At 66.7% G+C, this 55,855-nt stretch carries 53 protein-coding genes, 1 other RNA gene and 1 pseudogene (2 of these 55 cut by a window edge); 16 read left to right on the plus strand and 39 right to left on the minus strand.

From position 1 onward, the window contains the following. The 3 genes from QM682_RS05925 to QM682_RS05935 form a co-directional block, all read left to right on the plus strand. Window positions 1-276: the 3' end of an enoyl-CoA hydratase/isomerase family protein gene (locus QM682_RS05925; protein ID WP_415128018.1), read on the plus strand. It extends 744 nt beyond the left edge of the window; 276 of the gene's 1,020 nt are visible here — the last part of the coding sequence; the start codon falls outside the window, past its left edge; the stop codon is at window positions 274-276. Next, window positions 273-1,175: a 3-hydroxyisobutyrate dehydrogenase gene (gene mmsB, locus QM682_RS05930; RefSeq protein ID WP_415128019.1), complete on the plus strand. Its 903-nt coding sequence runs from the start codon at window positions 273-275 to the stop codon at window positions 1,173-1,175. Before QM682_RS05925 ends, mmsB begins: the two co-directional genes overlap by 4 nt. 100 nt (window positions 1,176-1,275) lie before the next feature. Then, window positions 1,276-1,596 (plus strand): hypothetical protein, encoded by a 321-nt coding sequence (locus QM682_RS05935; protein ID WP_415128020.1) that lies wholly within the window; start codon window positions 1,276-1,278, stop codon window positions 1,594-1,596. Here QM682_RS05935 and recN read toward each other — a convergent pair. The 14 genes from recN to QM682_RS06005 all read right to left on the minus strand — a co-directional run bounded on the left by recN (window position 1,593) and on the right by QM682_RS06005 (window position 17,374). Next, on the minus strand, window positions 1,593-3,236 hold the full coding sequence (gene recN, locus QM682_RS05940; protein ID WP_415128021.1) for a DNA repair protein RecN: 1,644 nt from the start codon (window positions 3,234-3,236) through the stop codon (window positions 1,593-1,595). The genes QM682_RS05935 and recN overlap by 4 nt on opposite strands. A 63-nt stretch (window positions 3,237-3,299) precedes the next feature. Beyond that, a complete protein-coding gene (locus QM682_RS05945; RefSeq protein ID WP_415128022.1) occupies window positions 3,300-4,142 on the minus strand; it encodes an outer membrane protein assembly factor BamD in 843 nt (280 codons plus the stop codon). A 128-nt stretch (window positions 4,143-4,270) separates the two neighbouring features. Continuing rightward, the gene (gene lpxC, locus QM682_RS05950; RefSeq protein ID WP_415128023.1) at window positions 4,271-5,200 is read right to left on the minus strand and encodes a UDP-3-O-acyl-N-acetylglucosamine deacetylase; all 930 of its coding nucleotides are present in this window, start codon (window positions 5,198-5,200) and stop codon (window positions 4,271-4,273) included. A gap of 226 nt (window positions 5,201-5,426) precedes the next feature. Then, window positions 5,427-6,998: a cell division protein FtsZ gene (ftsZ, locus tag QM682_RS05955; RefSeq protein ID WP_415128024.1), complete on the minus strand. Its 1,572-nt coding sequence runs from the start codon at window positions 6,996-6,998 to the stop codon at window positions 5,427-5,429. Between the two features lie 218 nt (window positions 6,999-7,216). Then, window positions 7,217-8,551, minus strand: coding sequence for a cell division protein FtsA (gene ftsA / locus QM682_RS05960; RefSeq protein WP_415128025.1), 1,335 nt, complete (start codon window positions 8,549-8,551; stop codon window positions 7,217-7,219). A 21-nt stretch (window positions 8,552-8,572) separates the two neighbouring features. After that, the gene (locus QM682_RS05965) at window positions 8,573-9,580 is read right to left on the minus strand and encodes a cell division protein FtsQ/DivIB (RefSeq protein WP_415128026.1); all 1,008 of its coding nucleotides are present in this window, start codon (window positions 9,578-9,580) and stop codon (window positions 8,573-8,575) included. After that, a complete protein-coding gene (locus tag QM682_RS05970) occupies window positions 9,568-10,503 on the minus strand; it encodes a D-alanine--D-alanine ligase (RefSeq protein ID WP_415128027.1) in 936 nt (311 codons plus the stop codon). Before QM682_RS05970 ends, QM682_RS05965 begins: the two co-directional genes overlap by 13 nt. A 107-nt stretch (window positions 10,504-10,610) precedes the next feature. Further along, window positions 10,611-11,531: a UDP-N-acetylmuramate dehydrogenase gene (murB, locus tag QM682_RS05975; protein WP_415128028.1), complete on the minus strand. Its 921-nt coding sequence runs from the start codon at window positions 11,529-11,531 to the stop codon at window positions 10,611-10,613. 49 nt (window positions 11,532-11,580) lie between these two features. After that, window positions 11,581-13,008 (minus strand): hypothetical protein, encoded by a 1,428-nt coding sequence (locus QM682_RS05980; protein WP_415128029.1) that lies wholly within the window; start codon window positions 13,006-13,008, stop codon window positions 11,581-11,583. A gap of 76 nt (window positions 13,009-13,084) precedes the next feature. Beyond that, window positions 13,085-13,450, minus strand: a complete 366-nt coding sequence (locus QM682_RS05985) for a hypothetical protein (protein ID WP_415128030.1) — start codon at window positions 13,448-13,450, stop codon at window positions 13,085-13,087. A gap of 3 nt (window positions 13,451-13,453) precedes the next feature. Next, window positions 13,454-13,711, minus strand: a complete 258-nt coding sequence (locus tag QM682_RS05990; protein WP_415128031.1) for a DUF2484 family protein — start codon at window positions 13,709-13,711, stop codon at window positions 13,454-13,456. After that, entirely contained in the window at window positions 13,708-15,120 is a 1,413-nt protein-coding gene (gene murC, locus QM682_RS05995) for a UDP-N-acetylmuramate--L-alanine ligase (RefSeq protein ID WP_415128032.1), read from the minus strand. The genes QM682_RS05990 and murC overlap by 4 nt, the downstream gene beginning before the upstream one ends. After that, window positions 15,117-16,211, minus strand: coding sequence for a UDP-N-acetylglucosamine--N-acetylmuramyl-(pentapeptide) pyrophosphoryl-undecaprenol N-acetylglucosamine transferase (locus tag QM682_RS06000; RefSeq protein WP_415128033.1), 1,095 nt, complete (start codon window positions 16,209-16,211; stop codon window positions 15,117-15,119). The genes murC and QM682_RS06000 overlap by 4 nt, the downstream gene beginning before the upstream one ends. Continuing rightward, window positions 16,208-17,374, minus strand: a complete 1,167-nt coding sequence (locus QM682_RS06005) for a peptidoglycan glycosyltransferase FtsW (protein WP_415128034.1) — start codon at window positions 17,372-17,374, stop codon at window positions 16,208-16,210. The genes QM682_RS06000 and QM682_RS06005 overlap by 4 nt, the downstream gene beginning before the upstream one ends. Before the next feature lie 416 nt (window positions 17,375-17,790). On the opposite strand from QM682_RS06005, the gene QM682_RS06010 reads away from it, so the two are divergent. From QM682_RS06010 to QM682_RS06045, 8 genes are all read left to right on the plus strand, one after another. Next, on the plus strand, window positions 17,791-18,660 hold the full coding sequence (locus QM682_RS06010) for an ATPase (RefSeq protein WP_415128035.1): 870 nt from the start codon (window positions 17,791-17,793) through the stop codon (window positions 18,658-18,660). 29 nt (window positions 18,661-18,689) lie between these two features. Then, window positions 18,690-19,616 (plus strand): homoserine O-succinyltransferase, encoded by a 927-nt coding sequence (locus QM682_RS06015; RefSeq protein ID WP_415128084.1) that lies wholly within the window; start codon window positions 18,690-18,692, stop codon window positions 19,614-19,616. After that, on the plus strand, window positions 19,617-20,534 hold the full coding sequence (ppk2, locus tag QM682_RS06020) for a polyphosphate kinase 2 (protein ID WP_415128036.1): 918 nt from the start codon (window positions 19,617-19,619) through the stop codon (window positions 20,532-20,534). Continuing rightward, on the plus strand, window positions 20,534-21,433 hold the full coding sequence (locus QM682_RS06025; RefSeq protein ID WP_415128037.1) for a TPM domain-containing protein: 900 nt from the start codon (window positions 20,534-20,536) through the stop codon (window positions 21,431-21,433). The genes ppk2 and QM682_RS06025 overlap by 1 nt, the downstream gene beginning before the upstream one ends. Window positions 21,434-21,581: 148 nt before the next feature. Next, the gene (locus QM682_RS06030) at window positions 21,582-22,634 is read left to right on the plus strand and encodes an ABC transporter substrate-binding protein (RefSeq protein ID WP_415128038.1); all 1,053 of its coding nucleotides are present in this window, start codon (window positions 21,582-21,584) and stop codon (window positions 22,632-22,634) included. Between the two features lie 174 nt (window positions 22,635-22,808). Next, window positions 22,809-23,162, plus strand: a transfer-messenger RNA (tmRNA) gene (gene ssrA / locus QM682_RS06035). A gap of 90 nt (window positions 23,163-23,252) precedes the next feature. After that, window positions 23,253-24,524, plus strand: a complete 1,272-nt coding sequence (locus tag QM682_RS06040; RefSeq protein ID WP_415128039.1) for a glutamate-5-semialdehyde dehydrogenase — start codon at window positions 23,253-23,255, stop codon at window positions 24,522-24,524. Then, entirely contained in the window at window positions 24,524-25,465 is a 942-nt protein-coding gene (locus tag QM682_RS06045) for a hypothetical protein (protein ID WP_415128040.1), read from the plus strand. The genes QM682_RS06040 and QM682_RS06045 overlap by 1 nt, the downstream gene beginning before the upstream one ends. A gap of 145 nt (window positions 25,466-25,610) precedes the next feature. On the opposite strand, the gene QM682_RS06050 is transcribed toward QM682_RS06045, so the two are convergent. From QM682_RS06050 to folK, 4 genes are all read right to left on the minus strand, one after another. Further along, window positions 25,611-26,540 carry a bifunctional helix-turn-helix transcriptional regulator/GNAT family N-acetyltransferase gene (locus QM682_RS06050; protein ID WP_415128041.1) on the minus strand — a complete coding sequence of 310 codons (930 nt, stop codon included), beginning with the start codon at window positions 26,538-26,540 and terminating at the stop codon, window positions 25,611-25,613. Between the two features lie 229 nt (window positions 26,541-26,769). Next, window positions 26,770-28,887 carry a RelA/SpoT family protein gene (locus QM682_RS06055; RefSeq protein WP_415128042.1) on the minus strand — a complete coding sequence of 706 codons (2,118 nt, stop codon included), beginning with the start codon at window positions 28,885-28,887 and terminating at the stop codon, window positions 26,770-26,772. 21 nt (window positions 28,888-28,908) lie between these two features. Beyond that, window positions 28,909-29,265: a DNA-directed RNA polymerase subunit omega gene (gene rpoZ, locus QM682_RS06060; protein WP_415128043.1), complete on the minus strand. Its 357-nt coding sequence runs from the start codon at window positions 29,263-29,265 to the stop codon at window positions 28,909-28,911. 68 nt (window positions 29,266-29,333) lie between these two features. Continuing rightward, a complete protein-coding gene (gene folK, locus QM682_RS06065; RefSeq protein WP_415128044.1) occupies window positions 29,334-29,927 on the minus strand; it encodes a 2-amino-4-hydroxy-6-hydroxymethyldihydropteridine diphosphokinase in 594 nt (197 codons plus the stop codon). 12 nt (window positions 29,928-29,939) lie between these two features. Between folK and QM682_RS06070 the strand changes: the two genes are divergently transcribed. Both QM682_RS06070 and QM682_RS06075 read left to right on the plus strand, forming a co-directional pair. Beyond that, the gene (locus QM682_RS06070) at window positions 29,940-30,494 is read left to right on the plus strand and encodes an NYN domain-containing protein (RefSeq protein ID WP_415128045.1); all 555 of its coding nucleotides are present in this window, start codon (window positions 29,940-29,942) and stop codon (window positions 30,492-30,494) included. A 62-nt stretch (window positions 30,495-30,556) separates the two neighbouring features. Continuing rightward, complete coding sequence (locus tag QM682_RS06075) at window positions 30,557-31,528, plus strand: glycosyltransferase family 8 protein (protein ID WP_415128046.1); 972 nt, start codon at window positions 30,557-30,559, stop codon at window positions 31,526-31,528. Window positions 31,529-32,205: 677 nt separating this feature from the next. Here the strand turns inward: QM682_RS06075 and QM682_RS06080 are convergent. From QM682_RS06080 to QM682_RS06090, 3 genes are all read right to left on the minus strand, one after another. Beyond that, entirely contained in the window at window positions 32,206-33,660 is a 1,455-nt protein-coding gene (locus tag QM682_RS06080) for a peptidoglycan -binding protein (RefSeq protein WP_415128047.1), read from the minus strand. Continuing rightward, window positions 33,650-35,347 carry a hypothetical protein gene (locus tag QM682_RS06085; RefSeq protein WP_415128048.1) on the minus strand — a complete coding sequence of 566 codons (1,698 nt, stop codon included), beginning with the start codon at window positions 35,345-35,347 and terminating at the stop codon, window positions 33,650-33,652. Before QM682_RS06085 ends, QM682_RS06080 begins: the two co-directional genes overlap by 11 nt. A gap of 123 nt (window positions 35,348-35,470) precedes the next feature. Beyond that, entirely contained in the window at window positions 35,471-36,040 is a 570-nt protein-coding gene (locus QM682_RS06090; RefSeq protein ID WP_415128049.1) for a gamma-glutamylcyclotransferase, read from the minus strand. 102 nt (window positions 36,041-36,142) lie between these two features. Here QM682_RS06090 and QM682_RS06095 point away from each other — a divergent pair, with 102 nt between their 5' ends. Beyond that, window positions 36,143-37,210, plus strand: a complete 1,068-nt coding sequence (locus QM682_RS06095) for a DUF2125 domain-containing protein (RefSeq protein ID WP_415128050.1) — start codon at window positions 36,143-36,145, stop codon at window positions 37,208-37,210. On the opposite strand, the gene QM682_RS06100 is transcribed toward QM682_RS06095, so the two are convergent. The 12 genes from QM682_RS06100 to QM682_RS06155 form a co-directional block, all read right to left on the minus strand. Beyond that, window positions 37,207-38,085 (minus strand): prephenate/arogenate dehydrogenase family protein, encoded by an 879-nt coding sequence (locus tag QM682_RS06100; protein ID WP_415128085.1) that lies wholly within the window; start codon window positions 38,083-38,085, stop codon window positions 37,207-37,209. The two genes, QM682_RS06095 and QM682_RS06100, sit on opposite strands and share 4 nt — an antisense overlap. Before the next feature lie 53 nt (window positions 38,086-38,138). After that, window positions 38,139-39,242, minus strand: a complete 1,104-nt coding sequence (gene hisC / locus QM682_RS06105; protein WP_415128051.1) for a histidinol-phosphate transaminase — start codon at window positions 39,240-39,242, stop codon at window positions 38,139-38,141. Window positions 39,243-39,381: 139 nt separating this feature from the next. After that, on the minus strand, window positions 39,382-39,921 hold the full coding sequence (locus QM682_RS06110; RefSeq protein ID WP_415128052.1) for a DsbE family thiol:disulfide interchange protein: 540 nt from the start codon (window positions 39,919-39,921) through the stop codon (window positions 39,382-39,384). Beyond that, a complete protein-coding gene (ccmD, locus tag QM682_RS06115) occupies window positions 39,914-40,057 on the minus strand; it encodes a heme exporter protein CcmD (RefSeq protein ID WP_415128053.1) in 144 nt (47 codons plus the stop codon). The genes QM682_RS06110 and ccmD overlap by 8 nt, the downstream gene beginning before the upstream one ends. Then, window positions 40,054-40,779, minus strand: a complete 726-nt coding sequence (locus QM682_RS06120; protein WP_415128054.1) for a heme ABC transporter permease — start codon at window positions 40,777-40,779, stop codon at window positions 40,054-40,056. The genes ccmD and QM682_RS06120 overlap by 4 nt, the downstream gene beginning before the upstream one ends. 39 nt (window positions 40,780-40,818) lie before the next feature. Then, window positions 40,819-41,475 (minus strand): heme exporter protein CcmB, encoded by a 657-nt coding sequence (ccmB, locus tag QM682_RS06125; RefSeq protein ID WP_415128055.1) that lies wholly within the window; start codon window positions 41,473-41,475, stop codon window positions 40,819-40,821. After that, window positions 41,472-42,098 (minus strand): heme ABC exporter ATP-binding protein CcmA, encoded by a 627-nt coding sequence (ccmA, locus tag QM682_RS06130; protein WP_415128056.1) that lies wholly within the window; start codon window positions 42,096-42,098, stop codon window positions 41,472-41,474. The genes ccmB and ccmA overlap by 4 nt, the downstream gene beginning before the upstream one ends. After that, window positions 42,095-42,451: an Mth938-like domain-containing protein gene (locus QM682_RS06135; RefSeq protein WP_415128057.1), complete on the minus strand. Its 357-nt coding sequence runs from the start codon at window positions 42,449-42,451 to the stop codon at window positions 42,095-42,097. The genes ccmA and QM682_RS06135 overlap by 4 nt, the downstream gene beginning before the upstream one ends. After that, entirely contained in the window at window positions 42,451-43,446 is a 996-nt protein-coding gene (gene secF, locus QM682_RS06140) for a protein translocase subunit SecF (protein WP_415128058.1), read from the minus strand. The genes QM682_RS06135 and secF overlap by 1 nt, the downstream gene beginning before the upstream one ends. Before the next feature lie 12 nt (window positions 43,447-43,458). Continuing rightward, window positions 43,459-45,126: a protein translocase subunit SecD gene (gene secD, locus QM682_RS06145; protein WP_415128059.1), complete on the minus strand. Its 1,668-nt coding sequence runs from the start codon at window positions 45,124-45,126 to the stop codon at window positions 43,459-43,461. 13 nt (window positions 45,127-45,139) lie between these two features. Next, entirely contained in the window at window positions 45,140-45,472 is a 333-nt protein-coding gene (gene yajC / locus QM682_RS06150) for a preprotein translocase subunit YajC (protein WP_415128060.1), read from the minus strand. Between the two features lie 535 nt (window positions 45,473-46,007). After that, window positions 46,008-46,223 carry a hypothetical protein gene (locus QM682_RS06155; protein WP_415128061.1) on the minus strand — a complete coding sequence of 72 codons (216 nt, stop codon included), beginning with the start codon at window positions 46,221-46,223 and terminating at the stop codon, window positions 46,008-46,010. Between the two features lie 434 nt (window positions 46,224-46,657). On the opposite strand from QM682_RS06155, the gene mazG reads away from it, so the two are divergent. Further along, window positions 46,658-47,500 carry a nucleoside triphosphate pyrophosphohydrolase gene (mazG, locus tag QM682_RS06160; protein WP_415128062.1) on the plus strand — a complete coding sequence of 281 codons (843 nt, stop codon included), beginning with the start codon at window positions 46,658-46,660 and terminating at the stop codon, window positions 47,498-47,500. Then, window positions 47,497-48,411: a phosphotransferase gene (locus QM682_RS06165; protein ID WP_415128063.1), complete on the plus strand. Its 915-nt coding sequence runs from the start codon at window positions 47,497-47,499 to the stop codon at window positions 48,409-48,411. Before mazG ends, QM682_RS06165 begins: the two co-directional genes overlap by 4 nt. A 516-nt stretch (window positions 48,412-48,927) precedes the next feature. Here the strand turns inward: QM682_RS06165 and tnpB are convergent. The 6 genes and pseudogenes from tnpB to QM682_RS06195 form a co-directional block, all read right to left on the minus strand. Then, window positions 48,928-49,050, minus strand: a pseudogene (gene tnpB, locus QM682_RS06170) (IS66 family insertion sequence element accessory protein TnpB); the annotation flags it as partial. 74 nt (window positions 49,051-49,124) lie between these two features. Further along, entirely contained in the window at window positions 49,125-50,342 is a 1,218-nt protein-coding gene (locus tag QM682_RS06175) for a glycosyltransferase (protein WP_415128064.1), read from the minus strand. After that, window positions 50,339-51,934 (minus strand): ABC transporter ATP-binding protein, encoded by a 1,596-nt coding sequence (locus tag QM682_RS06180; RefSeq protein ID WP_415128065.1) that lies wholly within the window; start codon window positions 51,932-51,934, stop codon window positions 50,339-50,341. The genes QM682_RS06175 and QM682_RS06180 overlap by 4 nt, the downstream gene beginning before the upstream one ends. Then, the gene (locus QM682_RS06185) at window positions 51,931-53,037 is read right to left on the minus strand and encodes an ABC transporter permease (RefSeq protein ID WP_415128066.1); all 1,107 of its coding nucleotides are present in this window, start codon (window positions 53,035-53,037) and stop codon (window positions 51,931-51,933) included. Before QM682_RS06185 ends, QM682_RS06180 begins: the two co-directional genes overlap by 4 nt. Then, complete coding sequence (locus tag QM682_RS06190) at window positions 53,037-54,179, minus strand: microcin C ABC transporter permease YejB (protein WP_415128067.1); 1,143 nt, start codon at window positions 54,177-54,179, stop codon at window positions 53,037-53,039. The genes QM682_RS06185 and QM682_RS06190 overlap by 1 nt, the downstream gene beginning before the upstream one ends. A gap of 40 nt (window positions 54,180-54,219) precedes the next feature. Further along, a protein-coding gene (locus QM682_RS06195) for an extracellular solute-binding protein (protein WP_415128086.1) crosses the window boundary here: on the minus strand, window positions 54,220-55,855 show its 3' portion. The gene runs 269 nt beyond the window's last position; the window shows 1,636 of its 1,905 coding nt (coding positions 270-1,905); its start codon lies off the right edge, out of view; its stop codon occupies window positions 54,220-54,222.

Here is a 55,855-nt window from a genome sequence, read left to right on the forward strand (position 1 = left end):
GCGATGCGCCGGAACTCGCCCCTTTCCATGGCCGCGACGCTGGTGCTGGTGCGGGCCGCGCGGGGCGATGCCTCGGTCCATGAGAGTCTGGCGCGGGAATACCGCTTCACCGCGCGGGCCACTCGGGACAGCGATTTCATCGAGGGCGTGCGCGCGCAGCTCATCGACAAGGACCGCAATCCGCAATGGCATGCACCGGCGGATGCGGCACATGTGCGAGCCATGCTCGCGCCCCTGGAACAGGGGGAACTGGCTTGGGAGGAGACAGGGAAATGAAAATCGGTTTCATCGGATTGGGCAATATGGGCGGGCCGATGGCCCTGAACCTGGCGCGCGCCGGCCATGCCGTCGCGGGCTTCGACCCGGCTGCCCCCATGCCAGAAGGCGTGGAGCGGGCCGCAAGCGCCGCCGATGCCGCGCGGGCGGCCGAGGTCGTCGTCACCATGCTGCCGAACGGCCAGATCCTGCGCCAGGTCGCCCAGGAAGTGATCCCGGCCATGGCGCCGGGCGCGGTGCTGTGCGACTGCTCGACCGTCGATGTGGACAGCGCCCGCGCCGTGGCCGATCTGGCCGCCGCGCGGGGCCTTGGTGCGCTGGACGCCCCGGTCTCGGGGGGGATCGGCGGGGCCTCGGCGGGCAGCCTGACCTTCATGGTCGGCGGCACGGCGCAGGCTTTCGCGACCGTCCTGCCCCTTTTCGAGGTGATGGGCCAGAAGGTCGTCCATTGCGGCGCCTCGGGCGCGGGCCAGGCGGCAAAGATCTGCAACAACATGATCCTGGGCGTCACCATGATCGCCACCTGCGAGGCTTTCGCCCTGGCCGACAAGCTGGGCCTGGACCGGCAGAAGCTGTTCGACGTGGTTTCGACCTCATCGGGCTATAGCTGGAGCATGAACGCCTATTGCCCCGCGCCGGGGATCGGGCCGACATCACCGGCCGACAATGGCTACAAGCCCGGTTTCGCGGCAGAGCTTATGCTGAAGGACCTGCGGCTGAGCCAGCAGGCCGCCGAATCCGCCGATGCCGATACGCCCATGGGTGCGCTGGCCGCGGCGCTTTACGCGCATTTCGTCGAGGCCGAGGACGGAAAGGGCCGGGACTTCTCGGCCATGCTGCCGCGCTTCGAGGGTCGCGGCCATGACGGAAAAGCCACCGGGCCGGGCAAATCGGCGTGAGGCCGGATCTTTCGGACCAGTTCGCTCGTTAAGCGGGCAAACTGGCCGGACCGGCGAAGGCATGCCGGGCCGGTCGGGGATTCGATCCGATGATGACGGCATGACCAAGCACAAGCACAGATCCAGCCTGATCCTTGTCGCCGCCCTGGCTTTCGGCGGCATGGCCCTGGCCGATCAGGATCGCGCGCCCGGCGCCGAGCAGCGGGTGCGGCTGGATCTGGGCGAGAGCGGACAGATCCGGGTCGGCCAGACGCTGGACCCTCGGGCGCTGCACCGCATCAGCCGGCCGGGGCTTTACGGCCTGAGCCAGTCGCCGCGGGGCAGCGCCTACGGCATCTCGCAAGGGCGGCTGATTCGCTATGACCCGGCAAGCCTCAAGGTGATATCCATCATCCGCCAGGTCGATCAGATCCTGGATTAGCCCGAGAGCAGGGCGCGGGCGGCCTCCTTGGCGGCGGGGGTGATTTCCTCGCCGGCGAGCATGCGGGCGATTTCCTCGACCCTTTGCGCCTGCGTCAGGGCGGCCACATGCGAGGTGGTCATGCCGTCCCGCACCGATTTCGCGACACGGAAATGATGCCCCCCCAGCGCCGCCACCTGCGGGCTGTGGGTCACGACCAGCACTTGCGCGCCCTGGGACAGGCGGGCCAAGCGGCGGCCCACGGCATCCGCCGTCGCGCCGCCGACGCCACGGTCGATCTCATCGAAGATGAGCGTCAGCGCATCATTGCCACGCGCCAGACAGACCTTGAGCGCGAGAAGGAACCGAGAGAGTTCGCCGCCCGAAGCGATGCGGTCCAGTGGACCCGGCGGCGCGCCGGGATTGGTCGCGACGGTAAAGGCCACGGCGTCGCACCCCTCGGGGCCGGGATCAGCCTGGGACAGGCGGGTCTCGAAGACGGCGCGCTCCATCTTCAGGGGAGCAAGCTCGGCGGCCATCGCGGCATCGAGCCGCTTGGCCGCCGTGGCGCGGGCCGCACCGAGCGATTCGGTGGCATCCCGATAGGCGGCGTCGGCCCGCGCCACGGCCTCGGTCAGCCGCGCCAGGTCCTTGGCCCCGGCGTCGATACGGCCCAGGCGCAGGCGCAGTTCGTCGGCCAGGCCCGCCAGATCGTCGGCCAGCACGTCATGCTTGCGCGCCAAAGCCCGCAGCGCGAACAGCCGTTCCTCGGTCGCCTCAAGGTCGCGCGGGTCAAAATCCATCGCCTCCAGCGCCGCCTCGACACCCGCGACGGCATCACCCAATTCGATCAGCGCCCGTTGCAGCGCGGCGGCCGGGGCCTCCAGACGGCCCTCGGCCCGTTCGGCGGCACCGTCCAGCCAGCGCACGGCATCAAGCATCGCGCCCTCGGCCCCCTCGCCACCCAGGGCCTGCAATGCGCGGGCGACATCCCCGCGGATGCGCTCGGAGCCCTGCATGGCGCGGCGGCGCGTGTCCAGATCGGCCTCTTCGCCGGGCTGCGGAGCCAGCTTGTCAAGCTCGGCCACGGCATGGCGCAGGAACTCTTCTTCGCTGCGGGCGGCCGCCAGGGCAGCCTCGGCCTGGGCCAGGGCGGCGCGAGCCTCGCGGCGCGCGGCCCAAGCCTGGCGCGTGGGAGCAAGATCCACCCCGGCAAAGGCGTCGAGCAGCAGCCGGTGGCCACGCGGGTTCAGAAGGCCCCGATCATCATGCTGGCCATGCAACTCGACCAGGGTTTCCGAGAGCAGCCGCAGCACCTCGCCCGAGGCACGGCGGTCATTGATCCAGCCGGTCTTGCGCCCTTCGGCCGCGTTGACGCGACGGATGATCAACTCATCCGAAACCGGAAAGCCCGCCTCGTCCAGCAAGGTTCGGGCAGGATGGGTGGGAGGCAGGTCGAAGACGGCCGTAACCTCGCCCTGGCTCGCGCCCGCACGGACCAGATCGGCCCGGCCGCGCCAGCCCAGAACAAAGCCCAGACAATCCAACAGGATCGACTTGCCCGCCCCCGTCTCTCCTGTCAGGACGTTCAGGCCCGGCCGGAACTCAAGCTCCAGCCGGTCGATCAGCAGGATGTCGCGAATGTCCAGCGAACGCAGCATCGGCAATCCTTCTGGGGCGGGGTTGCATCCCATCCGCCCGCAAGGCGGATCTACAAGCCCGACCTACAACCACTTGCCCTGAATCACCTGACGATACACGTTCGTCAGCCAGCTATCGCCCCGCGCCTCGGGCTTCAGACCGGCGCCGCGCAATTGCCCATAGGCATCGTCATAGAAGGGCGAGGAGCGGAAGTTGTGACCCAGGATCGCCCCCGCCGTCTGCGCCTCGTCGCGCAGGCCAAGGGCCAGGTATGCCTCGACCAGACGCATCAGCGCCTCGGGCGTATGGGTGGTGGTCTGGTATTCCTCGACCACGACGCGGAAACGGTTGATCGCGGCGGTATAATGCTTTTTCTTCAGGTAATAGCGCCCGATCTCCATCTCTTTCGCGGCCAGATGGTCGAAGGCCAGATCGAATTTCAGGATCGCCGAGCGGGCATATTCGGTGTTCGGATATTCCTCGATCACGCCACGCAGGGCCTGAAGCGCCTGGAAGGTCAGGCCCTGGTCGCGCCCGATCTCGTCGATCTGGTCGTAATAGCTGAGCGCCAGCAGGTATTTCGCGTAAGCCGCATCCTCGTCACCGGGATAAGTGTCGATGAATCGCTGCGCCGCGCCGCGCGCCTGCTCATAGTCGCGCGCCCGGTGATAGGAGTAAGCCTGCATGATCAGCGCGCGCTTGGCCCATTCGGAATAGGGGTAAAGCCGCTCGACCTCGGAGAAGTAATGCACCGCGTCCTTCGGCTTGCGCGAGTTCTCAAGCTCGTATTCGCCGCGCTTGTAGATTTCTTCCGCCGTGAAGTTATCCAGCGTTTCCGGGGCCTTGTTGCTGGTGCCGCAGCTTGCGAGCAGGCCGACAGACAGGACCGCCGCGACCAAGGAACCCGCCGATCTGATGCCCGCCATATTCTACCTGTCCGTCAGATTATTGTGCCGCCCCGTGGACCATGACCACGCGGCCCGGTCGTCCTAGCACAGAAAATCAGGGGGCGCAAAATGCCAAAACACCGAATTTTCCATCGCACCTCAGCCAGTCAGGCGACGGCGAGTTGACGCAGCGCGGCCACATGCTCGGAAACGACGCCGGCACCGGGCAGATTGCCGGCCATGGCAGGGGTCACATCCGCCCATTCCCAAGCATCGGGCGCCGCGAAAAGGGCGCGCAGCAGCTTGTTGGTCATGGCGTGGCCGGCGCGATGCCCGCTGTAGCGCGCCAGAAGCGGCGCACCCGCCAGAGCCAGATCACCCACCGCGTCCAGCATCTTGTGGCGCACGGCCTCGTCCTCGTGACGCAGCCCGCCGGGCGACAGCACCTTGTCGTCGTCGATCACGACCGCGTTCAGATAGGTACCGCCCAGGGCAAGGCCGTTCTTCTGCATCTGCACCACATCCGCCTGACGGCAGAAGGTGCGGCTGTCCATCAACTCATGCACGAAGCAGCCATTGGCCAGGTCCAGCGACATCTCCTGATGGCCGATCACGGTATCGCTGAAGTCGATCTCGAAATCCATGGTCAGGTGATCGTCGGGCGAGAGTCGCGCGAAACCGATGCCGTGCTGCACCTCGACCGGGCGCAACACGCGGATGGCGCGCAGCGGCGCCTCCAGATGCCGGATACCAACCTCAAGAATGCCCTGCACGAAGGGCGCGGCCGAGCCGTCCAGGATCGGAACCTCGGGACCGTTCACCTCGACCACGGCATTGTTGATGCCGGTCCCGACCAGCGCGGCCATCACATGCTCGACCGTCGAGACGGTGGCGCCCGCGCCATTGTCCAGCAGCGTGCAAAGCTGCGAGGGGGTCACGCGGTCCCAAAGCGCAGGGATCCGCGCGCCGGCCAGATCGGTGCGCACGAAGACGATGCCGTGATCCGCCGGAGCGGGCAGGATCGACAGACGCACCGCCGCACCCGAGTGCAGACCGACGCCGCGGAACTGAGCTTTCGAAGCAATGGTGGTCTGCATGGGTCAATCCTTCATATCGCGCGTCAGGAACAGGGTCATGACGCCTTGATCCCGAGTTAAGGAACCGTCCCGAAAGTCTCAATTAACGTTTTGTGACGGGGTGAAACATTGCGGCCCGGCGCCTGGCACGTTTCCGCCATATTCGTGCAAATAGTTGAATATCCAAAACAAAAAAGACCGCCGAAGCGGTCTTTCTTAAATTTTACTCATCCAATTTGTGATCGGATCAATTCGCCTGGCGGCGCAGGAAGGCCGGGATTTCGACATTCTCGTCGCCGCGCTCGGGGCTGGCCAGATCGTCGAAGCCCGAGTCGAAGCCGCTGCCCTTGCGGGCCTGGACCCGCTCGCTCACGCGCTCGGCAATGGTCGAGGCAGCGGGCTTGGGCTGTTCGCTTTGCCCCGAGATCCGTTCCAGCATGCGGCTGAGACCGCCCATGCGGCTGTGCAGCCGGTTCGGCTCGGGCTGGGCGGGTTGTGCCGGGCGTTGTTGCGCCGCCTGACGCTCGGGCGCCTTTTGCACGGCGGCGGCAAGGCGCTGCATCACCGCATCCGAAGGCGCGCCGGCCGGTCCCTGCGCGCGCGCGCGAGGGGCGACGAAACTGCCCGAATCGCCGTTCAGCGCCTCGGCGGCAGACGGGCGCGCCTCATGCTGATAGGCGGGGCGCGGCATCTCTTCCTCTTCGACGCGGGCCTGCGGCGCGGCGGGGGTCAGCGAGGCGACGCGGCGCGGCGGCATCACCGGCTCTTCCTCGACAACCTTCTGCGCGACGGGCGGGTGCTGGGTCAGCGGCTCGCGGATGCCACGGCGCGGGGCCGGAATCTCGGCGGCGGCATCGATGCCGGTCGCGACGACCGAGACGCGGATCGCGCCCTCCATATCCGGGTCCAGCGTCGAGCCGACGATGATATTGGCATCGGCATCGACCTTTTCGCGGATCTTCTCGGCCGCCTCGTCCATCTCGAACAGGGTCAGGTCGTAACCGCCGGTGATGTTGATCAGCACGCCCTTGGCGCCGTTCAGGCTGATCTCGTCCAGCAGCGGGTTGGCGATGGCCTTCTCGGCCGCCTGCACGGCGCGGTTCTCGCCCGAGGCTTCGCCGGTGCCCATCATGGCCTTGCCCATCTCGTCCATGACCGCGCGCACGTCGGCGAAGTCGAGGTTGATCAGGCCCGGACGCACCATCAGGTCGGTCACGCCCTTGACGCCCTGATACAGCACGTCGTCGGCCATGGCGAAGGCTTCGGTGAAGGTGGTCTTTTCGTTGGCGAGCCGGAACAGGTTCTGGTTCGGAATGATGATCAGCGTATCGACCACGCGCTGAAGGGCCTCGACGCCCTCCTCGGCCTGGCGCATGCGCTTGGTGCCCTCGAACTGGAAGGGCTTGGTCACGACACCGACGGTCAGGATCCCCATCTCGCGCGCGGCCTGGGCGATGATCGGCGCGGCGCCGGTGCCGGTGCCGCCGCCCATGCCCGCGGTGATGAAGCACATATGCGCGCCCATCAGGTGATCGACGATATCCTCGATCGTCTCCTCGGCGGCCTTGGCGCCGATGATGGGCTTGGCGCCCGCGCCCAGGCCCTCGGTCACCTTGGGACCGATCTGAATGCGGCTTTCCGCTTTCGAGGCTTGCAGCGCCTGGGCATCGGTGTTCGCGACGACGAACTCGACCCCTTCCAGCTGCTTGTCGATCATGTTGTTGACCGCGTTGCCGCCAGCACCACCGACACCGAAGACGGTGATGCGGGGCTTCAGTTCGTGCTCATCGTTCAGCATCAGGTGGATCTGCCGTTCCATGTCTCGCCTGCCTTATTGTTTGCGCCGGACATGGGTGTCCGGTCGAATCCCCGTGATGGCCCCAAGCCTAGCCAGATTCGGCCCAAGCGTCACCCGAAAAACACAGACAAAACACAAAATCTTGCGGTTTGACAGGGGGACTTAGGCGGCATCTTGCCAATAGGACCGAATGTGGTGGGGACGCATGCCCTCCTCCACCGGATAAAGCGGATTTCTGCCTACCAGTTGTTCTTGAACCACCGATAGGCGCGCTTGAAGCTGCGGGCCGGGTAAGCCTCGGCCGGCATGTCGAAATCCCACCATTCGTCCTGGGGATGCGCGGTCAGCAGCGCCAGCCCGATGGTCGCGGAATAAGAGGCCGCCGTCGCACTATGCGGCAGGCCCTGGATGCGCAATGGCCGGCCGATGCGCACGTTCTGCCCCAGCATGCGCGCCGCCAGCACGTCCAGGCCGGGGATCTGGCTGCCGCCGCCGGTCAGCACGATCTGGCGCGAGGGCATGTATTCGAAACCCGCCGCGTCCAGCATCTCGGCGACCTTCTCCAGGATCTCCTCGACGCGGGGGCGCATGATGCCGATCAGGTCGGCGCGGCTGATCTGGCGGCGGTCGGTGTCCCAATCGCCGGTCTCGCCCCCCAGCGTGATCATCTCGTGATCGTCGCGGCCGGTGGCCTCGACCCCGCCATGCAGGGTCTTCAGACGCTCGGCCACGGCATGGCTGACGCGCAGGCCCTTGGCGATGTCCTGGGTGATCAACTCGCCCCCATAGCGCGCCGCATCGGCGAAGATCATGTGCTTCTTGATGAAGACCGAGACGCCCGTGGTGCCGCCGCCCAGATCGACGCAGGCCGCGCCAAGCTCCTGCTCATCCTCGACCAGCGCCGCCAGCCCCGAGGCGTAAGAGGCCGAGGCCACGCCCGCCAGTTCCATGTCGCAGCGGCGGATGCAATGGACCAGGTTCCCCGCCGCGTCGCCGTCGATGGTCAGCACATGCATGTCGCATGCCAGGGTGTCGCCGCCATGATCGCGCGGGTCGCTAAGGCCCGAGCGGCCGTCCACCGCGAAATTCACCGGCTGGGCATGCAGGACCTCGCGGTTGTGGCCGAAATCCGGCACTTCGCAGGATGCGAGCACGCGGGCCACGTCGCCCTCGGCCACCTTGCCGGCGGGCAGATGGATTTCCCCGGCAAGCCCATAAGAGGCCGGCCGCGCCCCCGAAATGCAGGCAATGACGTGATCGACCCGCACGCCGGCCTCTTTCTGCGCCGCCTGGATGACGGTGCGGATGGCGCGCTCGGTCTCGGCCATGGTGACGATCTCACCGAAGCGCATCCCGCGCGAACGGGTGCTGGCATTGCCGATGACGCGAAAGTTCGACTGCCCGGCCATGGGGCCGACGCCATCGGTCTCGCGGAACTGTCCGGGGCCGTCGAACTGCAACACCAGGCAGGACATTTTCGAGGTGCCGATATCCAAGACCGCGATCACGCCGCGCTGCATGGCCTGACGGCGCATCGCGCGCATGGCCCGCTGCCCCTGATAAAGATCCTTCATTTGCCCTGCCCCCTCAAGCTGTTATCCGCTTTTCTTGATGTTTTTTCCAGGTTTCGCCTCGACGATCGGCTTGCCGTCGGATCCGATCTCGGCCTCGCCGCGCGCGCGGCGGATGGCGTTCTGCGCCTCAAGCCCGATGCGCAGCACGGGGCGGTTTTCCTCGCGCAGGTCCACGGCCAGGATGTCGCGCGACAGCATGTCCAGCGCCTTGTCCATGGCCATCGCGCGCTCCAGCGCCCTAAGCGCCCCGTCCGAGGGCAGCATGATCCGCTGGCCGCGATCCAGGACCAGATCCCAGCGCCGCTCTCCGATCCGCTCCAGCCCGCGCAGGCGCGGCAGGATGGGACCGGCGGCGTCCAGCAGAGCCAGCGCCTCGGGCGCGGCGGCAGAAGCGCCTTCGCCGGCGATGATGGGCAGGTCGTTCCTGACATCCCGCGCCGTGACCGAGGCGACGCGGTGGCCGGTCTTGTCCAGAAGCTCGATCCCGCGCGCATGGCGCCACAGCAGCGCGGGCACCCGCTCTTTCACCGCCGCCGACAGGATCCCGCCCGGCTTGATGCGCAGATCGACCGTTTCCACCGCATCCAGCTTCATCACCCGCGCGCGCAGATCCTCAAGGTCGATATCGAAGCTGGACGCGGGCAGATCCACCGGCAGCATGGCGCGCAGGCCCTTGTCCACCACATCCGAGGCACCCTCGACCTCCATCTGGTGGATCATGAAGGCTTCGCGGTGCTGGATCTGATCGACGATACCGTCGATGCCGGCGGTCAGATTGGCGCGACGGGTCTCGTCCGAAAGCCAGATCCCCGCCACCAGCGCCAGCAGAAAGGCCGGAAGGCCGATCCGCACCAGCCGACGGATCAGCGGCCGCAGCATCATCCGGTTCAGCCGATAGGCCAGCCGCGAGGGGGCCGGATCGCGGCGCATGCCCGTCTTGGGGGCGGGCGCGGGACGCTGGACGGCATGGCGCATGGGCGCGGGCCGGCCTTGCGCCGCGGGGCGGCTGAAGGGGTTCAGTCCCTGCATAGCGCCTCCTCGACGATCCAGGCGCAAAGCGCGGGGAAATCCATGCCGTCATGCGCCGCCTGCTCGGGCGCGAGCGAGGTGGGCGTCATGCCGGGCTGGGTGTTCGTTTCAAGAAGGATCAGCCCGGCAAGGCCCCTGCTCTCGTCCCAGCGGAAATCGGTGCGGCTAAGGCCCCGGCAGCCCAGGGCGCGATGCGCGCGCAGCGCATAGTCGCGGCAGGCAGCCTCGATCTGGGCCGGAACCTGGGCGGGGATCACATGGGTCGATCCGCCGGGCGTGTATTTCGCATCGTAATCATACCAGCCCGTGGTCTGGATCTCGGTCACGGCCAGGGCGCGGTCGCCAAGGACCGCCACCGTCAGTTCGCGGCCGGGCGCGTAGGTTTCGACCATGACGCGGCGGGGCATGCGGTCGGAAAGCTGCGGCGGCGCATTGGCGCCGTCCTGGACGATATAGACGCCCACCGACGAGCCTTCGTCATTCGGCTTCACCACATAGGGGGGCGCCATCACATGTCGGGCGCGAACCTCGTCCGCATCGGCGATCAGGCTTTCGACCACGGGCAGCCCGGCCTCGCGGAAAGCCTGTTTCGCCCGCGACTTGTCCATCGCCAGCGCCGAGGCCAGCAGCCCCGAATGGGTATAGCGATAGCCCAGCCAGTCCATCAGGCCCTGGACGCAACCATCCTCGCCCCAGCGGCCATGCAGCGCGTTGAAGATCACATCCGGCGCGGCATCGGCCAGACGCGCGGGCAGATCCTTGCCCGCATCGATTTCGATGACATCATAGCCCGCCTGCCGCAGCGCCTGCGCGCATTCCCGCCCCGAGGACAGCGAAACCTCGCGCTCGGCCGAGGGTCCGCCCATCAGAACTGCGACTTTCGGGGCCGTCCTGCTCGACCTGCCCGCCAATTTTCGCCTCATTTTCCCGGTTGATCCGGGTGTTTGTGCGGGGAAGGATAACCGCTTAGCCCCATTCGCAAAAGGGGAATTTCGCGCCCGACGCGACTTTTCGCCGCGACCTCGGCGGCTTACGGCTCACCCACGCGGATGACTTCCCATTGCAGCAGGTGGCCGCTGGTTTGCTGGACGCGGGCACGGACATGTTCGCCAAGCGCCTCAAGCTCGGCCGCCGTCGCGCCATCGGCGTTCAGCAGGAAGTTCGGATGCTTTTCCGACATCTGCGCGCCCCCCAGCCGGTGGCCGCGCAGGCCCGCCGCGTCGATCAGGCTCCATGCCTTCAACTCGTGGCTGTCATCCGCCCTGCCGGTCGAGGAAAACCCCGCCGGATTGCGGAAGGTCGAGCCGGCGCTGCGTTCCCTGGTCGGCTGGCTGGCATCGCGCCGGGCCAGTTGATCGGCCATCCGGGCGGCCAGTTCGGCGGGATCGCCGCGTTCGGCGCGAAAGCGGGCCTGGATCACGATCCAACCCTCGGGCAGGTCGGATTGGCGATAGGCCAGGCGCAGATCGGCGGCGGGCAGGTCGCGGACCTCTCCCTGCCGCGTCACCACCCGGACCGAGACCAGGCGGTCGGCGACATAGCTGCCATAGCAGCCCGCGTTCATCCGCACCGCGCCGCCGATACTGCCCGGAATCGTGCGCAGGAAGGTCAGGTCCAGCCCCGCCTCGGCCGCGCGGCGCGCGACATGGGCATCCAGCGCGGCGGCCCCGGCGGTGACGGTATCGCCATCGCATGCGATCTCGTTGAAGCCGCGCCCCAGCCGGATCACCACGCCGCGAATGCCGCCGTCGCGCACGATCAGGTTGCTGCCCACGCCGACCGGAAAGACCGGCACGGCCGGATCGAGACCGCGCAGGAACTCGGCCAGATCCTGTTCATCGGCGGGCTGGAACAGCCAATCGGCCGGCCCACCGACGCGCAGCCAGGTCAGATCGGCAAGGGGGCGGTTGGGCGTCAGGGCGCCGCGCGGGGTGGGGAGTGAGTGGGTCATGGCCGCGTGGTAGCCAGAGCGGCGCGAAGCGTCAATGCGGGACAATTGTTCAAATGAACCAGAAAAGCAGCTTCAACGCCGCGTTCAGGATACCGCCAACAGTCTCCACACCTGCCCCGAGTGCGCCGGCAAGGATCAACGCTTCACGAACATTCCCGACAACCTTCTCTGTCTCATCCCGTAGCATGGCGGCACGCACGCGCAAAAGGCGTCCGGCGGTCCTGATGCCTGCCTCCTTGCGGTCCTCCGCCGAAGCCGATGGGTCAAGGGCGACCCGGATATCCTCGGGCATCTCTTCGCACGGGTAGTTGTCGAAAACGGTGGCCACCGCATCGACGACGGCTATCGCCTGCCCGGCAGCTTCAAGCGGTTCTGTCGGCGGGTGAATCTCCTGATGCAGCCTGACGGACTCGCGGACTTCGGACGAATAGGCCAACAGATCGGCACGCGCTTCCGCCACGCTTGCCCTCAGGTCATTGGTATGGACATCCTCGACGCAATCGTCTTGCGCAATGCGGTCTTCGATCCGGCGCTGCGCCCTTGACAAGACACTAAACAACATGCGCGGTCGTTCAGCGTAACGCCGAGGTGCCTCGCGCAACAGTTCGATTTCAGATTCAAGCGCCCGATAGGCGTTGCTGCTGCCGATATTCGGCAGAATACGGGTGGCCTCTTCGATCTTGTCCAGCACGTCTTGCAAATAGCCCGGCGGGAGATCGTTTTTCGGTATCGCGAGCAAACGCCCCGTCTCCGGCTGAACCGCGATTTCCTCGCCGTATTCGGTAAACTGCATCCCATGGCTAACGATCACATCGGTAATCGCACCATCCAACGCCTCGCCGCCCTGCTCCCACAGCGCATTGTCGATCAGCGCCACATCGCGCAGCAGGGGCCAGTTCTGCGGTTCACCACCGACAACACGCCTATACCAGTCGATCCAGAATGGATGGAGGGGCCATCCTTCTTCCAGCCACGAACCGGCAACCTCTTGCGGCAGCATGGGTGGCAATTGTTTACCCCCCTGCCACCTGTCAGAAACCCTGCTTTTGATCTGCCTAATATCGCCAAGCATGTTGTGGCCTTCGGGAAGGTGTCCAATCCCGTTTGACCAATAAAGGTATATCCTCGCGGGCTGATATGCGGATCCATTGCCCGATCCCAGCAGCACTTTTTCCATCTCTTTTGCCGCCATGCTCACGCTGCCGGCAGATCGCGCATCGGGCCGTCTGAATTTGGAATATGGACCGCGCGCGCCTGCGGCTGACCGCAATGCCTGCGCGTCAATCCTGTCATTCAGGAACAGGTGAGCCGTCAGCAGAAGCCGCAGATGCGCAATGCCGTCACGGGCCTGCATCTCTGCCAGTCCGGCGGGCAACATCCGCATCGTGCTACGCCAGGCGAGTTGACTGGCTTCATGCGAGTTCAGCGCCGCGAACTCGCGATCAAAACGCTGGAAGGCTTCCTGAACACCAGTCAACGCGACCCTTTCACTTCTCAATGGAAGCGACCTAATCGCATCACGGCAATCATGGCAATCGGGCAGACGGCGCCCCCTACTCCATCGCGCTCAGCGCCACGCCGGCCAGCGACAGCAGGCCCACCACCCAGAGATCCCAGCCGAAAGCGGGGCGCGGGCCGGGGTCCGAGGGCCTGAGCCGGTCGTAAAGCCAGCGCCCTGCCGCGCCCAGGGCCACGCCTCCGGCGGCGGCCAGCAAAAGCAGGCTGCACAGCGCGCCGATGATGCCGGCGACAAAGCCTCCGGTCTTGCTCTCGCCGATCAGATAGCACAGGCCCGCCGCGCCCAGCAGCACGGCCAGTTCCAGCACCAGCGGCCCCAAGGATCGCGCCGCCATGCGCGCCGCGCCGATCCAGGCCGTCGCGGCCACCGTCACGGCGATGATCAGCCAGACCAGGACCACGGCCTAATGCATCCCCTGCCCCCGGCCGCGCCTTAGCGGTGGCCAGACCAGCAGCGACAGACCCAGCGCCAGCACCAGAACGCCCAGCACCGGGCCGCACAGATAGGTCAGCCAGCCCAGCACCGGCACACCGCCGAGGATCAGGACCCAGATGGCCTGATGCCGCCGCGCCGGACCCAGAAGCGGCAGGAGGCATGCCAGCACAGCCCAAAGCAGGGCGCAAAGCGCCGCCGCAGCGGGATGGCCTGCCAGCAGGATCACGCCGCGCGCCCCAGCAGCCGCTCGGGCAGGCCGTTGGCCCAGGCCGATATGGTGCCCGCGCCCAGGCAGACCACCATGTCGCCGGGGCGTGCCTGTTCGCGCACCAGCCGGGCCAGATCCGCCTCGTCCATCACCGCGCGGGCGTGGCGGTGGCCATGGGCGATCAGCCCGGCGACCAGATCGTCGCGCGAGGCGCCGGGGATCGGCTCTTCGCCGGCCGAATAGACATCGGCGATGGCGACGACATCGGCCTCGTTGAAGCAGGTGCAGAAATCATCGAACAGGTTCGAAAGCCGGGTATAGCGGTGGGGCTGGTGCACGGCGATGACGCGGCCCTTGGTGGCCTGGCGCGCGGCCTTCAGCACGGCGGCGATTTCCACGGGATGGTGGCCGTAATCATCGATGATGGTGACGCCGCCCACCTCGCCCACGCGGGTGAAGCGCCGCCCGACACCGCCGAACCTGGCAAGCGCCTCGCGGATCTGGGCACGCTTCATGCCCAGGTGCCGCGCCACGGCGACAGCGGCAAGCGCATTGCTGACGTTATGGTCGCCCGGCATCGGCAGGGTGCAGCCCTCGATCACGGGGCCGTCCTCCTCGGCCTGAAGCGCGATGTCGAAATGCGCCACGCCGTTTTCATAGCGCAGGTTCATCGCCCGCACATCGGCCTGGGCGTTGAAGCCGAAGGTGGTGACGCGGCGGTCCGAGAGCTTGCCGACCAGCGCCTGCACCTCGGGGTGGTCGGTGCAGCAGACGGCAAGGCCGTAGAAGGGGATGTTCGAGGCGAAGTCGTAAAACCCCTTGCGCAGCGCATCGAAGGAGCCCCAATGCTCCATATGCTCGGGGTCGATATTGGTCACGATGGCGATGGTCGCGGGCAGGCGGTTGAAGCTGCCGTCGCTTTCGTCGGCCTCGACCACCATCCATTCGCCGGCGCCGGCGCGGGCATTGCTGCCATAGGCATGGATCACGCCGCCGTTGATCACGGTCGGATCGAAGCCGCCCGCATCCAGCAGCGTCGCCACCATGGTCGTGGTCGTGGTCTTGCCATGCGTGCCCGCGATGGCCACGTTCGAGCGCAGGCGCATCAGTTCGGCCAGCATCTCGGCCCGGCGCACGACGGGCAGGCCGCGGCGGCGGGCTTCCTCAAGCTCGGGGTTGCCCTTCTTGATCGCGGTCGAGATGACGACCACGCCGGCCTCGCCGATGTTCTGGGCACTCTGGCCCTCGAAGATGGCGGCACCCAGGGCTTCCAGCCGGTCGGTGATCTTGGAACGTTTCGCGTCCGAGCCCTGGACCTGGTAGCCCAGCGTCATCAGCACCTCGGCGATGCCCGACATGCCGATGCCGCCAATGCCGATGAAATGGATGGGGCCGAGTTCGCCGGGAAGTTTGGTCGCTGCGTTCATCGGGTCAGTTCCATTACAATTTCTGCCAGGTTGCGGGCCGCCTCGGGGCGCCCCAGGCGAAGCGCCGCCGCGGCCATCCGGGTGGCGCGGGCTTCGTCGGAAAGGATATCCCGGATGTCGCGCGCAAGGCTTTCGGGGTCAAGCGCGGATTCGGGCAGGACGCCCGCCGCGCCGGTTTCGGCCAAGGCGCGCGCATTGGCGCTTTGGTGGTCCCCGGTCGCGGCGGCGAAGGGGATAAGGATCGAGGGCCGCCCGATCACCGTCAGATCGGCGATGGACGAGGCCCCGGCCCGGCTGATCACAAGCTGCGCCTGGGCCATGCGCCGGGGCACGTCCTCGAAAAAGGGGCTGACCTCGGCCTGGATGCCGGCGGCCGCATAGGCGGCGGTCACACGCTCGCGGTCCTCGGCGCGGGCCTGGTGGCTGACGCGCAGGCGCGGCGCCTGGGGCAGCAGCGCCATGGCGGGCGGCACCATGTCCGAAAGCACCCGCGCGCCCTGGCTGCCACCGATGATCAGGACGTTCAGCGGGCCGTCGCCCAGCTGGACATCCGGCGGGACATAAGGCGATCCGGCATGATCCAGCACCGCCTGGCGCACCGGATTGCCGGTATGAACGCCCTGCACCCCCGGCGGCAGGGTGGTCGGCCAGGTGCCGCAGGCGACGCGCTGGACGCGGCGGGCGAAGGCCGCGTTCACCCGGCCCATGACGCCGTTCTGCTCGTGGATCATGCGCGGGACACGCAGCGCCAGCGCCGCCGACATGGCGGGAATGGTCGGATAGCCGCCAAAGCCCACCACCACCGCCGGGCGGTCCGCCGCGAACCGGCGCATGGCCGAAACGACGCCCACCCCGATGCGCAGCGGCACGGCAAGCTGCGCCATCCTGCCCCCGCGCGCGGTGGTGGCCGAACTGACGACCTCGCGCGCGACTTCGGACGGAAAGGCCCCGGCATAGCGCGCGCCGCGCTCGTCGGTCGAAAGCGTGACCCGCCAGCCCCAGGACAGCAGCACCTCGGCCAGCGACTGGGCCGGAAACATATGCCCGCCGGTGCCCCCGGCTGCGATCAGGCAAAGCGGCGGGCGGCTCATCCCCGGCGCCCCAGCACGTCGCCCATGCGCCCCTGCGGCCGCGAGCGGGTCAGCGCCAGCAGCATCCCCACCGCGATCCCCGAGGCGATCACGGACGAACCGCCATAGCTGACGAAGGGCAGCGTCATGCCCTTGGCGGGCAGAAGCCGCACCGCGACGCCCATGTTGATCAGCGCCTGCACGCCGAAGGCGCAGGCCAGGCCCGTGCCCGCGATGCGGACAAAGGGATCACGCTCATCGCGCAGCCGCATCAGCGAGCGCACGACCACGGTGCCGTAAAGAAACAGGATCGTGATCACCATGATAAGGCCGTATTCCTCGGCCGCGACGGCGATGATGAAATCGGTATGCGCGTCGGGCAGCGACCATTTGACCGAACCCTCGCCCACGCCGACGCCGAAGAAGCCGCCCTCGTGAATGGCATCGGTGGCATAGCCGATCTGCGTGCGCGGATCGACCTCGGCGGTCAGAAAGCCGTTGATGCGGCGGGCAAAATGCTCGGAGGCGCCATAGGCGAAGAAGCCCCCGGCAACGGCCGTGCCCAGCACGCCGAAAAGCAGCATCAGGGGCGCGCCGGCGATGAAATACATCACGCACCAGGAAAACAGCACCAGCGAGGCCTGGCCGAAATCGGGCTGAAGCGCCAGAAGCACCACCACGAACGAGGCCATGATCGCCGAATAGATCCGGCCGGGCGGGCCGCCCACCTCCTGGCTGGCGGCCATGAACCAGGCGCAGATGGCGACGAAGGCGGGCTTCAGAAACTCCGAGGGTTGGATCGACATCCCCCCCGGCAGGCGCAGCCAGCGCACCGCGCCCTTGCCGAAATCCGTGCCGATAAAGGGCAGCAGCACGATCGCGGTGATGGCGACGGCAAAGCCCAGAACGCCGATCCGCCGCACCTGGCGCGGCGAAAAGGTCGAGATCACCAGCATCGCCGTGATCGCCATGCCCCCGAACACGGCCTGACGGGTGACGTAATAGAATTGCGGAAGGTTGTTCTTCTCGGCCAGCGGGACCGAGGCCGCCAGCCCCAGGATCAGCCCGATGGTGAAAAGCCCCAGCACACAGGCCAGGGACCAGCGGTCCACCGTGCGCCACCAGCGTGGAAGAATCGGGTCGCCCGCCCGCGCGGGCGTGGTGCCGAAGACCATCTCGGTCATGGGAATACCGCCGTCACTGCCTCAGATAAAACGCCCGTTCGCCGGGTCTGGAACGCAGCATAGCGCGGATGTTGCCGTCGCGCTACAGCGGATTCGCAACCTGATCCGCAAGACTTGCATCGGCGCGCATCTGCGCGGGTGGTGAACGGATCGGTTCACGGATCGGTTCACGGCGGCGGCAATGCCGGGCCGCCCCCCCTCTCCCGGTCAAATCTCCGACCGGCTCCGGCATGCCGGCGAAAGGCTTCGCGCGACAAAGGGGACCGGCGGCCCCGAACGCCCCCCGTCTTTCTTGTAAAAATATCCTCGGGGGCGCGGGGGCAGACAGCCCCCGCTCCGGCGGTGCCGGCCCTAAGCCCCCCTTTTCTCGGCGCGCCCGAAGGCATAACTATCGCGCGACCAGACAGGGATGACCGATGCTCTACAAGACCAAAGCCGAATGGCTCACGGCCTCGCGCAAGCGGGTGCTCCTTTTCGGCATGTCAGGCTTGGGCAAGACCTATCTGGCCTCGATGCTGCGCCAGACCGGGGAATGGTTCCACTACTCGGTCGATTACCGCATCGGCACCCGTTACATGGGCGAGCTGATCGCCGACAACTTCAAGCGCGAGGCGATGAAGGTGCCGTTCCTGCGCGAATTGCTGATGTCGGATTCGGTCTATATCGCCAGCAACATCACCTTCGACAACCTGACGCCGCTCTCGACCTATCTGGGCAAGCCCGGCAGCCCGACGCGGGGCGGACTGGAGTTCGAGGAATACATGCGCCGCCAGGGCCAGCACCGCCGGGCCGAGATCTCGGCGCTGCTCGACGCGCATCACTTCATCGCGCGCGCCCGCGAAATCTATCGCCTGCACAACTTCATCTGCGATTCCGGCGGCTCGATCTGCGAGGTGGTCGACCCCCACGCGGCCCATGACCCGGTGCTGGACGCGCTGGAAAGCGAATTGCTGCTGGTCTGGATCAAGGGCTCGGACGCGCATACCGAGGAGCTGGTGCGCCGCTTCGACCGCGCGCCCAAGCCGATGTATTACCAGCCCGCTTTCCTGGACCGCGCCTGGACCGCCTATCGGGTGGAAAAGGGCCTGTGCGAGGATCAGGTCAATCCCGACGACTTCATCCGCTGGACCTATGCCCGCGCCCTGGCCCACCGCCAGCCCCGCTACGAGGCGATGGCCCGGCGGGGGGTCACCCTGCTGGCCGAGGAGGTCGCCGAAGTCAAGACCCAGGCCGATCTGATCGAGTTGATCGGAACGGCCATCGACCGCGGGGCCAGCCTCGGCTAGCCCGCAACCACCGCAAGAAAGGACGCATGATGCCCATCACCCTGCCCAATGACCTGCCCGCCTTCGACATCCTGTCGAACGAGGGCGTCATGGTCATGTCGCCGGGCCGGGCCGCGACCCAGGACATCCGCCCGCTGCGCATCGGCCTGTTGAACCTCATGCCCAAGAAGATCCAGACCGAGAACCAGTTTGCCCGGCTGATCGGCGCGACGCCCTTGCAGATCGACTTCCAGCTGATCCGCATGTCCGACCATGAAAGCCGCAACACCGCCGCCGACCACATGGCCGCCTTCTATCGCCGCTTCAGCGAGGTCGAGGCCACGGGCGAGAAATTCGACGGGCTGATCATCACCGGCGCGCCGATCGAGCATCTGGATTTCCAGGACGTGACCTATTGGGACGAGCTGACGCGCCTGTTCGACTGGACACAGACCCATGTGCATTCGACCTTCGGCGTCTGCTGGGGCGGCATGGCCATGGCCTGGCATTTCCACGGCCTGCCCAAGCACATGCTGAAAAGCAAGGCTTTCGGCTGCTTCCGCCACCGCAACCTGACGCCCGCCAGCCCTTATCTGCGCGGCTTCTCGGACGATGTGCTGGTCCCGATCAGCCGCTGGACCGAGGTACGCCAGCACGAGGTGGACGCAAGGCCCGCGCTGCGCACGCTGATCACCTCGGACCAGGCCGGACCCTGCCTTCTGGAGGATGCCGGGCACCGGGCGCTCTACATGTTCAACCATTTCGAATATGACAGCACCACGCTCAAGGACGAATACGACCGCGACATCGCCGCCGGAAAGCCGATCGACGTGCCGGTCAACTACTATCCCGACGACGATCCCAGCCAGGTCCCCTTGAACCGCTGGCGCAGCCATGCCCATCTGCTTTACGGCAACTGGATCAACGAGATCTACCAGAGCACCTGGTATGACATGTCACGCATCGGCGAGGGTTGAATGGCCAAGAACGGCAAGAACGGTCCCAAGGCGCTGGCTGAAAGCCATCCCGACCTGCCCTATGTCGGCGCCATCACCCGCTTTCTGGAAAACGACGCCCCCGACGCGCTTCGCAAGGCGGTGCGGGACGGGGACAAGGACCGCGTCCTGGATCCGGGCTTTCCCTATCCCGCGCCGATGAAGGGCAAGGATTACGACGCGCATATGGCGGGGCTGCAATCGCAGTTGGTGCGGATGATGCGCGATGTGATCCAGACCGGCAAGCGCGTGGTCGTGCTGTTCGAGGGCCGCGACGCCGCCGGCAAGGGCGGCACCATCGAGCGCGTGCGCGAGAACCTGAACCCCCGCTCGGCCTATATCGTGGCGCTGCCGAAACCCGGCGAGCGCGAAGCCGGGCAATGGTATTTCCAACGCTATACCGACTGGCTGCCCGCGCGGGGCGAGATCGCGCTTTTCGACCGCAGTTGGTATAATCGGGGCGTCGTCGAAAAGGTGTTCGGCTTCTCGACCGAGGCGCAGCGCGAGACCTTCTTTCGCCAATTGCCGCATTACGAGAACATGCTGGTCGATGACGGGGTGGTTCTGGTCAAGCTGTGGCTGAACGTGGGCCGGGCCGAGCAGTTGCAACGTTTCCTGGACCGCGAGCAGGATCCCCTGAAGCAATGGAAGCTAAGCGCCATCGATGTCGAGGGGCTGGCGAAATGGGACGACTACACGGCGGCGATCCGCGACACGCTGATGCGCAGCCATTCGGGCATCGCGCCCTGGACGGTGATCCGCTCGGACGACAAGCGCCGGGCACGGATCGCGGCGATCCAGACCATCCTGCGGGCGGTGGACTTCCAGGGCCGGGACGACGCGGTGATCGGTGCCCCCGATCCAAAGCTGGTCGGTGGCCCCGAAATGCTGGCCGGGTGATGCCGCGGTCTTGGGCGACGCTGCTGCTGGTGCTGCTGGCGCTGCTGCCCGGCGCGGTCCTGGCCCAGGCGCTGCCGCGATGGCAGGCTACCACGCTGAACGATTTCGCCGGGGTGGTGACGGCGCGCGATGCCGAGGCCATCGAGGCCGGGCTTTCCGCCCTGCGCCGCGAGACCGGAATCGAGGGCACGGTCGTCACCTTGCAGGACCGCGCCCGCTACGGCGGCATACAGGGCCTGGACGCCTTCGCGACCCGGCTTTTCAACGATTGGGGCGTGGGCGATGCGCGGCGCCAGGACGGGTTCATGATCCTGGTCCTGCCCGGCGACCGCGAGGCCCGGATCGAACTGGGCCGGGGCTATCCCAACGACGCCGACATCCTGGCCCAGGACATCATGCGCGGCAGCCTGTTGCCCGCCTTCCGCGCGGGCGATCTGTCGGCCGGCCTGCGCGAGGGCACCGCGCAGGTCATCGCCCGCATCGCCCGCCCGCATGCCTCGGGCATGCCCGGACCGGCCCAGGACCGCGACTGGGCGGGGCGGCTTCTGCCGCTGGCAGGCTTCGCACTGATCCTGGGGCTGATCGGACGCCGGATCTGGCGGCGCGGGCGCTGCCCCAAATGCGGGGGGCGCGGGCTGATCACGCGGCACGAACCGCGGAAGGAGCCGCTGGCAGAAGGCGGCTACCGCATCGCCGACCAGTCCATGACCCGGCATTGCCCGCATTGCGACTGGACCGAGACCCGCCTGCGCCCCCAGCCCCGGATCGGCTATTACGGCGCGGCGGGCGAGCTTTTGCGCCAGGAACGCAACCCCGCCCATCGCTCAGGCGCGGGCGGCGGCGGCGCGGGCTTCGGCGGCGGCTCGTCGCGCGGCGGCGGCGCCTCGGGACGGTGGTAGCGCCCTGGGGTGGGTAGCACCTTGGAGGCAGTGATGGCGCCCTTGGCCGCCGCGCCGCAGCGAATGCTTGCGGCAAGGCCAAGCTGCGGCTAGCGTGCCTGGAAGCACGCCATATACCAGACCCCCACCCTATAGACGAAGGCCCCAGATGAAACTTCTGCGCTCCTCCGCCCTGGCCCTGATCCTGGGCGCCGCGATCTCTGCCCCTACCCATGCAGCCGATCCCGAACTGACCGTCTTCGACTGGGCCGGTTTCGAGGAGCCGGCGATCTTCCAGGGCTATATCGACAAGAACGGCGACAGCCCGACCTATGCCTTCTACGGCGATGACGACGAGGCGTATCAAAAGCTCGCCTCGGGCTTCAAGGCGGACGTGGCGCATCCCTGCTCGCAAATGGTGTCGAAATACCGCGATGCCGGGCTGATCGAGCCTTGGGACGTGTCCAAGATCCCGGCCTTCGACACGATCGATCCGAAATTCCTCGCCTCGCCGATCTTCAAGGACGACGGCGGCGTCTGGTATATCCCGACCGACTGGGGCGCGACCGCCATCGCTTACAACAAGGAAAAGGTTCCGGCCGAGGACATCGCCAGCCTGAATGTCTTCATCGATCCGAAATACCAGGGCCGCACCAGCCTGCCCGATTCGGCGGACGATGTCTGGGCGCTGGCCTATCTGGCCACCGGCGTGACCGACTGGACCAAGGTGACGGATGAGCAGTTCAAGGCCGCCGCCGACTGGCTGCGCCAGGCCCATCAGAACGTCGCCGCCTATTGGGCCGATCCGTCCGAGCAGGCGCAACTGATGGCCTCGGGCGCGGTGGATGTGGCCTGGTCCTGGAATGACGGCGTGGTGCTGCTGGAAAACGACGGCTTCCCGGTAGGCTTCCAGCGCGCCCCGAAAGAGGGCAGTTCGACCTTTTTCTGCGGTTATATCAACCTCAAGAACGGGCCGGGCAAGGAAGACAAAGCCTATGACTTCATCAACGCCTGGCTGGCGCCGTCGGCCGCCAAGGGGCTTTTGGACACGATCGGCTACGGCCATACCTCGACCGTGGCGATGGAAACGATCAAGGACGAACCTGCGGTGAAAGAGGGGCTTTCGGATGTCGATGCCCCGATCCTGGCCCAGACCCCGAACGACCCGGCGCAGCGGGAAAAGCAACTGGCCGAGTTCGAGAAGATCAAGGCGGGATTCTGATCCCCTTCGGCAACGCCCCGTCCCAGCCGGCGGGGCGTTTTTCTTTCGCCCTGCCGCATGGGTATTTGGGAAACAAAGAAGGACGAAGCCGCCGCGCTTTGGCTTTCTCCGCTTGCCAAATACCTCAAGGGGTGAATTGGCACGGCACGGGCCAAGAGGGGAACAGCGTTCCCCTCTCTTGCGCACCGCAGGACCGGGGCCTATATCTGGATTGTTCGGGTTCGCCCGGACTATGGACATAAACGCGCAGGTAATAAGCGGATCGGACCCGGGGGCGGTACCCGGCGGCTCCACCAGAGTCCCTCGTTGGGGGCACATGGGGCCGAAACAGGATCGACGAACGTCTAAAGCTGTTTGCTTTGTCTCGGTGAGCTACCACCGTCATCGGTGCAAATTGTACAGTTGCCAACGACAACCGTGCTCCGGTCGCTCTGGCTGCGTAAGCAGCTCGGGTAACCGAAACTTAAGCCCTTGCGCCTAGCAGCGTAAGGCGGGGCCCGCAGGAGCCTGGCAACAGAATCCTGCACCCTCCCTCCCCTTTCCCGAACAAGGTATTCTCTGCTGGTTTTCGCGGGTCTTCCCGCCTATGTCTTTGCCCATTGCAAGGGAAAGCCCGTGATGAAAGACCTGTCCATGTCCGATGCCGATGCGCTGATCGCCACGTTGGGCGCGCAGGCGCGCGAGGCAGCCCTTACCCTGGCCAGCGCCAGCGCCGAGCGCAAGCATGCCGCCCTGATCGCTGCCGCCGAGGCCATCCGCGAGGCCGAGGGGGCGATCCTGGGCGCCAATACGCTAGACATGGCGGCGGCGCAGGAAAAAGGCGCCGCCCCCGCCATGCTGGACCGGCTGAAGCTGGATCCCGCCCGCGTCCGCGCCATGGTGGACGGGTTGCGCGCCGTGGCCGAGCAGCCCGATCCGGTGGGCAGAATCCTGGCCGAATGGGACCGTCCGAACGGGTTGAACATCCGCCGCGTGGCCACGCCCCTGGGGGTCATCGGCGTGATCTATGAAAGCCGACCCAATGTCACCGCCGACGCGGCCGCGCTGGCACTGAAGGCGGGCAACGCGGTGATTCTGCGGGGCGGCTCGGAAAGCCTGAACAGTTCGACCGCGATCCATGCTGCGCTGGTGCGGGGGCTGGTCCAGGCCGGGCTGCCGGCCTCGGCGGTGCAGATGGTGCCGACCCGCGACCGCGAGGCGGTGGGCGCGATGCTACGCGCCCAGGGACTGATCGACGTGATCGTGCCGCGCGGCGGCAAGGGCCTGGTCGGCCTGGTCCAGCAAGAGGCCCGCGTGCCTGTCTTCGCGCATCTTGAAGGCATCTGCCACATCTATGCCGATGGCGACGCCGATCTGGAAAAGGCCCGCCGCGTGGTGCTGAACGCCAAGACCCGGCGCACCGGCATCTGCGGTGCCGCCGAATGCCTGCTGATCGACCGCGCCTTCCTTGCCAAGCACGGCGCCGTGCTGATCCAGGACCTGCTGGACGCCGGCGTCGAGGTGCGCGCCGAGGGCGAGTTGGCCAAGGTGCCGGGCACCGTTCCCGCCCAGCCCTCGGATTTCGGGCAGGAATTTCTGGACAAGATCATCGCCGTCAGGCTGGTCGATGGGGTCGAGGCGGCAATCGCCCATATCCGCCGCCACGGCTCGGGTCATACCGAAGCGATTCTGACCCAGAACGACGCCACCGCCGAGCGATTCTTCCAGGGGCTGGACAGCGCGATCCTGATGCGCAATGCCTCGACCCAGTTCGCCGACGGGGGCGAGTTCGGCATGGGCGCCGAAATCGGCATCGCCACCGGCAAGATGCATGCGCGTGGGCCGGTCGGGGCCGAGCAATTGACCAGTTTCAAATACCTGGTCACGGGCGATGGCGCGATCCGCGCCTGATGGCCGCCGAAACGCTGCATCAGGACGCCCGCCATCGCATCGCGCTGTTTCGCGGGGCCGGTGACGGCCGCCTGGCCGTGGTCAGCTTCGAACATGGTCGCGGCGAGGCGATGCGGGGCTTCGCGCCGCCTTCATGCCCCCGCTTTGCGCAGCGGCTGGGCATTGATGCGCTGGTGGTGCAGACCGCGCGGCGCGATTGGTTCCTGTCGCCGAAAAGCGCCATGCTGGCGCAGGCGCTGACCCGCGCAACCGCAAGCTATGCCGAGGTCACCGCCACGGGCTTTTCCATGGGCGGCTATGCCGCGCTGCTTTACTCGGCCGCCTGCCGGGCACGGCGGGTGATGGCGGTCTCGCCGCAATATTCCATAGATCCGGCGGTCGCGCCCTTCGATCCCGCCCGGCACGGCAAATTCGCCCGCATAGGCCAGCCCATGCCGACGCCCGAATCGCGCGGCGATACCGGCATCGGCGGCCTGCTGATCTATGACCCCAGCATCACCGCCGACCGCGCCCATGCGGCGCTGATCCATGCCGGGTTTCCGGGCCTGACCGCCGTGGCGCTGCCGCATGGCGGCCATCCCGCGACCAGCCTTGTCGGAGAAGCCGGCGGCGTGGGCCGGCTGGCCGAAATGGTGGTTCGGGACCGCATCGATGTGCCCGCGATCCGCCACATGCATCGCGCCGCCCGGCGCGGCAGCGCCAGCTATCGCCTGCGCCTGGCCGAGGCGGCCCTGCCCCGCCATCCCGAGCGGGCGGCGCGGGAATTGCATGCTCTGGCCGCCCAAGGTCCCGCGCGGCTGGGGGTCGAGGCGGCGCTGCTGCTTCTGGAACAGGGCGACGACAGCGCCGAGACGCGGCTCCATGCCCTGCTTGAGACCGCGCCGCAGATCCCGCCCGGCCTGCTGCGCCGGCTGCAACGCGCCCTCGATTGCCGCGCCTAGACGGCATAGTCCCTTACGCTCTCCGTGCCTGCCCGAGGCATGTCGGCAAGGGCGTCGACGAAGGGAGCGCTGATTTCGCGGCTCAGGGCGATGCGGCGGCGATGAGGCCGCGCGGCGCGTCCCGATCCCCTCCGGCATATGCGTATCACGGCAGGGCTCTGACGAAACGCTGCTCCAGCACCTCGCTTCCCCATTGGGAGCCGGGGCGTTCCTCGACCAGCGCGAAGCCGCGCGCTTCATAGAGGTGCCGCGCCGCATCCAGCCCGGAGAACGTCCAAAGATGCGTTTCGGCAAAGCCCTGCCGGTCCGCAAAGGCCAATGCCGCATCGAGCAACCGTTTCCCGGCCCCGCCGCCGCGCACCATGTCATCGACGATGAACCATCTTAGATGCGCGATGCCCGCCCCCATGTCTTCGCCGTCCATGGCGACGGAGCCGACGATATGACCGCCTTTCAATGCCGCCCAGATTTCGTTCCGGCTTTTACCCAGGCGGCCCCCGAACTCGGCCAGGCCACCCGCGACAACGGATTCGAACACTTGTCCAAAGCCCGATGTCCGCGCGTAGTAAAGCGCGTGCATCTCGGCGATGCGGCCAATGAGGCCCGGCCTGTAGCCGGCGCAGATCTCGACGGGCGTGCGCAGCGGTTTTCCGGCCAGCGCATTGCCATAAAGGCGCAGCCCCTCCAACACGGTGCGGCCCTGTTCGGCGGTCAGATGCGCGAACGCCCTGGCGACCTGCGCGCGGGCAAATTCATGGATTGCGGCAACGCGGTCCTTGCCCGACGGGGTCAGCGAGAGCAGCTTCATGCGGCCGTCATCCTCGCCTACCTGTTCCACCACGTCACCGGCCTCGACCAGCCTGCGAAGCATCCGGCTGACGCTTGATTTTTCAAGATGCAGCATCGCGCCCAGATCGCGGGCGGTCAGCCCGCCTTGCTCGATCTCGATCAGGGCATGGACCGCCGAAGGTGAAAGGGCGGTTCCCGCGAAATCCCTGCCGGTAAACCCCAATTCACGAACGAGTTGGCGAGAGGCGGTGCGGATCGAATCGACGACTTGAAGAGAGGATGACATGCGCGAACCATATGGTTGTGTATAGCAACCATTTCAGCTTGAATGCCTTCCTGTCAACAGGCCCATATCCGCTTGATCGGAAATCCTGCCAACGGCGAAACTTTTCTCGGACCAGTGGCGTCGACGGGCTCGATTCGCGGATTCATGAACCGGCGCGGCATTGACCGAGTGGATCGTTCAAGCACCATCCATCGAGGAATCGTGAACCAGGTCCAGAGATGCGGTTCCCCTACTCGACATGCGCCAGGACATCGCGGATGCGCGAGACCTGGGCGACATCCTGCTCGGCATCGAGCGCCGTCAGCAGCGCATGCAGATGCTCGCTGTCGCGCAACTCCACCTCGATGCGCAGCCGGTAGAAATCCGGCTTGCGATCGATGAATTCCAGGTTCGAGATATTGGCCCCCTGCACCCCGATCAGCGTGCAGATCCGCCCCAGAACGCCCGCATCGTTGCGGATGGTCAGCGAAAGCACCGTGGAATAGGCGGGTGGGTGCTGGCCCTCGCGCCAGTGCAGGTCGACCCAACGCTCGGGGCTGTCCTCGAACTCGGCGAGCACGGGGCAGTCGATGGCATGGATCACCACGCCCTTGCCGCGATAGGTGATGCCGACGATACGCTCGCCCGGCAGGGGATTGCAGCAGGGCGCGCGGGTGAATTCCTGATCCGCCTCAAGCCCGGCCACGGCCCGGCTCGCGTCGATCTCGGAGCGTTTGGCGGCCAGTTCGGGATAAAGCGCCGCCAGCACCGCATGGGCGGAAATCTCGGCGCTGCCGATCCGGGCCAGCAGTTCATCCGTGTCGGGCAGGGCCATGGTCTTGGCCGCCGTGCGCAGGGCCTTGTCGCTGACCTTGCGGCCGACATGCTCGAACGCCACGCGGACCAGTTCCGAGCCAAGCTTGATGAAGCGCGTCCGGTCCTCTTGCCGCAGGCTGCGGCGGATCGCGGCCTTGGCGCGGCCCGTCACCACGATGTCAAGCCATGTCGGCTGCGGCCGCTGCCCCGAGGCCGAGATGATGTCCACCGACTGCCCGTTCTTCAGCCGCGTCCATAGCGGCACGCGGATGCCGTCCACCTTGGCGCCGACGCAGGAATTGCCCAGCCGGGTGTGGATCGCATAGGCGAAATCAATCGGCGTCGCGCCCTTCGGCAGCGGAATCACGTCGCCCTTGGGCGAAAAGCAGAAGACCTGATCCGAATACATCTCAAGCTTCACATGCTCAAGAAACTCGTCATGATCCTCTTCGCCGAAGCGTTCGGTCAGGCTGGAGATCCATTCGCCGGGATCGACGGCGAAGGGGTTTTCCGTGCGCGCCCCGTCGCGATAGGCCCAATGCGCGGCGACGCCCGATTCGGCCACCTCGTGCATCTGGCGGGTGCGGATCTGCACCTCGACCCGCTTGCCGTCGCGCCCCGAAACGGTGGTGTGGATCGAGCGGTAGCCGTTCGCCTTGGGCTGGCTGATGTAATCCTTGAACCGCCCCGGCACGGCGCGCCAGCGGTGATGGATCACGCCCAGGGTGCGATAGCAATCGGCCTCGGTCCGGGTGATGATGCGAAAGCCGTAGATGTCCGACAGGCGTGAAAAGGAAAGCTGCTTTTCCTGCATCTTGCGCCAGATGCTGAAGGGTTTCTTGGCGCGGCCGTAGACATCGGCCTCGATCCCCTCGCGCTCCAGCTCGGCCCGGATGTCGGCGGTGATCTTCGGGATCACGTCGCCGGATTCGCGTTGCAGGCTGACAAAGCGGCGGATGATCGAATTGCGCGCCTCGGGGTTGATGACCTTGAAGGCCAGGTCCTCAAGCTCTTCGCGCATCCATTGCATGCCCATGCGACCGGCAAGCGGCGCATAGATCTCCATCGTCTCGCGCGCCTTCTGCGTCTGCTTGTCGGGCCGCATCGACTTGATCGTGCGCATATTGTGCAGCCGGTCCGCCAGCTTGACCAGGATCACGCGAAGATCGCGCGACATGGCCATGAAAAGCTTGCGGAAATTCTCGGCCTGCTTGCTGTGGGCGCCGGACAGTTGCAGGTTGGTCAGCTTGGTGACGCCATCGACCAGATCCGCGATCTCGCGGGTGAACATCTGCGACACTTCGGTCCAGGTCGAGCGGGTGTCCTCGATCGTGTCGTGCAGAAGCGCGGTCACGATGGTGGCATCGTCCAGCCGCATCTCGGTCAGGATGGCGGCGACGGCGACGGGATGGGTGAAATAGGGCTCGCCCGAATGGCGGAACTGGCCCTCGTGCATGCGACGCCCATATTCATAGGCATCGCGGATCAGATCGGCATTGGTGCGCGGATTATAGTTCTTGACCAGTGCGATCAGGTCTTCGACATCAATCATTTCGGGCCGAAGACCTTACGCTCAACCGCGACCCTGGGCGTCCAGCATCATGCGCAGCATGCGCTCCTCGGATTCTTCGTCCACGGGCTTGGGACGGTCGATCTCGGCACCCAGAAGCAGAGCCATCGCGTCCTCTTCCGGCTCGTCGACCTCGATCTGGGTCTGGGTCGCCTCGATCATGCGCTCGCGCAGTTCGTCCACGGGCTGGGTCTCATCGGCGATCTCGCGCAGCGACACGACCGGGTTCTTGTCATTGTCGCGGTCCACGGTCAGCGGGCTGCCGGCCGCGATTTCGCGGGCGCGATGGGCCGCCAGCATCACCAGATCGAAACGGTTCGGAACCTTGTCGACGCAATCTTCGACTGTCACGCGGGCCATAGGTCACCTTTGGTTGGGAATCAGAATGCATGGCAAGGCCGGATAGATCGGCAATCGCCAGACAAATGTCAAGAAGTTGCCGGCCTAATACCCCGCATTGCGGTCGCAGGCAAGTCCGCAAGCATCTGCGCCACGCTGCGCCCCAGCCGCGGATGAACCCAGGCAGGGGCCACCTCGGCCAGGGGCGCCAGCACGAAGCCGCGATCCTGCATCCTCGGATGGGGCAGGATCAGTTGCTCCGGCGCCAGCCGGGCCTGCGCCTCGGGCGGCAGGGCGCGCCAATGTTCATGAGTGGCCGGATCGGGCAGCACCGCATCGCCCCAGGCGATCAGATCCAGGTCCAACCCGCGCGGCTGCCAGCGCCCACCATCGCGCACGCGCCCGAACCGCGCCTCGATCCGGTGCAAAAGCGCCAACAATTCTACCGGCATCAGCCTTGTTTTCGCGGCCAGCGCAGCATTAATATAGTCGGGACCGCTACCCAAGGGCCATGCGGGCGTAGACCATAGGCGGCTAACGGCCATTATCGTGATTTCAGGCAAATTTGCAAGATGCCGCAAGGCGCTGCGCAGCCCGTCCTGCGGCGAACCTGCCGAACTCGGCAGGTTTCCGCCAAGAGCGATCAGGGCTAGTGTCGGGCTTGATAATGACTGATCATTCATAACGAGGGTATCGTGTTCTACAAAGACGACCGGCTGGCATTGTTCATCGACGGGTCGAATCTCTACGCCGCCGCGAAGTCACTGGGCTTCGATATCGACTACAAGTTGCTGCGGCAAGAATTCGAACGGCGCGGCAAGCTGATCCGGGCCTATTATTACACCGCGCTCCTTGAGAACGAGGATTACTCTCCCATCCGGCCTCTGGTCGACTGGCTGCATTACAACGGCTTTTCGATGGTGACCAAGCCGGCGCGCGAATACACCGACAGCATGGGCCGGCGGAAGGTCAAGGGTAACATGGATGTCGAACTTGTGGTAAACGCGATGGAGCTTGCCACGCGCCTGGACCATGCGGTCCTGTTCTCGGGCGATGGCGATTTCCGCCCCTTGGTCGAGGCGCTGCAACGCCAGGGCGTGCGCGTCTCGGTGGTCTCGACCATGCGCAGCCAGCCGCCGATGATCGCGGACGAACTGCGCCGCCAAGCCGACAACTTCATCGAACTGGACGCGCTGCGCGACATCATCGGCCGCCCCCCGCGCGAACATGCGCCGGCGGTGGAAAGCTGACCCGTGCCAGCCAAATGCCCGCGCCAGCCCTGAATGGCAGGCGGCATCATTAGGAACCCGACGTGAGCTTGACCCCGATCTTCAGCCCCGGCTTCACCCCCCGGCATGACAGCGCGGTCATCGTCGCCTGCGATGCCAATTACCTGCCCTATGCCGCCGCCCCCGCCCTGGCCATGGCGGCGGCGGGCCATGCGCATGACGTGCTGATCGGCGGCCCCGAGCAGGTCCCCCTGCCGCCCGCGCTAAGCCAGGCCGGGATCGGCCATGTCGCGGCGCGGGACGAAACGCTTCTGGACGCCCTGCCTCTGGATGCGCGCCGCTCGCTCGCGACCTATATGGAATTGTTTCTGGGCAATGCGCTGCGCGGCCATTACCGGCGCATCCTGGTGATCGACGCGGATACCCTTTACGAGCGCGGCGATCCCGCCCGGCTGATGGCGGCGGACATGCTGGGCCGCGCGGTGGCGGCGGTGCGCGACAATCGCCAATGGCGCACACCGACACGAAAGGTCGGCGAGTTCAAGGCCCTGGGCGAACCCGCCCATCCCTATTTCAACGCCGGCGTGGTGATGATCGACACCCAGGCGTTCCACCAGCAGGATCTGCCCGCCCGCACCACCGATTTCGCGCGCCGCCATCTGGCCGGGCTGGGCCGCGACCAGGCACTGATGAATGGCAGCCTCAAGGGCGACTGGGCCGAGATCAGCCCGCTCTGGAACTGGCAATTCACCAGCGCCTCGGCGCATCTGACGGCGATGGCCGATCCCTGCCTGATCCATTTCATCGGCACGCGAAAGCCTTGGCTCGACAGCTCCAAGGGGATCGTGCCCATGCGCCTGCGCGAAGGGTTCGGCCGGATTCTGCGCCAACACTTCCCCGAGGCGCCCCAGGTCTCGCATTCCGGGGACCGCCACTGGCCCGAGGCCGGCGCACTGCGCACCGCGCTTTTCCGGCAATGGCGCGCGGCGGGACCGATGCTGCGCTATCTCAACCGCTTCCCCGACCCATACACCCTGACAGATCCGCGCGCCTGATCGCCCCCCCACCGGACGCGCGCGGCAACGACGAAAAATACCGCGCCTCTCTCTGTTCAAGGCTGATCGCTGCTCAAAGCCAGGGCCGATACACCCAAAACGATGCGCGGCCGTGACGGGCGCGCTTTCCCTTTCCTGTCAAGAAGCCCCTTCCGGGACGCGGATCAGACAATCCCCGCATGCTGCCCCGCCACCGCCAAGCCCAGGCGGGCGATGGCGCGCCACATCAGCCTCAGGAACTGAATGAAGCAGATGCGCAAGCCGCCAGCCCCAGGCTGATCGCCCGATACGCCGACGCGGTTTCGGGATCATCGCGGTCTCAAGCTCCACGCGCCACGGACAGCGATCACGCCCCCGGCATCGCGCCGAAGCTCTTGCGGCGCGGATCACACCAGGAAGATCGGGCGAAGGCCGGGCCATCTGGCGATCATCCTCTGCCCGTTCACACAACCCTCATGGCATGGAGCATCAGCAGGAACCGGCGCTCCGAACACCGATCATGCCGCAGATTCGGCACGCGCCGCGCCCGCGCTTTTCAGGTCCAACCGGCTTCATGGCTCTTTACCGCCGCCCCGGCCATTCGCGGCGGCAAATCACCGTTTCCCGATTACGGAATCACGCGCCTACCCAGGTGGATCTTCGCTTTTCAAATACCCATTCCGCCCACCTCTCGCCCCTCAGCGTTCGGTCAGCTTCAACTCGATGCGGCGGTTCTGGGCCATGGCCTCGGGGGTGGTGCCCTGGGTCACGGGCCGGGTATCGGCAAAGCCCGCCGGCAGCAGGCGATTCGCCGGAAAGCCCAGATCGTCCACCATATAGCGCACCACCGACAAGGCCCGCGCCTGGCTCAACTCGCGATTGTCGCGATAACGGCCCTGGCCGGAAAGCGGCTGACTGTCGGTATGACCATCGACGCGGATGATCCAGTCGATCTCGGGCGGGATCTCTCCGGCGATCTGCTTCAGCGTCTCGGTCACGCGGGCGATCTGGGCTTTGCCCTCGGCCGAAAGCGTGGCTTCCCCCACCGGAAACAACACCTCGGAACTCAGCGCGAAGCGGTCGCCCACCACGCGCACGCCCTCGCGCCCGGCCAGGATCTGCGACAGCCGGCCGAAGAATTCCGAGCGATAACGGCTCAGGTCCCGCGCCTCGGCCTCGGCACGGCTGCGGGCCTCCTCCTCAAGCGCGCGGCGCTGACGCTCTTCCTCGGCGGCGCGGACAAGCGCCACGTTCAACTGCCGGCCCAGATCCTCGACCTGCGCGTCGGCCTCCTGCTTGTCGGTCGCGGCGGTCTGCAAGACGGCCTGCAAGCTGCCAAGCTGGTCGTTCAAATGCCGCACCTGCTGGTTCAGCAGCGTGACCCGGCGCTGATCCTCGGACGAAAGCGCGTCCTGGCGCGAAAGCTTCTGCTGCGCCAGGGCCAGCAGACCCGCCTGACGCTGCGCTTCACCCGCCTGAGCCTCAAGCTTGCCGCCAAGATCGTCGCGCGCGGCCTCGGCCGCGGCCAGCAGCGTCAGCGTCTCCTCGGCCTTCTTGCGCTGCGCCTCCAGCGCCAGGTTCGCGGCGGAAAGCGCGGCACCCGACTTCTCCAGCCGCTCCTGCAAGGCCAGGGCGGCGGCGCCATCGGCCAGGCGGGCAGCCTCTGCCTCGGAAAGTCGCGCCTGCGTTTCGGCCAGGTTGGTCCCGGCCTCGGCATTGCGCTGGCGCAGATCCGCGACCAGCGCCTCCAGCGCCTCGCGCCGGGCGGCGGCCAGCCGGGCCTGCTCGGCCTGGGCGTCGATTTCGGTGCGGGCCTGGGCGATGGCAGCCTGAGCCGCAAGTTCGCGCCGCCGGGCATCGGCCAGGTCCGTGCTTAGCCCGTCGGCCCGGCTTTGCGAGGTCGCCAGCGTCTCGGTCAGCGTCGCCACCCGCGCGCTCAGGTCGCTCAACTGGCTGTCCTTGCCCGCGATCTCGTCGCCCAGTTGCCGCAACTGGCTGTCCTGCGTCGTGATTCTTTCGCGCAGCACGGTTTGCAGCACCATAAAGATGGTCAGCGCGAAGATCAGCACCAGAAGCAGTGTCGAAAGCGCGTCGACGAAGCCCGGCCAGACATTGGCCGAGAAACGTTCCCGCCCGTTGCGGCTAAGCCCCATGCCGCGCCTCCAGCGCGCGGATGGCGCGGGTCAGCGCCGCCAGATCCTCGCGCAGTTCCGAGATCAGCCCGTCGCGGCTGGCGGCGCTTTCCTCGACCAGCCGGCCAAGCTGCACGTCGATCGAGCGCAGCCGCATCCGCGCCTCGGGATCGTCCTGGGCGGCCGGCGCCGCACCCATGGGGCGGACCTCGGGACGCGATTCGGCCAGCTCGACCAGCCGCGCCTGCCCCTCGGCCAGCCGGCCCAGGCCGCGATTCAGCGCCGCGATCTGGGCGCCGTCGCCCTGCGGCTGATCGGCCATCAGGGCCAGACGATTCTGGCCCTCGGTGATCCGGGCCAGCGCCAGGGTAAATTCCTCGGGCAGCGTCACCGGGGTCCGGGCCTGTGCCGCCAGATGCTCTTGCCCCTGCGCCACGCGGTCCAGCGCGGCCAGCATCGCCGGATCGGACTGCGGCGCCCGTTCCTGTCCCTGGGCCAGCCGCTCCAGCGCGGTCAGCACCGGAGCATCGTCCCGCGCCGCCAGCCCTGCGGCGATCCGCTCGATTCCCGCGACCAACTGCCGCTGCGCCTCGCCATGGACGCGGCCCTCCTCGACCAGATGCGAGGTCAGCCGGTCACGATCCACGCCCAGAAGATCCACCAGCCGGCTGACCTGATCGGCCAGCGCCAGCGAGCGGGCATCCGCCTCGCTCGCCTCCTCGTCGCGCAGAAGATCGCGCTCGGCATAATAATCCTGAAGCGCCGCCATCCGCGCGCCGATGCCCTGGACGAATTCCGCCAGCGCCCCGGCGTCCAGCCCCCCCTCGCCCGAGGCGATGCCGACACGGGTAAAGCCCGACAGCCATTCCTCAAGCTCGCGGTAAAAGCGGTTCTGGCCATGGCTCGCGAAAAGCTCCAGCAGACCCACGACCAGCGATCCCGCCAGCCCCAGAAGCGAACTGGAAAAAGCCGTTGCCATGCCGCCAAGCTGGGTTTCCAGACCGTGCATCAGCTTGTCGAAGACATCGACGCCGCTTTCGCCCTGATCCGGGGCCAGGGTGCGGATCGTTTCCACGATGGCGGGCACGGTGGTCGCCAGCCCGTAGAAAGTGCCAAGAAGCCCAAGGAAGATCAGCAGGTTAGCCAGATACCGGGTGATGTCGCGGGCCTCGTCGATGCGCGTCGCGACCGAATCCTGGATCGAGCGCGCCTGCTCGGTCGAGATCACCCCCGCCAAAGGCCCGCGCAGTCCCAGCATGTTCGCCAAGGGCGCCAGCAGGCGCGGCGCCACATCGGGCGCGGGGCGGTCCCCCGGCCCATAGCCGAAGCGGCCCGCCGCATAACGCTCGATCCAACTGACCGAGCGCATGAGCTGGCCCACCTGCCAGAAACAGGTCAGCACGCCCAGGCCGAAAACCACAAGAATCGCTCCGTTCAGCAGCGGATTCGCGGCAAAGATCGGCAGGATCCGGGCATAGGCGAACCAGGCTCCCGTCACCACCAGCACCAGAACCGCCAGCATCAGCACGACCTGCCGCACCGGCTGCGAGAATTGCGGCTCGGTCGGATCAGTCAGACCCGATCCCGGCCCGCCGCGATGCGCCTCCAACCGGGCGGCCCTGCCCTTGCGCGGCGCATCCTCCGCGGGATCAGAGAGCATATCGCCCGGCAGATCCTTTTCCGGCTTGTCGGTCTGGGCTGGCGGCAATTCGGACTCTCCCGTTCGGTTATCGCAAGCCGAGTTTAGAGCCATGCCCGCCTGATGCAAGAAGATCGCAGGCATTTGCCGCGAATGGGCTGATCGCCACCGCCTTTGCCCGCGCGCGAAAGGTCAGCCCCGCCCCGGACCGGCGATCAGAGCGCGCACCCGCCGTTCAAGATCGTGCAGGTCCAGATCCTCGATCCCCAGTTCGGCCAGCATGCTCGCGGTATTGAAAAGATAGTCGTAATTCGGCCCGCGCCCACCCGAGGCCCGCGCGATGATCCCGGCCTGCCGCGCCAGGTCCATCCGGCCGGCATATTGCTCATGCTCGGGACGGATGACATAGGCCGTGGCCAGCACCTGCCGCCCGTCCGACAGCACCAGCGGCAATATCCGCTCTTCATATGCCTGGGTCGTCAACTCGCGCGCGCGCAGGCCCGCCAGCGCCTCGGGCCAGTCCTGGGCCGCGACGCGCAGCGCCAGGCCCTGGCAATGCGCCTCCGGCTCGGCATCCAGGCCCAACACCAGCCCCGGCGCCTCGCGCGTGCCGCGATAGACGACCGAAAGCAGGCAGAAGCGGCGGGCAAAGCCGTCCAGCCGCGCCGGAACCGATTCCGCCACGACAAATCCGGGATCCCACAGCAGCGAGCCATAGGCAAAGACCCAATATTCGGATTCGTTCACGCTTTTTTCAGTCATCACGGTTTATCTTCGGCCCGATCTTTCGCTTGCCCGATTGTTAGGACAGGATGGCGCGCAATCCAAGCCGGCCCATGCGCCCCTCAAGACCGGAGCCACCAAATGCCCAGGCTGATCGCCGCCCTGATCCTTCTGGCGCTGGGGATCGCCGGGCTTTGGCTGGGGGCCGAGACGCTGCTGGCGCGGCAGATCCGCGACCTTTCGGCGGCGGGCGCGGGCTTTCACGCGGGTGGCACGGCGCCGCTGCGCCGGACCGACCGGATCGGGGTGGCCTTGACGGATGTGGCGGTCAAGACGCCCCTGGGGGTGATCGCCGCGCCCCAGGCGCAGCTTTTCCTGCGCCCGATGTCGCCCACCACCCTGCTGCTGGACCTGCCGCCCCAGATCAGCCTTGATCAGGGCAACGGCCCGCAACCGCTGACGCTTAGCGATCCCCGGATCCAGGTCAGGCTGCGGCTGATGTCCCGCCTCGCACCTGACCGGCTGCATGTCTCATCGGGGGCGATGACGCTGGCGGGCCTGCCGCTGGCGCGGTCACTGACACTGGACGCGGTGATGGTGCCGCTGGGCGGGGATGCGCCCCATGGCAGCGGCTCGGCCTATGAGATGGCGCTGGACCTGACGGGGATCGAGCCCGCGCCCCTGCCCCCCCTGGCTCAAGCGATGGCGGCGCTGGGGATCGCGGGCCAGGGCGCGGCTTCGGCGCAAGCAAGGCTCTGGCTGGACCGCGCCGCCACGCCCGCCGCCATCGCCACGGCCCAGCCGCGCCTGACCGGCCTGCGAATCGACCACGGCCAGCTCTCTCTGGGTGGTCTGAACACGCGAATCGCGGCCTATCTGCGGCCCGACGCGGCGGGCCTCGCCCAGGGGGCGCTGGCGGTCTATACAAGCGATGCCGACCGGATGCTGGATGCGGCCGCCGTCGCGGGCTGGATCCCTGAAGGCGTGGTCAAGCTGACGGGCACCATGCTGCGCGGCCTCTCGGGCATGCCCCTGCCCGGCGAGGCCGAGGCCGCCGATCCCGGCCAGCCCCATCCGATGACCTGGCCCAAGATCCAGGCGGGCGAGGTCCGGCTGCCGATCCTCTTCTCGCAGGGGCGCACAAGCCTTGGCCCGCTGAGGATCGGTCCCGCTCCCGTTCTGGCCCCCGTTCTGGCGCCGCCGCGCTAGCCCGCGCTCTCGGCCTTCTCGGGATGGGCGCGGCCGAAATCCGGGGCCGAGGTATCCTGCCCCGCCTCGATGATGCCGCGCCGGATCGCGCGGGTACGGGTGAAGTAATCGTGCAGATGCGCGCCGTCGCCCATGCGGATCGCACGTTGCAGCACGAACAGTTCCTCGGTGAAGCGGCCCAGAATGTCCAGAACCGCATCCTTGTTTTGCAGGAACACGTCGCGCCACATCGTCGGGTCCGAGGCCGCGATGCGGGTGAAATCCCGGAAACCGGCGGCGGAATATTGCACCACCTCGCTCTCGGTCACGCGCTTCAGATGGTCGGCGACGCCCACCATCGTATAGGCGATCAGATGCGGCGTATGGCTGGTGACAGCCAGGACAAGATCGTGATGCGCCGCATCCATCCGGTCGGTCTTGGCTCCGAAAGCGCGGATCAGCCCGTCAAGGCGCCGGAACGCCGCCTCATCCGTGCCCTCGACCGGGGTGAACAACCACCAGCGGTTCTGAAAAAGCGAGGCGAACCCCGAACGCGGCCCCGAATGCTCGGTCCCGGCCAGGGGATGGCCCGGAATGAAATGCACGCCCTCGGGCAGATGCGGCGCCACCGCCTGCACCACGGCCTGCTTGACCGATCCCACATCCGTCACCGTCGCACCCGGCGCCAGATGCGGCGCGATCTCGGCCGCGACATCGCCCATCGCGCCCACCGGCACGGCCAGAACCACCAGGTCTGCGCCCCGAACCGCCTCCGCCGCCGTCTCGCAGACCCGGTCGACCAGCCCGATCTCCAGCGCGACCGCCCGCGTCCCGGCCGAACGTGCATGGCCCACGATCTCGCCCGCCAGGCCCCCGGCGCGCATCGCCAGCGCCATCGAACCGGCGATCAGGCCAAGCCCGATCAGGGCGACCCGCTGATAGGCCACGCTCACGCGGCACCCGCGCGCTTGGCCATGAACCGGCCGATGACATGGGCCACGCGCCGGCACGAGGCTTCGTCGCCCACCGTGATGCGCAGGCAATGCGGCAGGCCATAGCCCGCCACCTGGCGCACGATCAGCCCTTCGGATTTCAGCGCCGCGTCGCAGGCCGAGGCCACCCCCTCGTCGGCAAAGCGCGCCAGGATGAAATTCGCGCAGGAACTGTCCGAGGGCACGCCCTTCTCGGCCAGGGCCTCGGCCAGCCAGGCGCGCATCCGGGTATTCTCGGCCCGGCAGCGGGCAACGTGGTCACGGTCGCGCATGGCGGCCTCGGCGGCCTCCAGCGCCGCGTTCGACAGGTTGAAGGGGCCACGGATGCGGTTCAGCACGTCGATGATCGCGCGCGGGCCATAACCCCAGCCGATGCGCAATCCACCCAGCCCGTAGATCTTCGAGAAGGTCCGCGTCATCACCACATTCGGCAATCGCGTCGCCAGATCCGCGCCGCCATCGTAATCCCCGACATATTCCGCATAGGCCGCGTCCACCACCAGGATCGCCTGCGGCACGGCGCGGGCCAGCCGCTCAAGCTCGGGCAGGCCGATCATGGTCCCGGTCGGGTTGTTCGGATTGGCGACAAAGACCAGCCGCGTGCGCTCGGTCGCGGCGCCGATCAGTGCGTCTATATCCGTCACCCGCTCGCGCTCGGGGACCGAGACCGGGGTGGCCCCCGCCGCCTGGGCGCTGATGCGATACATCAGAAAGCCATGCTCGGTGAACAACACCTCGGTCCCCGGCCCGGCATAGGCCTGGCACAGGAAATGGATGATCTCGTCCGAGCCGACGCCGCAGATGATGCGGTCGGAATCCAGCCCATGCACCTCGCCGATGGCGGCGCGCAAGCTCGCGTGATCGGTATTCGGATAGCGGTGCAGACTGTGAGCGGCCCGCACCAGCGCCTCGCGCGCCCGGTCCGACGGCCCGAACGGGTTCTCGTTCGAGGACAGCTTCACCACGTTCTCGATCCCCGCCACCTTGGCGCCGCCCCCCTGGTAAAGGGCGATCTCCATGATGCCGGGCTGCGGGGCGATGACGGTTTCATTCTGCGACATATCGGGCCTCTTGCAAGCCCGCATGTCTTAGCTCCGGCCGCCCGCATTGGAAAGGCTTCTTGCACCAGGCCCGGCAGCGCGCCGCCCCGCTTCTTCGTTTCCCAAATACCCATGCGGCGGCGCCGTCACTCGGCCGCCGTCACTCGGCCGCGCGCGCCTTTTCCAACTGGGGCAGGAACCGCAGCCGGTAATCGTCCCCGACCAGCGGCCCGGCATGGCGGTAAAGGATGCGCCCCGCGCCGTCGATGATGAAAGTCTCGGGGGGGGCGGTCACGCCCCAGTCGATGGCGGTGCGTCCGCGCGGATCGACGGCCAGCGCCCTGAAGGGATCGCCATGCTCGTCCAGGAACCGCGCGGCGCTGGCCGGAGGGTCCTTCAGGTCTATGCCATAGACCGGCAGCTCGCGCGAAAGCGCCATCAGCGTCGGATGCTCGGCCCGGCAGGGCGGGCACCAGCTCGCCCAGAAATTCACCAGCTTCAGCCCCGGCTCGCGCAGCATCGCATCACTCAGCGGCACCTTGCCCGGCAGCGTCCCGGTGCCGATCTCCGGCGCCTCGTGCCCGGCGATGGCCGAGGGCACACCCCCCGGATCGTCGCGCAAAAGCGCCCAGCCCGCCATCCCGGCAAAGCCCGCGAAAACCGTCAGCGGCAGCAGCATCAGAGCCGGAAACCTAGCCATGGCGTTCATGCTCCTCCAGCGCGGCGCGGGCCTTGCGGCTGGCGCGGATGGTCTGGACCACGATCCCCGCCAGCAGCGCCAGCCCGACCGCATAGGCCGAAAGCACCGTGCCTGCATATTTCCCCAGCTCGATCATGCGCGATTCTCGCGCGCCAGCAGGGCGGCCAGACGGCGGCGGCGGATCTCGGTCCGGGTCCGTGCCAGCACCAGCGCCAGGAACAGCAGCAGGAAACCCAGCATGGAAAGATACAGCGGATATCTATAGACCGCCGCCATCCTCTCGCCCGGCGCCAGCGACAGCGAGGCGCCCTGATGCAGCCCCTGGTTCCAGAAATTCACCGCATAGCGCGACAAAAGCGCGAAGACCGAGCCGACCAGGCAAAGTATCCCGGTCAGATCGGCGGCACTGTCAGCATCCTCGACCGCCGCCCATAGCGCGATATAGCCCAGATAGAACAGGAACAGAATCAGGAACGAGGTCAGGCGCGGATCCCATTCCCACCAGGTGCCCCACATCGGCTGTCCCCAGATCGCCCCGGTCACCAGCGCGATCGCCGTCATCACCGCCCCCACGGGCGCGGCGGCCCTGGCGACCAGCGCGCTGACGTGATGGCGCCGCACAAGCCAGATCAGCGAGGCCGCCAGCATCATCAGCCAGCCGTTGATCGCCATCAGCGCCGCCGGCACATGCAGGAAGATGATCTTGACCGTCGCGCCCTGCCGGTAATCGGGCGGGGTCAGAAAGCCCCAGGCCAGCCCGCCCAGGCAGCACAGCGCCGCACCGCCCGCCAGCCAGGGCAGCGTCGCGCCCGAGACGCGCATGAACTTGGCAGGGTTGGCATAGTCCCAGATCGACATGGCTTCTCCCTAGCTTGAAGTTCGGCCCCGCTCAACCACTCAGCGCAGGTTGGCGCGCAAGGCCGCGGCCCCGGCAAAGGGCATGGCGCCCAGAACCCCCAGGCCGATCCCGGCCAGCAGGACCAGGGGCCTGCCCGCATCCCCGCCCATGGCGCCGCGCCGCACCGCCTCGGCGCCGAAGATCAGGACCGGCACATAAAGCGGCAGCACCAGCAGCGAAAGCAACAGCCCCCCTCGGCGCAGCCCCACCGTCACCGCCGCGCCGAAAGCCCCCAGCATCGACAGCGCGGGCGTCCCCAAGGCCAGCGAGGCGACCAGCCAGGGATAGGCCGCTCCGGGCAGATGCAGCAGCACCCCAAGCAGCGGCGCGAAGATCACCAGCGGCAGGCCGGTCGTCAGCCAATGCGCCAGCGCCTTGATCGCGACCACCCCCTCCAGGGGCAGGGGCGCGGTGGCCAGCAGATCCAGGCTGCCATCCTCGTGGTCCAGGGCGAAGATGCGATCCAGCGACAGAAGGCAGGCCAGCAGCGCCCCGACCCACAGGATGCCCGGCGCGATGCGGGCCAGCACGGCGCCCTCGGGTCCGACGCCGAAGGGAACCAGCAGGCAGAGGATCAGGAAGAACGCCAGCGCCAGCCCGAACCCACCCCCCGCCCGAACCGCCAGCCGCAGATCGCGCAGCAAAAGCGCCTTCATGCGAAAGCCTCGTTGAAGCCGGCGGGGCGGCCGGCGGCCCTGGGGCGGGCGCGGAAAGGGGTCAGATCCAGGACGGGCGCATCCAGGCCCAGATCCGCATGGGTGACGACGACCGCCGCGCCCCCTCGCGCCAGATGTTCCCGCAGCATGGCCGCGAACAGCGCGACCGAGGCCGCGTCCAAAGAAACCGTCGGCTCGTCCAGAAGCCAGATCGGGCGGCGCGCGACCATCAGCCGCGCAAGCCCCAGCCGCCGCCGCTGCCCCGCCGAAAGCATGCCCGCCGGGCGGTCGGCCAGCGCCGCCAGATTCATCGCCGCAAGCGCGGGCGCCAGGGCCGCGCCGCCAAAGACCTCGGCCCAGAAGCGCAGGTTCTCGGCCACGGTCAGCGCGGGCTTCACCCCGTCGGCATGGGCGGCATAGGTCATGCTTTCGGGGGCGTGGATCACCTCGCCCCCGGCCAGGGGCTGCAACCCCGCCAGAGCGCGCAGCAGCGTGGTCTTGCCCAGGCCGTTCGGCCCGCGCAGGATCAGCGCCTGCCCGGCCCCGATATCGAAGGAAACCCCTTCCAGAACGCGCAACCCGCCCCGCGCCACGGCCAGGTCGCGGGCGGCAAGCAGCGTCATAGGGGCAGAAGCGCGCAGGCCACCCTGCGCCCCTCGGACAGGGTGACGTTATAGCTGCGCGCGGCCGAGGGCGAGCTCATGCTTTCGACCATGATCCCGGCCTGTTCCAGCGCCGCCGCCAGATCGCGGGGCGGAAAGGCAGGATCGGCGCCCATGCCCAGAAACAGCACATCGACCTGTCCGGCAAGCGCCAGCAGGGCCGTCCGCTCGTCCAACCCTGCCCAGGGGATCACCCCGCCGGGGGTCACGATCACCGCGCCGCGATGGACCTGCCCGCCGATGCGGAAGAAGCCGGGGCCGTAGCCGTCCACCGGCATGCCGCCCAGAAACTCGGTCGGCGTCATCATGGCCATCAGGGCGCATCCCGGAAGGCGGCGGGAATGTCGTCCAGGGGCGATTTCTCCTGCTTCTCGCCGGGTTTGGTCCAGTCACGCTTCACGCCCAGCCACAGCACGATGTTCTTGGCGACATAGACCGTGGAATAAGCGCCGACGAACACGCCCCAAAGCATGGCGAAGACAAAGCCCCGGATCACGTCGCCGCCGAAGACATACATCGCCCCCAGCGCCAGCGCGGTGGTCATGGCGGTCATCACCGTGCGCGACAGGGTCTCGTTCACCGTCAGGTTCATCACGTCGATCAGTGGCATGGTCTTGAACTTGATCAGGTTCTCGCGCAGGCGGTCGAAGACCACCACCGTGTCGTTCACCGAATAGCCCAGCGTCGTCAGCAGCGCCGCGATGGTCGTCAGGTCGAACTTCAGCTGAAACAGCGCGAAGACCCCCACCGTCAGCAGCACGTCATGCAGGATCGAGACCACGGCCCCGATGGCGAACTGCCATTCGAAGCGCAGCCAGATATAGAACATGATCGCCACCGATGCCGCGCCCACCGCATAGAAGGCGGTCTTGATCAATTCGCCCGAAACCTTCGGACCGACCGATTCCACGGCGGCGAAGCGCACCTGCGGATCGACCTCCTTCAGCGCGGCCTCGACCTTGTTCAACTCGGCCGGCGTGACCGAGCCTGTGTCGTCGGTGGTGCCGATGCGGATCATGGCGACATGCCGGTCGGCGCCGAAAGTCGGGTCGAAGACCTCGGTGATCGACAGGTCGCCCAGGTCCAGCTTCTCGATCGCCTGGCGATAATCGCCCACCTCGAACGCGGTCGAGCTTTCGGTGCGGATCGTGGTGCCGCCCTTGAAGTCGATGCCGAAGTTCAGCCCCATGACCAGCGTGACCACGACCGAGGCGATCATGGCCACCGCCGAGACGCCGAAGGTCAGCCATTGCCAGCGGAAGAAGTTGAAATGCGTCTCGTCAGGAACAAGTTTCAGACGGAATGCCATAATCCTGCCCCCTTACAGAATCAGTTGCTTGGGTTTGCGCCATTCCAGCCAGAACACGATCATCAGACGCGTCAGGTAGATGGCGGTGAATACCGAGGTGACAAGCCCGATGGTCAGCGTCACGGCAAAGCCCTTGACCGGGCCGGCGCCCAGGAAGAACATCACCATGGCCGCGATGAACGAGGTCACGTTCGCGTCGATGATCGCCGACATGGCCTCGTTGAAGCCATCGTCGATGGCCTTGACCACCCGCTTGCCGCGCCGCAATTCCTCGCGGATGCGTTCGTAGATGATGACATTGGCATCGACGGCGGTTCCCACGGTCAGCACGATCCCCGCGATCCCCGGCAGGGTCAGCGTCGCGCCCATCATCGACATGACGGCAAGGATCAGAATGACGTTCACCGTCACCGCGATCGAGGCGATGACGCCGAAGAAGCCATAGCTCGCGATCATGTAGGCCACGACCGCCACGGTCGCGATGATCGAGGAAAGCCGCCCCGCATCGATGGAATCCTGCCCCAGTTCGGGGCCGATGGTGCGTTCCTCCAGGAAGGTCATCTGCGCCGGCAGCGCGCCCGCGCGCAGCAAGACCGCAAGCTGGGTCGAGCCTTCGACATTCATCGCACCCGAGATCTGGCCCGAGCCGGTGGTGATCGCCTGCCGGATCACAGGGGCCGAAATCACCTGATTGTCCAGCACGATGGCGAAGGGCTGGCCGATATTCGACGAGGTATAGGCGCCGAACCGCTTGGCTCCGGTGGGACCGAAGCGGAAATCGACCGCCGGCTGGCCGTTCTGGTCGAAGCTGGGGCGGGCGTCGGTCAGATCCTCGCCGGTGACGACGGGATTTTCTTCAAGCGTGTAATAGACCCCGGCCTCGTCCATCGAGGGCAGCACGATCTGGCCCGGTCCCGGACGGGCATTGGCGTCCGTGCCGCGGCCGACGACGGGATTGAAGGTCAGCTTCGCGGTGGTGCCGATCAGTTGCTTCAATTCCTCGGCGGAACCCAGGCCCGGCACCTGGATCAGGATCCGGTCCTTGCCCTGGCGAACGATGGTCGGCTCGCGCGTGCCGACCTCGTCGATGCGGCGGCGGATGATCTCCAGCGATTGCTGCACGGTGCGGTCGTCGGTCGCCGATTTCTCGGCATCCGACAATTGCACGGTCAGGCGGTTGCCCGCGCCGGAAACGGCCAGGTCGCTCTGCCCCGCCCCGGTCAGCGAACTGACGGGCGTGGCCAGGCCGCGCGCGATTTCGACCGCGCGGGTCATCTGGTCGGGATTGCCGATCTCGACGATCAACTGCCCGCCATCGGACGAGGCGATGCGCCGCACCGCGCCCACGGTGTCGCGCTGCGCCACAAGCTGATCGCGCAACTCGGGCCAAAGCGAATCCATCCGCGCCTTATAGACATCCGCGACATGGACCTCGCCCAGAAGATGCGCGCCGCCGCGCAGATCGAGCCCGAGGTTCACCAGCCCCGAGGGCAGCCAGTTCGGCCAGGCCGCGCGGGCCGCGACATCCTCGGGCGTCTCGACGCCGCTGCGCTCGATGTTTTCGATGGCGTCGTTATGCCCCTCGACCTTCGCATAGAAGAGGTTGGGCATCGCATAAAGCAGCCCCAGCGCCACCAGCACCAGGATCAGCACGCGTTTCCATGTCGGGATCTGAAGCATCTGGCGTGCGGCCTTAGCTGTTGGCGGCGACGGGGGCGGTTTTGCTGACCACGCCGGTGATCGAGGTGCGCACGACGCGCGATTTCACGCCCGGAGCGATCTCGACCTCAAGCTCGGTTTCGCGCACGGCGGTGACCTTGCCGATCAGGCCGCCCTGGGTGATCACCTCGTCGCCCTTCTTGACCGCCTCGACCATGGCGCGGTGCTCTTTCACGCGCTTCTGCTGCGGCCGGATCATCAGGAAATACATGATCACGAAGATCAGGATCAGCGGCGCGAAAGAGGCGATGGTGGAAGCCCCGGCAGGAGCGGCGGCGGCCTGGGCATAGGCGGGGGTCGCGAACATGGATTGATCCCTTGTCTCAACGTGCTCCGGGCGTCCCCCGGCGGAATTGGCGCGCACCCTAGCGGCGTGGGTCTGGGATGGCAAGAAAGCCCGCCCGACAAGTTTGTGTCCCGCCCCACGCGACGCGCCTGGGATAAGGTTCGGATGGCGGCTCCGCCCCCCGCGTTTTGCATGCCCCCTGACGGGTGACGGGTTGCAACAGGTTTGATGCCGGGTCGGGTTTCGGACCAATGAAATCAAATGGTTGCGGAAATAAATATCACAGAGTTTGATGCCATGGGGCCGAAAATCGGCCGATTTCGCGAAAATGGCGAAAATCCAGTGACAGGAAATCAATGGGTTAGAAAGAAAGGTGCGGGCTGTTTTGCCCCCGCACCTTCACGCGACCACTTCAGAGGTCGTCGCTTGGTGCCCAGGGCTGACCATCGCGCAGCACATCCCCCAACCACTTCCGATTACGCTGTATCGACTCCCGCTTGAACTCGTCGCTGTGTATCGCTGCCATATCCTGTCTCCTTTCTAGAGAGCATCGCTCTCAGAAGACCGGAACGAAACCGGGACAGGTCCAGCCCGGCGCGCAAGGCAGAGCCGCGAACCACTCCGCGACATCCTCGGCCGTCAGCGCCGCAGCGGGTGCCTCGCCGAGGTGGGGCAGGATGTGACCCTTGATGCCGTAGCGATGCCCGACCAGGGTTGCGGGCCTCCATTGCCCTGCGCTATCCGCCAGCCACCGCTCCGCGCACTCGGCCATCCGGCCGCTCTTCCAGTAATGCCTGCATGCTCGGGGCAAGGCCAGTCCCCCATGCGCCGGATGCCGACGAGTATCGGCAGGAAAGCCGCCCGTGGCCCCGGCCGCCTCCATATGGCGCTCCCGGAAAAGCCCATCGACCTGCCGCGTGAGAGTTTCGCACGGTGAATGACAGTCCCAGCCATGCCGGGGCCGTCACCTCAGGCACAGGTTTCGCGCGCCCCCTCCGCCTGCCAAGCCCCCCGACGATACCCCGGCCCAGCCATCTCGTCAGCGCAGGCAAAAGCCCCAGCCTCGTCTTTCTTGCCCAAATATCCTGGGGGAGCGCGGAACGCGCGGGGGCGAAGCCCCCACCGCCTTCGCCCCTCCCGCGATGGACTCCCCGCGATGGCTGTGGCAGCAGAGGCAGGTTCGCAGCAAACCGCACGAGGGCGCGCATGACCCAAGCTCATCCCCATCCGGCGCTGGCCGAGGAGCCGGGCGCCGATCCGACCGGCATTTCCCGGCTTCTGGCGATCATGGCGGCCCTGCGCCATCCGCAAACGGGCTGCCCCTGGGACATCGAACAGGATTTCGCCTCGATCGCGCCCTATACCATAGAAGAGGCACATGAGGTAGCCGATGCCATCGCCCGCGAAGCCTGGGACGAACTTCCGGGCGAATTGGGCGATCTGCTGCTGCAAGTGGTCTTTCACGCCCGCATGGCCGAGGAGACGGGGCTTTTCGCCTTTGCCGATGTGGTCGGGGGGATCTCGCGGAAGATGATCGACCGTCATCCGCATATCTTCGGCGACGAATCCCGCGACAAATCCGCCGAGCAGCAGATCCGCGACTGGGAGGCGATCAAGGCCGGCGAGCGCGCCGCCAAGGCCGAATCCGGCGTTCTGGACGGGGTGGCGCTTGGTCTTCCGGGGCTGACGCGCGCGGTCAAGCTGCAAAACCGCGCCGCCCGCGTCGGCTTCGACTGGGCCTCCCCAGAGGATGTGCTGGCCAAGCTCGCCGAGGAAAGCGCCGAACTCGTCGAGGCGCGAGAAGCCCGCGATCACGCCCATCTGACCGAGGAGTTCGGCGATCTTCTGTTCGTGATGGCGAACCTCGCCCGGCATCTGAAGATCGACCCCGAGGAGGCGTTGCGGATGGCCAATGCCAAATTCACCCGCCGCTTTGCCCATATCGAGGCGGCGCTGGCCGCGCGGGGCCGCCGTCCCGACGAAAGCGATCTGGCCGAGATGGACGCGTTGTGGGACGAAGCCAAGGCCGCCGAGAAAGCCGCGCCGTGAACCTGCCGCCGCATCTGGCCGCCCTGCCCGAATTGCGGCGGGCACGGGCGCTGGACCTGCTGCGCGACCTCGACAAGCGACGCGTCTGGCATATCGAACTGGACGGACGGCCCGCCTATCTGAAGGAATTCCGAGGACCGGATGGCGCGCGCGATGCCGAAGGCGCCGCCGCGCGGCTGCATGAGGCGGCGCGGACTCTGGGCCAGGGTCGCGACGGGGTTGCGTTGCCGATTCTGGTCTTGCCCCATGCTGGCGTCCTGGTGAGCGAAGCCGCGCCAGGGCGCCCGCTTGCCGGACTTTTACGGAACGCGGATCCTGCAACCCGCGCCCGGCTGGTCGCGCGGGCCGGGGCATGGCTGCACGCCCTGGCGCGGGACGGGGCCGAGACGGGCCGTTTCGGGCCGCACTTCTGGCTTCGGGGGCTGCGCCAAAGGGCGGATACTGCCGGGGGCGACTGGCTGGACCGTCCACTGGTCGCGGCGATACTGGCGCGGATGCGGGACGAGGCCCAGCCACTGCGCCAAAGGCCGATCCTGCGTGCCCGGCTGCATGGCGACCTGACCCCGGACAATCTGTTCTATGATCCCGCGCAGGACCGGATGACGGGGATCGACCTTCAGAATTGGGGTGCGATCCCCCTTGTCCGCGATCTCGCCCGCCTTCTGGTCTGGCTGGAAAGCCGCCGCGAACGGCCCCTGCCCGCCCGCGACGGTGTGGCGCGGGCCGATCACGAGGTGCTTCTGCGCGATCTGCCGCCCGATCAATTGCCTTTCCTGCGCTTCATGATCGCCGAGATCGCACTGGCCTATTACCTCGACAGTGCCCGGCAACCCCGGCGGCGGATAGCCCTGATCCGGGCCTTGCGCGGCTGGCTGGAAGGCCAGGTTGAGGATTCGAACGCCCCATTCTGAAACAAGAACGAGGGTGATCCGATTGGGCACGAAGGCGGCATGAACCGCATGCCGTCGCCGATGCGGAAGGGCATTCGATCCGGCTCCTCATGATCGCGGGCCACACCGGCCTGGCCGCCCTACCGGGCGACATGCCATCGGCCATCGACGGGGCCATGATGCCGACCTGTTCATTAATATATTGAAATCAATTGTTATAAATCCTGGCAAGGCTGGCCGGACATCCCGCAGAACACCCGCCAAATACGGCAGGCGCGGCGGCAGGATCGAGAGCATGTTCGGACGATCGAAGGGCTCGCGCCACATCGCGCTCCGCCACGACCGACACACCAAGGTCCTCCTCTGCACCGCAGCCATCATGCTCTGGATATGGGCCGTAACGGGTCCCGACCCTAGCTGTTTGATCCCACGGTTTGATGGTGCGATCCTTTCTATGGGCTGGAAAGATGACCGTATCTGAACACCGCACGGGCCCGGTCAGATACACAGCGTTTCAGACACTCCCTAGTGCGCAGATCATCCCGCCGCCAGCGGGCGCCAGGTTCGTTCCGGGGCCCGCCAGTCGATCCCCTCCAGCAGCATGGACAACTGCGCCGGCGTCAGCGCCACCTTGCCCTCCTTGGCCGAAGGCCAGACGAACCAGCAAGGACGCGACGGTCAAACGCTGCCACGACGAGAACCACGGACAGTCGCGCAGGCGCCTTTCAGAACAGCTAGGCTCCGAAGCCCTCGACCCACTCGATCAGCGCGGGCAGGCTGCGGCTGCGCAGGTCATAGCCCTGGACGATGCCGGCCCGCGCGGCCTCGCGCAGCCGCGCAGCCTCGGGATCGCCGGTCAGGCCCTTGATCAGCGCCGCCTCAAGCGCGGGCTGGTCGAAGAAGGGCACCAGCCGCCCGTTCACGCCATTCGTCATCACCTCGCGCACCGGCTCGGTATCCGAGGCGACGATCTGGCAGCCCGCCGCCATCGCCTCGGTCAGGGACCAACTGAGCACGAAGGGATAGGTCAGGTAGCAATGCACCCGCGTCACTTGCAGCAGCGCCAGATATTGCGCGTAAGGCACCCTGCCCAGGAAATGGATGCGCGACAGATCAAGTCGGCCCTCCAGTTCCGCCAGCATCTTGGCCTTCCAGCTTTCCGCGTCATGCGGCCGCCCGCCATAGCTGACCCCATCGCCACCGATCAGCACCACCTGCGCCCCAGGCCGCGCCCGCATCACCTCGGGCAGCGCGCGCATGAAGCGGTGAAAGCCGCGATAGGGTTCGAGCGAACGCGAGACATAGCTCAGCACCTCGTCCCCCGCCCGCAGCACCTGCCCATCGGGCAGGGTCAGGCTGGCATCCGCGTTCGGCCGCACCAGATCCGTGTCGATGCCGTCATGGATCACCGTCAGCTTGCTGCGCAGTTCCGGCGGAAAGCTTTCCGCCTGATAACGCGTGGGCGACAGGCCCGCATCCGCCTGCACCAGCCCCTGGATCAGATGGGCCGAGCGAGCCAGCGTCATCACCCGCCCCTCATCGCTGTCGGGACTGACCTCGGGGTCGAAGCCCACATCCTGGCCGCGCGTCCGATACAGAAGCTCCGCATAGACCAGAAGCCTGGCCTGCGGCCAGATCTCGCGCAGAAACAGCGTCTCGCCCCAGCCGGAATGCCCGATGATCAGGTCCGGGGTAAAGCCATGCTGGTCGCGCATCGCCCGGCAACCCCGCGCCGCCAGCCAGCCGCGCTCGGCATGCTCGGCATAGGATTTGGCCAGGCCGCGCACCGGGTTCTCGGGGGCCGGAGACTTGTAGCGCACCGTCTCGACCGGAGAGGGGCGCTTGTTATGCTCATCCGTCAGCGCCAGCACCTGATGGCCGCGCGCGGCCAGGGCAGGCGCCAGATGCAGGAACTGGCCGGGAAAGTTCTGGTGGACGAACAGGATTTTCATGCGAGCTTCGTCAGGAATGCGGCCTCGATCAGGCGCCGGGTATAATCGCTTTCGGGGGTATCGAAAACCTTGTCGGTGCTGCCCTGCTCGACCACGTCGCCCGCGCGCATGACCATGATCTGATGCGACATGGCGCGCACGACGCGCAGATCGTGGCTGATGAACAGGAAGGCCAGCCCGTGCCTGCGCTGCAACCGGCGCAAAAGCTCCACGATCTGGACCTGGACGGTCATGTCCAGCGCACTTGTCGGCTCGTCAAGAACCACCAGCTTGGGGCGCAGGATCATCGCGCGGGCAATGGCGATGCGCTGGCGCTGCCCGCCCGAGAACTCATGCGGATAGCGATGCATGCTGGCGGGATCCAGCCCCACCTCGCCCATGATCTCGGCGACCATCTCGCGGCGGTCGCGGCCGGGTTCCACATCATGGACGCCCAGCCCCTCGGCGATGATCTGCTCGACCGTCATGCGCGGGGAAAGGCTGCCGAACGGGTCCTGGAACACGATCTGCATGTCGCGCCGCAAGGCCCGCAGCGCGCGCCCCACCGCGCCCGAGATGTCGCGGCCCATGTAAAGAATGGTCCCCTTGCTTTCGATCAGCCGCATGATCGCCAGCGCCGCCGTGGTCTTGCCCGAACCGGATTCGCCCACGATCCCCAGCGTCTCACCCGCCCGGACCGACAGCGTGACCCCGTTGACGGCCTTCACATGGCCCACGGTGCGGCGCATGAAGCCGCGCTTGATCGGGAACCAGATCTTCAGGTCGCGCGTGGCCACCATCTCGGGCGCGTCCGGCGGCAGGGGGTCGGCGCGGCCCTGCGGCTCGGCCGCCAGCAGCATGCGGGTATATTCGTGCCGGGGGCTGGCGAATATTTCCGCGACCGGCCCCTGCTCGACGATCTCGCCGCCCTTCATCACGCAGACCCGATCGGCGATGCGACGCACCAGGCCCAGGTCATGGCTGATGAACAGCATCGACAGCCCCTCATCCGCCTTCAGCCGGGCCAGAAGCTCCATGATCTGGGCCTGGATGGTCACGTCCAGCGCCGTCGTCGGCTCATCCGCGATCAGAAGCTCGGGCCGGTTGGCCAGAGCCATGGCGATCATGATGCGCTGACGCTGCCCGCCCGAGAACTGGTGTGGGTAGTCCGCCAGGCGCTGCGCCGCATCGCGGATACCGACGCGGGTCAACAATTCGACGATCCGCGCCCGTGCGGCCGCCCCCTTCAGATCCTGGTGCAGCGCCAGGCTTTCGGCCAATTGCCGCTCCAGCGTATGCAGCGGGTTCAGCGATGTCATCGGCTCCTGGAAGATGAAGCTGATGTCATTGCCGCGCACCTTGCGCAGTTCCGCCTCGGAGGCACCGACCAGTTCCCGCCCCGCGTAACGGACCGAGCCGGCCAGTTCCGCGCTTTCGCCCAGAAGGCCCACGGTGGACAGCGCCGTGACCGATTTGCCAGAGCCGGATTCGCCGACCAGCGCCACCGTCTCGCCCTTGGCCACGGTGAAGCTGACCCCCTTGACGGCGGGGACCAGGGCGCCGTCCTGCCGGAACCCGATGCGCAGGTCTTCGACTTTCAGAACCGGCGTCATCGGAAGGTCTTTCTTGGATCGAAGGCGTCGCGGATGCCTTCGAAGACGAAGACCAGCAGCGACAGCATGATGGCGAAACTGAAAAAAGCGGTGAAGCCCAGCCAGGGCGCTTGCAGGTTCTGCTTGGCCTGCAAGGCCAGTTCCCCCAGCGACGGCGCCGAGGTCGGCAGCCCGTAGCCCAGGTAATCCAGCGCCGCCAGCGACGAGATCGTGCCCGTCACCACGAAAGGCAGCATGGTCAGGGTCGCCACCATGGCGTTGGGCAGGATATGGCGGAACATGATCACCCGGTCGCTGACCCCCAGCGCGCGGGCGGCGCGGACATATTCGAAGTTCCGCGCCCGCAGGAACTCGGCCCGCACCACGCCGACCAGCGCCGGCCAGCCGAACAGGATCGAGACGAAGACCAGCAGCCAGAAGCTGCGCCCCAGGATCGCGAACAGGATGATAATGACGTAAAGAGAGGGGGTTGATCCCCATATCTCAAGCAGTCTCTGAAACACCAGATCGGTGCGCCCGCCGAAATATCCCTGGACCGCGCCCGCCGCGATCCCCAGCACGGAACTGACCGCCGTGACGATCAGCGTGAACAGGATCGAAAGGCGAAAGCCATAGATCACCCGCGCCAGCACATCGCGCGATGTGTCGTCCGTGCCCAGCCAATGCGCGCCGTCGGGCGCGCTGGGGGCGGTGCCCACATTGTTGATGGTGCGGTAGTGATAGGGGATCACCGGCCACAGCATCCACCCCTTCTCGACCGCCTCGCCGCCGATCCGGCCGGTCCGCGCGGCCTCGGCCTCGGTGGCTTCAGGATCGTCCCAGCATTCCTCGCGCCCGCCGGTGCGGATCAGGCATTGCACGCCGGGATCGGTATAGATCGCCTCGGTGCCGAAATCGCCGCCGAAGGCGGTTTCGGGATAGAAGCGATAGACCGGGAAGTAATAGCCGCCCTTGTAGCTGACGATGATCGGCTTGTCGTTCGCGATCAGCTCGGCGAAAAGCGAGGCCACGAACATTACCGAGAAGATGATCAGCGACCAGAAGGCGCGGCGATTGCGGCGGAAATTGCGCAGCCGGCGGCGGTTCAGTTCCGTCATCGCCATCAGCCGGCCCTCCGCTCGAAGTCGATGCGGGGATCGACCAGCACATACATCAGATCCGACAGGATCCCGACCACCAGGCCCAGCAACCCAAAGACATAAAGCGTGCCGAAGATCACCGGATAATCGCGCTGCACGGCGGCCTCGAAGCCCAGGCGCCCCAGCCCGTCCAGCGAGAATATCGTCTCGATCAGCAGCGACGAACCGAACAGCACGCCCAGGAACATGGCCGGAAAGCCCGCGATCACGATCAGCATGGCGTTGCGGAAGACATGGCCGTAAAGCACCCGGCGCTCGGTCAGGCCCTTGGCGCGGGCGGTCATCACATATTGCTTGTTGATTTCGTCCAGAAAGCTGTTCTTGGTCAGCAGGGTCAGCGTGGCGAAGCTGGCGATGGTCGTCGCCACCACCGGCAAAGTGATATGCCACAGGTAATCCCAAGCCTTGCCCCAAAGGCTAAGATCCGCGAAATTGTCCGAGGTCAGCCCGCGCAGCGGAAAGATCTGCCAATAGCTTCCGCCCGCGAACAGCACCATCAGCAGCACAGCGAACAGGAAGGCCGGGATCGCGTAGCCGACGATGATGATGCCGCTGGTCCAGGTATCGAAGGCGCTGCCCGCGCGCACCGCCTTGCGGATGCCCAGCGGGATCGAGATCAGATAGGCGATCAGCGTGGACCACAGCCCCAGCGTGATCGACACCGGCATCTTTTCCACCACCAGATCCACCACCGAGATCGAGCGGAAGAAGCTGGTCCCGAAATCGAACCGCAGATAATTGCCCAGCATGATCAGGAAACGATGCGCCGCGCCGATCTTTTCCTTGTGGCATTCGGGGGATTTCAGGTCCGGCTCGCCCTGATGGCCCGGCGCGCAGGCGATCCTGGCAAAGCCCATCTGCACCTCAAGCTGGTCCAGAAGCTCGGGCGGGATGCCGCGGGCGCCGGCATATTCGCCGCTTTGCGCCTGGGGGGCGTCGCCGCCGCCCGTGATGTTGCGCAACGCGTCCCCCTCGCCCTGGACCCTGGCGATGACCTGCTCGATCGGGCCGCCGGGGACGAATTGCGTCAGCGTGAAATTAACCAGCATGATGCCGATCAAGGTGGGTATGATCAGCAGCAAACGCCGCAGGATATAGGCTGCCATCTGCCCCTTCTCTCCGCCTGCTCCGCGCGGGCCTTCCGCCCTAGCGCAGCGCGCCGGATTGTTTCAGCTTTTCGGCCTTATCGGCGTCATACCACCAGAAATCAAGCTCACCCAGGGCATAGGGGGGCAGGTTCAGGGGATGGGCGAACTGGTCGTAATAGGCCACGGTATATTCCGGCTTGAACCATTGCGGCACCCAGAAGCGCAGGCTGCGCAAGGCCCGGTCCAGCGCGTGGATCGCCGTATCCATCTTTTCCTGGGTATCGGCGGCGATGCCCTGCTGGATCAGCCTGTCCACCGCCGGATTGGCCAGCCCCATCGGATTGAAGACATCGCCCACGTTTTCCGAGCCGAAGGTCTGCTCGGTATCGGCGTTCAGGATATACGCCTGCCCGATCTGCGCGGTGACCAGATCGAAATCGTGGCTGCGGGTGCGGTTGGTCAGTTCGGCATCGTCGACGCGGGTATTCACCGCATCGATCCCGGCGGCGCGCAGGTTCTGCACGAAGGGGTTGATCACCCGGTCGAAGGTCGGGCTGTCGTTCAGGAACTCGATCCGCAGGACCTCGCCCTTGCCGTTCCGGCGCATGCCGTCATTGCCGACCTTCCAGCCCGCTTCGTCCAGAAGCTTGGCCGCCCGGCGCATGTTGCCCCGGTCAAGCTGGGTCTTGCCGCCCTGGGGCTGCACCACCGCGTCATCGGTCAGCACGCCCGGCGGCAGATCCTTCGCCACGGGTTCCAGCAAGGCAAGCTCGGCCGCCGAGGGCGGCCCGCTGGCCATCAGGTCGCTGTTGTCCCAAGGCGAATTCACGCGCTGGTAAAGGCCGTAGAAAAGCGTTTCGTTCGCCCATTCGAAATTGAACAGAAGCCCGACCGCCTCGCGCACGCGGATGTCCTGGAACTTCTCGCGGCGCAGGTTGAAGACCCAGGCCTGGCCGGAGGCAATGCTTCCGTCGGGCAGGCTTTCCTTCTTGACCACGCCCGACTTCATCGCGGGGAAGTCATAGCGCGTGGCCCAGTGGATCGAACTCGCTTCGTTTCGGAACGTATAGGCGCCGGCCTTGAAAGCCTCGAACGCGCTGTCGTAATCGGCGAAATATTCGATGCGGATACGGTCGAAATTATGGCGCCCGACATTGATCGGCAAGTCCTTGCCCCAGTAATCCGGGTTGCGCCGATAGCTGACCGAGCGGCCCATATCGGCACGCTCGAACACATAAGGCCCCGAGCCCAGAAAGGGCGTGCCGCTGGATTGCTCGATATCGCGCTTGTTCTTGCGAAAATCCTCGCGCGAGAAGACGATCTGGCCGCCGACCGCCTGGATCACCTCGCGGCGCGGATAGTCCGGCCGGAAATAGAACTTGATCCGCCGGTCGTCCAGCACCTCGGCCTTGGCCACCACTTTCGCGATCACCGTGCGATAGGACGAAAGCCCCTTGTCGCGCAGGATCTCGAAGGAAAACAACACGTCATGCGCGGTCAGGGGCGTCCCGTCCGAGAATTTGGCCTGCGGACGCAGGTTGAAGATCACCCAATCCCGGCTGGGCGGATATTCGATGCTTTCGCATAGCAGGCAATAGGTCGCGCCGGTCTCATCCGCGACGGGTTCCATCAGCGCCTCAAGCGGCGCGCTGGAAAGCGCCGCCGCCCGGCCGCGATGGGTATAGGGGTTGTAA

It is taken from the genome of Paracoccus sp. (in: a-proteobacteria) (assembly GCF_047605025.1).
Classification (GTDB): domain Bacteria; phylum Pseudomonadota; class Alphaproteobacteria; order Rhodobacterales; family Rhodobacteraceae; genus Paracoccus.

What these genes read in the sequence shown, in the direction of transcription:
- secD (WP_415128059.1), bottom strand. Translation starts at nt 45,126, where the DNA reads ATGCTTCAGATCCCGACATGGAAACGCGTGCTGATCCTGGTGCTGGTG.
- mazG (WP_415128062.1), top strand. Translation starts at nt 46,658, where the DNA reads ATGACCCAAGCTCATCCCCATCCGGCGCTGGCCGAGGAGCCGGGCGCC.
- QM682_RS05945 (WP_415128022.1), bottom strand. Translation starts at nt 4,142, where the DNA reads ATGGCGGGCATCAGATCGGCGGGTTCCTTGGTCGCGGCGGTCCTGTCT.
- ccmD (WP_415128053.1), bottom strand. Translation starts at nt 40,057, where the DNA reads ATGATCGAGCTGGGGAAATATGCAGGCACGGTGCTTTCGGCCTATGCG.
- mmsB (WP_415128019.1), top strand. Translation starts at nt 273, where the DNA reads ATGAAAATCGGTTTCATCGGATTGGGCAATATGGGCGGGCCGATGGCC.
- secF (WP_415128058.1), bottom strand. Translation starts at nt 43,446, where the DNA reads ATGGCATTCCGTCTGAAACTTGTTCCTGACGAGACGCATTTCAACTTC.
- hisC (WP_415128051.1), bottom strand. Translation starts at nt 39,242, where the DNA reads ATGTCGCAGAATGAAACCGTCATCGCCCCGCAGCCCGGCATCATGGAG.
- QM682_RS06055 (WP_415128042.1), bottom strand. Translation starts at nt 28,887, where the DNA reads ATGATTGATGTCGAAGACCTGATCGCACTGGTCAAGAACTATAATCCG.
- ftsA (WP_415128025.1), bottom strand. Translation starts at nt 8,551, where the DNA reads ATGAAGGATCTTTATCAGGGGCAGCGGGCCATGCGCGCGATGCGCCGT.
- murB (WP_415128028.1), bottom strand. Translation starts at nt 11,531, where the DNA reads ATGACCCACTCACTCCCCACCCCGCGCGGCGCCCTGACGCCCAACCGC.
- QM682_RS06050 (WP_415128041.1), bottom strand. Translation starts at nt 26,540, where the DNA reads ATGTCATCCTCTCTTCAAGTCGTCGATTCGATCCGCACCGCCTCTCGC.
- QM682_RS06040 (WP_415128039.1), top strand. Translation starts at nt 23,253, where the DNA reads ATGAAAGACCTGTCCATGTCCGATGCCGATGCGCTGATCGCCACGTTG.
- QM682_RS06135 (WP_415128057.1), bottom strand. Translation starts at nt 42,451, where the DNA reads ATGGCCATGATGACGCCGACCGAGTTTCTGGGCGGCATGCCGGTGGAC.
- QM682_RS06110 (WP_415128052.1), bottom strand. Translation starts at nt 39,921, where the DNA reads ATGGCTAGGTTTCCGGCTCTGATGCTGCTGCCGCTGACGGTTTTCGCG.
- murC (WP_415128032.1), bottom strand. Translation starts at nt 15,120, where the DNA reads ATGAACGCAGCGACCAAACTTCCCGGCGAACTCGGCCCCATCCATTTC.
- QM682_RS06155 (WP_415128061.1), bottom strand. Translation starts at nt 46,223, where the DNA reads ATGGCCGAGTGCGCGGAGCGGTGGCTGGCGGATAGCGCAGGGCAATGG.
- QM682_RS06100 (WP_415128085.1), bottom strand. Translation starts at nt 38,085, where the DNA reads ATGGCGCTGGCGATGCGCGCCGGGGGCCTGGCGGGCGAGATCGTGGGC.
- QM682_RS05970 (WP_415128027.1), bottom strand. Translation starts at nt 10,503, where the DNA reads ATGAGGCGAAAATTGGCGGGCAGGTCGAGCAGGACGGCCCCGAAAGTC.
- ftsZ (WP_415128024.1), bottom strand. Translation starts at nt 6,998, where the DNA reads ATGGAACGGCAGATCCACCTGATGCTGAACGATGAGCACGAACTGAAG.
- QM682_RS06190 (WP_415128067.1), bottom strand. Translation starts at nt 54,179, where the DNA reads ATGGCAGCCTATATCCTGCGGCGTTTGCTGCTGATCATACCCACCTTG.
- QM682_RS06000 (WP_415128033.1), bottom strand. Translation starts at nt 16,211, where the DNA reads ATGAGCCGCCCGCCGCTTTGCCTGATCGCAGCCGGGGGCACCGGCGGG.
- QM682_RS06030 (WP_415128038.1), top strand. Translation starts at nt 21,582, where the DNA reads ATGAAACTTCTGCGCTCCTCCGCCCTGGCCCTGATCCTGGGCGCCGCG.
- QM682_RS06185 (WP_415128066.1), bottom strand. Translation starts at nt 53,037, where the DNA reads ATGGCGATGACGGAACTGAACCGCCGCCGGCTGCGCAATTTCCGCCGC.
- QM682_RS06010 (WP_415128035.1), top strand. Translation starts at nt 17,791, where the DNA reads ATGCTCTACAAGACCAAAGCCGAATGGCTCACGGCCTCGCGCAAGCGG.
- QM682_RS05965 (WP_415128026.1), bottom strand. Translation starts at nt 9,580, where the DNA reads ATGCAGGGACTGAACCCCTTCAGCCGCCCCGCGGCGCAAGGCCGGCCC.
- QM682_RS06120 (WP_415128054.1), bottom strand. Translation starts at nt 40,779, where the DNA reads ATGTCGATCTGGGACTATGCCAACCCTGCCAAGTTCATGCGCGTCTCG.
- QM682_RS06095 (WP_415128050.1), top strand. Translation starts at nt 36,143, where the DNA reads ATGCCCAGGCTGATCGCCGCCCTGATCCTTCTGGCGCTGGGGATCGCC.
- QM682_RS06080 (WP_415128047.1), bottom strand. Translation starts at nt 33,660, where the DNA reads ATGGGGCTTAGCCGCAACGGGCGGGAACGTTTCTCGGCCAATGTCTGG.
- QM682_RS06025 (WP_415128037.1), top strand. Translation starts at nt 20,534, where the DNA reads ATGCCGCGGTCTTGGGCGACGCTGCTGCTGGTGCTGCTGGCGCTGCTG.
- lpxC (WP_415128023.1), bottom strand. Translation starts at nt 5,200, where the DNA reads ATGCAGACCACCATTGCTTCGAAAGCTCAGTTCCGCGGCGTCGGTCTG.
- yajC (WP_415128060.1), bottom strand. Translation starts at nt 45,472, where the DNA reads ATGTTCGCGACCCCCGCCTATGCCCAGGCCGCCGCCGCTCCTGCCGGG.
- QM682_RS06090 (WP_415128049.1), bottom strand. Translation starts at nt 36,040, where the DNA reads ATGACTGAAAAAAGCGTGAACGAATCCGAATATTGGGTCTTTGCCTAT.
- ppk2 (WP_415128036.1), top strand. Translation starts at nt 19,617, where the DNA reads ATGGCCAAGAACGGCAAGAACGGTCCCAAGGCGCTGGCTGAAAGCCAT.
- QM682_RS05935 (WP_415128020.1), top strand. Translation starts at nt 1,276, where the DNA reads ATGACCAAGCACAAGCACAGATCCAGCCTGATCCTTGTCGCCGCCCTG.
- QM682_RS06045 (WP_415128040.1), top strand. Translation starts at nt 24,524, where the DNA reads ATGGCCGCCGAAACGCTGCATCAGGACGCCCGCCATCGCATCGCGCTG.
- folK (WP_415128044.1), bottom strand. Translation starts at nt 29,927, where the DNA reads ATGAATGATCAGTCATTATCAAGCCCGACACTAGCCCTGATCGCTCTT.
- ccmB (WP_415128055.1), bottom strand. Translation starts at nt 41,475, where the DNA reads ATGAAGGCGCTTTTGCTGCGCGATCTGCGGCTGGCGGTTCGGGCGGGG.
- recN (WP_415128021.1), bottom strand. Translation starts at nt 3,236, where the DNA reads ATGCTGCGTTCGCTGGACATTCGCGACATCCTGCTGATCGACCGGCTG.
- QM682_RS06180 (WP_415128065.1), bottom strand. Translation starts at nt 51,934, where the DNA reads ATGACGCCGGTTCTGAAAGTCGAAGACCTGCGCATCGGGTTCCGGCAG.
- ccmA (WP_415128056.1), bottom strand. Translation starts at nt 42,098, where the DNA reads ATGACGCTGCTTGCCGCCCGCGACCTGGCCGTGGCGCGGGGCGGGTTG.
- QM682_RS06175 (WP_415128064.1), bottom strand. Translation starts at nt 50,342, where the DNA reads ATGAAAATCCTGTTCGTCCACCAGAACTTTCCCGGCCAGTTCCTGCAT.
- QM682_RS06005 (WP_415128034.1), bottom strand. Translation starts at nt 17,374, where the DNA reads ATGACCGAGATGGTCTTCGGCACCACGCCCGCGCGGGCGGGCGACCCG.
- QM682_RS06015 (WP_415128084.1), top strand. Translation starts at nt 18,690, where the DNA reads ATGCCCATCACCCTGCCCAATGACCTGCCCGCCTTCGACATCCTGTCG.
- rpoZ (WP_415128043.1), bottom strand. Translation starts at nt 29,265, where the DNA reads ATGGCCCGCGTGACAGTCGAAGATTGCGTCGACAAGGTTCCGAACCGT.